This window comes from Paraburkholderia sp. 22098, assembly GCF_052045935.1.
GTDB classification, from domain to species: domain Bacteria; phylum Pseudomonadota; class Gammaproteobacteria; order Burkholderiales; family Burkholderiaceae; genus Paraburkholderia; species Paraburkholderia caledonica.
This window is the reverse complement of the sequence record NZ_JBQEPV010000023.1, coordinates 1-57,671: the sequence shown is the minus strand read 5'-3', so window position 1 is coordinate 57,671 and position 57,671 is coordinate 1. Positions and strand designations below refer to the sequence as shown.

General features: G+C 58.1%; 51 protein-coding genes and 2 pseudogenes. 19 read left to right on the top strand and 34 right to left on the bottom strand.

What is annotated here, in order from left to right:
- Window positions 1-76: 76 nt before the first annotated feature.
- Both ACTJLB_RS31110 and ACTJLB_RS31105 read left to right on the top strand, forming a co-directional pair.
- Window positions 77-361: a DUF883 family protein gene (locus ACTJLB_RS31110; protein WP_440785550.1), complete on the top strand. Its 285-nt coding sequence runs from the start codon at window positions 77-79 to the stop codon at window positions 359-361.
- 27 nt (window positions 362-388) lie between these two features.
- Window positions 389-664 carry a GlsB/YeaQ/YmgE family stress response membrane protein gene (locus ACTJLB_RS31105; RefSeq protein WP_440785549.1) on the top strand — a complete coding sequence of 92 codons (276 nt, stop codon included), beginning with the start codon at window positions 389-391 and terminating at the stop codon, window positions 662-664.
- Between the two features lie 54 nt (window positions 665-718).
- Here the strand turns inward: ACTJLB_RS31105 and ACTJLB_RS31100 are convergent, their stop codons facing one another.
- Both ACTJLB_RS31100 and ACTJLB_RS31095 read right to left on the bottom strand, forming a co-directional pair.
- The gene (locus ACTJLB_RS31100) at window positions 719-1,156 is read right to left on the bottom strand and encodes a response regulator (protein ID WP_440785548.1); all 438 of its coding nucleotides are present in this window, start codon (window positions 1,154-1,156) and stop codon (window positions 719-721) included.
- 173 nt (window positions 1,157-1,329) lie between these two features.
- Window positions 1,330-1,611 (bottom strand): hypothetical protein, encoded by a 282-nt coding sequence (locus tag ACTJLB_RS31095; protein WP_440785547.1) that lies wholly within the window; start codon window positions 1,609-1,611, stop codon window positions 1,330-1,332.
- Between the two features lie 605 nt (window positions 1,612-2,216).
- On the opposite strand from ACTJLB_RS31095, the gene ACTJLB_RS31090 reads away from it, so the two are divergent.
- Complete coding sequence (locus ACTJLB_RS31090; protein ID WP_440785546.1) at window positions 2,217-2,405, top strand: CsbD family protein; 189 nt, start codon at window positions 2,217-2,219, stop codon at window positions 2,403-2,405.
- A gap of 190 nt (window positions 2,406-2,595) precedes the next feature.
- Here the strand turns inward: ACTJLB_RS31090 and ACTJLB_RS31085 are convergent, their stop codons facing one another.
- Window positions 2,596-3,105 carry a hypothetical protein gene (locus ACTJLB_RS31085; protein WP_440785545.1) on the bottom strand — a complete coding sequence of 170 codons (510 nt, stop codon included), beginning with the start codon at window positions 3,103-3,105 and terminating at the stop codon, window positions 2,596-2,598.
- A gap of 319 nt (window positions 3,106-3,424) precedes the next feature.
- A pseudogene (locus ACTJLB_RS31080) lies at window positions 3,425-3,862 on the bottom strand (PRC-barrel domain-containing protein); the annotation flags it as partial.
- Between the two features lie 444 nt (window positions 3,863-4,306).
- On the opposite strand from ACTJLB_RS31080, the gene ACTJLB_RS31075 reads away from it, so the two are divergent.
- The 3 genes from ACTJLB_RS31075 to ACTJLB_RS31065 all read left to right on the top strand — a co-directional run bounded on the left by ACTJLB_RS31075 (window position 4,307) and on the right by ACTJLB_RS31065 (window position 7,269).
- On the top strand, window positions 4,307-4,801 hold the full coding sequence (locus ACTJLB_RS31075; protein WP_440785544.1) for a YciE/YciF ferroxidase family protein: 495 nt from the start codon (window positions 4,307-4,309) through the stop codon (window positions 4,799-4,801).
- Window positions 4,802-5,579: 778 nt separating this feature from the next.
- Window positions 5,580-6,185: a Uma2 family endonuclease gene (locus tag ACTJLB_RS31070; protein ID WP_440785543.1), complete on the top strand. Its 606-nt coding sequence runs from the start codon at window positions 5,580-5,582 to the stop codon at window positions 6,183-6,185.
- Window positions 6,186-6,891: 706 nt separating this feature from the next.
- Window positions 6,892-7,269 carry a response regulator gene (locus ACTJLB_RS31065; RefSeq protein ID WP_440785542.1) on the top strand — a complete coding sequence of 126 codons (378 nt, stop codon included), beginning with the start codon at window positions 6,892-6,894 and terminating at the stop codon, window positions 7,267-7,269.
- 259 nt (window positions 7,270-7,528) lie between these two features.
- Here ACTJLB_RS31065 and ACTJLB_RS31060 read toward each other — a convergent pair whose 3' ends face one another.
- On the bottom strand, window positions 7,529-8,650 hold the full coding sequence (locus ACTJLB_RS31060; protein WP_440785541.1) for a GAF domain-containing sensor histidine kinase: 1,122 nt from the start codon (window positions 8,648-8,650) through the stop codon (window positions 7,529-7,531).
- A 1,081-nt stretch (window positions 8,651-9,731) separates the two neighbouring features.
- Here ACTJLB_RS31060 and ACTJLB_RS31055 point away from each other — a divergent pair.
- Entirely contained in the window at window positions 9,732-11,414 is a 1,683-nt protein-coding gene (locus ACTJLB_RS31055) for a phospholipase C (protein WP_440785540.1), read from the top strand.
- 382 nt (window positions 11,415-11,796) lie between these two features.
- Here the strand turns inward: ACTJLB_RS31055 and ACTJLB_RS31050 are convergent, their stop codons facing one another.
- Complete coding sequence (locus tag ACTJLB_RS31050; protein ID WP_440785539.1) at window positions 11,797-12,015, bottom strand: hypothetical protein; 219 nt, start codon at window positions 12,013-12,015, stop codon at window positions 11,797-11,799.
- Window positions 12,016-12,720: 705 nt separating this feature from the next.
- Between ACTJLB_RS31050 and ACTJLB_RS31045 the strand changes: the two are divergent.
- Window positions 12,721-12,941: pseudogene (locus ACTJLB_RS31045) on the top strand (hypothetical protein).
- Between the two features lie 426 nt (window positions 12,942-13,367).
- On the opposite strand, the gene ligD reads toward ACTJLB_RS31045, so the two are convergent.
- Together ligD and ACTJLB_RS31035 are read right to left on the bottom strand one after the other, a co-directional pair.
- Window positions 13,368-13,520, bottom strand: coding sequence for a non-homologous end-joining DNA ligase LigD (ligD, locus tag ACTJLB_RS31040; protein WP_440785561.1), 153 nt, complete (start codon window positions 13,518-13,520; stop codon window positions 13,368-13,370).
- A gap of 160 nt (window positions 13,521-13,680) precedes the next feature.
- A complete protein-coding gene (locus tag ACTJLB_RS31035; protein WP_440785538.1) occupies window positions 13,681-14,184 on the bottom strand; it encodes a hypothetical protein in 504 nt (167 codons plus the stop codon).
- A 382-nt stretch (window positions 14,185-14,566) separates the two neighbouring features.
- Here ACTJLB_RS31035 and ACTJLB_RS31030 point away from each other — a divergent pair, with 382 nt between their 5' ends.
- A complete protein-coding gene (locus ACTJLB_RS31030) occupies window positions 14,567-14,776 on the top strand; it encodes a hypothetical protein (protein WP_440785537.1) in 210 nt (69 codons plus the stop codon).
- Between the two features lie 462 nt (window positions 14,777-15,238).
- Here ACTJLB_RS31030 and ACTJLB_RS31025 read toward each other — a convergent pair whose 3' ends face one another.
- A complete protein-coding gene (locus tag ACTJLB_RS31025; RefSeq protein ID WP_214877629.1) occupies window positions 15,239-15,448 on the bottom strand; it encodes a hypothetical protein in 210 nt (69 codons plus the stop codon).
- A 138-nt stretch (window positions 15,449-15,586) separates the two neighbouring features.
- Between ACTJLB_RS31025 and imuA the strand changes: the two genes are divergently transcribed.
- Both imuA and ACTJLB_RS31015 read left to right on the top strand, forming a co-directional pair.
- Complete coding sequence (imuA, locus tag ACTJLB_RS31020) at window positions 15,587-16,294, top strand: translesion DNA synthesis-associated protein ImuA (protein ID WP_440785536.1); 708 nt, start codon at window positions 15,587-15,589, stop codon at window positions 16,292-16,294.
- 90 nt (window positions 16,295-16,384) lie between these two features.
- Window positions 16,385-17,347, top strand: coding sequence for an SOS response-associated peptidase family protein (locus ACTJLB_RS31015; protein ID WP_440785535.1), 963 nt, complete (start codon window positions 16,385-16,387; stop codon window positions 17,345-17,347).
- Window positions 17,348-17,492: 145 nt separating this feature from the next.
- Here ACTJLB_RS31015 and ACTJLB_RS31010 read toward each other — a convergent pair whose 3' ends face one another.
- From ACTJLB_RS31010 to ACTJLB_RS30925, 18 genes are all read right to left on the bottom strand, one after another.
- Window positions 17,493-18,836 carry an alkaline phosphatase family protein gene (locus ACTJLB_RS31010; protein ID WP_440785534.1) on the bottom strand — a complete coding sequence of 448 codons (1,344 nt, stop codon included), beginning with the start codon at window positions 18,834-18,836 and terminating at the stop codon, window positions 17,493-17,495.
- Between the two features lie 1,065 nt (window positions 18,837-19,901).
- Window positions 19,902-21,017 (bottom strand): alcohol dehydrogenase catalytic domain-containing protein, encoded by a 1,116-nt coding sequence (locus tag ACTJLB_RS31005; protein ID WP_440785533.1) that lies wholly within the window; start codon window positions 21,015-21,017, stop codon window positions 19,902-19,904.
- A 116-nt stretch (window positions 21,018-21,133) separates the two neighbouring features.
- Window positions 21,134-21,853, bottom strand: coding sequence for a GntR family transcriptional regulator (locus ACTJLB_RS31000; protein WP_440785532.1), 720 nt, complete (start codon window positions 21,851-21,853; stop codon window positions 21,134-21,136).
- A 61-nt stretch (window positions 21,854-21,914) separates the two neighbouring features.
- Window positions 21,915-22,877, bottom strand: a complete 963-nt coding sequence (locus tag ACTJLB_RS30995) for a VOC family protein (protein WP_440785531.1) — start codon at window positions 22,875-22,877, stop codon at window positions 21,915-21,917.
- A 96-nt stretch (window positions 22,878-22,973) separates the two neighbouring features.
- Complete coding sequence (locus ACTJLB_RS30990) at window positions 22,974-23,288, bottom strand: NIPSNAP family protein (RefSeq protein WP_408417521.1); 315 nt, start codon at window positions 23,286-23,288, stop codon at window positions 22,974-22,976.
- 45 nt (window positions 23,289-23,333) lie between these two features.
- Window positions 23,334-24,275, bottom strand: coding sequence for a 4-hydroxy-tetrahydrodipicolinate synthase (dapA, locus tag ACTJLB_RS30985; RefSeq protein ID WP_440785530.1), 942 nt, complete (start codon window positions 24,273-24,275; stop codon window positions 23,334-23,336).
- A 126-nt stretch (window positions 24,276-24,401) separates the two neighbouring features.
- A complete protein-coding gene (locus tag ACTJLB_RS30980; RefSeq protein ID WP_440785529.1) occupies window positions 24,402-25,148 on the bottom strand; it encodes an SDR family oxidoreductase in 747 nt (248 codons plus the stop codon).
- Window positions 25,145-26,914, bottom strand: a complete 1,770-nt coding sequence (locus ACTJLB_RS30975; RefSeq protein WP_440785560.1) for an acetolactate synthase catalytic subunit — start codon at window positions 26,912-26,914, stop codon at window positions 25,145-25,147. Before ACTJLB_RS30975 ends, ACTJLB_RS30980 begins: the two co-directional genes overlap by 4 nt.
- A 302-nt stretch (window positions 26,915-27,216) precedes the next feature.
- Window positions 27,217-28,551 (bottom strand): MFS transporter, encoded by a 1,335-nt coding sequence (locus ACTJLB_RS30970; RefSeq protein ID WP_440785528.1) that lies wholly within the window; start codon window positions 28,549-28,551, stop codon window positions 27,217-27,219.
- A 254-nt stretch (window positions 28,552-28,805) separates the two neighbouring features.
- Window positions 28,806-29,675, bottom strand: coding sequence for an alpha/beta fold hydrolase (locus ACTJLB_RS30965; protein WP_440785527.1), 870 nt, complete (start codon window positions 29,673-29,675; stop codon window positions 28,806-28,808).
- 64 nt (window positions 29,676-29,739) lie between these two features.
- Window positions 29,740-31,494 carry an FAD-dependent monooxygenase gene (locus ACTJLB_RS30960; RefSeq protein WP_440785526.1) on the bottom strand — a complete coding sequence of 585 codons (1,755 nt, stop codon included), beginning with the start codon at window positions 31,492-31,494 and terminating at the stop codon, window positions 29,740-29,742.
- Window positions 31,495-31,809: 315 nt separating this feature from the next.
- Window positions 31,810-32,844 carry a 4-hydroxy-2-oxovalerate aldolase gene (dmpG, locus tag ACTJLB_RS30955; protein ID WP_440785525.1) on the bottom strand — a complete coding sequence of 345 codons (1,035 nt, stop codon included), beginning with the start codon at window positions 32,842-32,844 and terminating at the stop codon, window positions 31,810-31,812.
- The gene (locus ACTJLB_RS30950) at window positions 32,841-33,794 is read right to left on the bottom strand and encodes an acetaldehyde dehydrogenase (acetylating) (RefSeq protein WP_440785524.1); all 954 of its coding nucleotides are present in this window, start codon (window positions 33,792-33,794) and stop codon (window positions 32,841-32,843) included. The genes dmpG and ACTJLB_RS30950 overlap by 4 nt, the downstream gene beginning before the upstream one ends.
- Window positions 33,795-33,804: 10 nt before the next feature.
- Entirely contained in the window at window positions 33,805-34,638 is an 834-nt protein-coding gene (gene mhpD / locus ACTJLB_RS30945; RefSeq protein WP_440785523.1) for a 2-keto-4-pentenoate hydratase, read from the bottom strand.
- A 35-nt stretch (window positions 34,639-34,673) separates the two neighbouring features.
- Window positions 34,674-35,201: a flavin reductase family protein gene (locus ACTJLB_RS30940; RefSeq protein WP_440785522.1), complete on the bottom strand. Its 528-nt coding sequence runs from the start codon at window positions 35,199-35,201 to the stop codon at window positions 34,674-34,676.
- Window positions 35,202-35,270: 69 nt separating this feature from the next.
- The gene (locus ACTJLB_RS30935) at window positions 35,271-36,149 is read right to left on the bottom strand and encodes an alpha/beta fold hydrolase (RefSeq protein WP_440785521.1); all 879 of its coding nucleotides are present in this window, start codon (window positions 36,147-36,149) and stop codon (window positions 35,271-35,273) included.
- Entirely contained in the window at window positions 36,146-37,660 is a 1,515-nt protein-coding gene (locus tag ACTJLB_RS30930) for a 4-hydroxyphenylacetate 3-hydroxylase family protein (protein WP_440785520.1), read from the bottom strand. The genes ACTJLB_RS30935 and ACTJLB_RS30930 overlap by 4 nt, the downstream gene beginning before the upstream one ends.
- 28 nt (window positions 37,661-37,688) lie before the next feature.
- Entirely contained in the window at window positions 37,689-38,639 is a 951-nt protein-coding gene (locus ACTJLB_RS30925) for a 3-carboxyethylcatechol 2,3-dioxygenase (RefSeq protein WP_440785519.1), read from the bottom strand.
- Between the two features lie 474 nt (window positions 38,640-39,113).
- Here ACTJLB_RS30925 and ACTJLB_RS30920 point away from each other — a divergent pair, with 474 nt between their 5' ends.
- Window positions 39,114-40,076, top strand: a complete 963-nt coding sequence (locus ACTJLB_RS30920; protein ID WP_440785518.1) for a LysR family transcriptional regulator — start codon at window positions 39,114-39,116, stop codon at window positions 40,074-40,076.
- A gap of 116 nt (window positions 40,077-40,192) precedes the next feature.
- On the opposite strand, the gene ACTJLB_RS30915 is transcribed toward ACTJLB_RS30920, so the two are convergent.
- The 3 genes from ACTJLB_RS30915 to ACTJLB_RS30905 form a co-directional block, all read right to left on the bottom strand.
- Window positions 40,193-41,263, bottom strand: coding sequence for a porin (locus tag ACTJLB_RS30915; protein WP_440785517.1), 1,071 nt, complete (start codon window positions 41,261-41,263; stop codon window positions 40,193-40,195).
- Window positions 41,264-41,438: 175 nt separating this feature from the next.
- Window positions 41,439-41,981 carry a cupin domain-containing protein gene (locus tag ACTJLB_RS30910; protein ID WP_440785516.1) on the bottom strand — a complete coding sequence of 181 codons (543 nt, stop codon included), beginning with the start codon at window positions 41,979-41,981 and terminating at the stop codon, window positions 41,439-41,441.
- Between the two features lie 13 nt (window positions 41,982-41,994).
- Window positions 41,995-43,110, bottom strand: a complete 1,116-nt coding sequence (locus tag ACTJLB_RS30905; RefSeq protein ID WP_440785515.1) for an alcohol dehydrogenase catalytic domain-containing protein — start codon at window positions 43,108-43,110, stop codon at window positions 41,995-41,997.
- A gap of 621 nt (window positions 43,111-43,731) precedes the next feature.
- Here ACTJLB_RS30905 and ACTJLB_RS30900 point away from each other — a divergent pair.
- Complete coding sequence (locus ACTJLB_RS30900; protein WP_440785514.1) at window positions 43,732-44,619, top strand: H-NS family nucleoid-associated regulatory protein; 888 nt, start codon at window positions 43,732-43,734, stop codon at window positions 44,617-44,619.
- A 586-nt stretch (window positions 44,620-45,205) separates the two neighbouring features.
- On the opposite strand, the gene ACTJLB_RS30895 is transcribed toward ACTJLB_RS30900, so the two are convergent.
- Window positions 45,206-46,675, bottom strand: a complete 1,470-nt coding sequence (locus ACTJLB_RS30895; RefSeq protein ID WP_440785513.1) for an NAD-dependent succinate-semialdehyde dehydrogenase — start codon at window positions 46,673-46,675, stop codon at window positions 45,206-45,208.
- A 198-nt stretch (window positions 46,676-46,873) separates the two neighbouring features.
- Window positions 46,874-47,578: a glutathione S-transferase family protein gene (locus tag ACTJLB_RS30890; protein ID WP_440785512.1), complete on the bottom strand. Its 705-nt coding sequence runs from the start codon at window positions 47,576-47,578 to the stop codon at window positions 46,874-46,876.
- Window positions 47,579-47,773: 195 nt separating this feature from the next.
- Between ACTJLB_RS30890 and ACTJLB_RS30885 the strand changes: the two genes are divergently transcribed.
- From ACTJLB_RS30885 to ACTJLB_RS30860, 6 genes are all read left to right on the top strand, one after another.
- Complete coding sequence (locus tag ACTJLB_RS30885; RefSeq protein ID WP_440785511.1) at window positions 47,774-48,349, top strand: TetR/AcrR family transcriptional regulator; 576 nt, start codon at window positions 47,774-47,776, stop codon at window positions 48,347-48,349.
- A 1,125-nt stretch (window positions 48,350-49,474) separates the two neighbouring features.
- Window positions 49,475-52,243 (top strand): type VI secretion system Vgr family protein, encoded by a 2,769-nt coding sequence (locus tag ACTJLB_RS30880; protein WP_440785510.1) that lies wholly within the window; start codon window positions 49,475-49,477, stop codon window positions 52,241-52,243.
- Window positions 52,244-52,245: 2 nt separating this feature from the next.
- Complete coding sequence (locus ACTJLB_RS30875) at window positions 52,246-53,802, top strand: hypothetical protein (protein WP_440785509.1); 1,557 nt, start codon at window positions 52,246-52,248, stop codon at window positions 53,800-53,802.
- Window positions 53,799-54,905: an Imm72 family immunity protein gene (locus ACTJLB_RS30870; protein ID WP_440785508.1), complete on the top strand. Its 1,107-nt coding sequence runs from the start codon at window positions 53,799-53,801 to the stop codon at window positions 54,903-54,905. Before ACTJLB_RS30875 ends, ACTJLB_RS30870 begins: the two co-directional genes overlap by 4 nt.
- Before the next feature lie 46 nt (window positions 54,906-54,951).
- Window positions 54,952-55,236: a PAAR domain-containing protein gene (locus tag ACTJLB_RS30865; protein WP_440785507.1), complete on the top strand. Its 285-nt coding sequence runs from the start codon at window positions 54,952-54,954 to the stop codon at window positions 55,234-55,236.
- A 136-nt stretch (window positions 55,237-55,372) separates the two neighbouring features.
- A complete protein-coding gene (locus tag ACTJLB_RS30860; RefSeq protein WP_440785506.1) occupies window positions 55,373-55,981 on the top strand; it encodes an H-NS family nucleoid-associated regulatory protein in 609 nt (202 codons plus the stop codon).
- 144 nt (window positions 55,982-56,125) lie between these two features.
- Here ACTJLB_RS30860 and ACTJLB_RS30855 read toward each other — a convergent pair whose 3' ends face one another.
- Entirely contained in the window at window positions 56,126-56,386 is a 261-nt protein-coding gene (locus ACTJLB_RS30855; protein WP_440785505.1) for a hypothetical protein, read from the bottom strand.
- Window positions 56,387-56,575: 189 nt separating this feature from the next.
- Window positions 56,576-57,671: hypothetical protein (locus tag ACTJLB_RS30850; protein ID WP_440785504.1), on the bottom strand; the 1,096-nt coding region annotated here is incomplete at its 5' end.

Below are 57,671 nucleotides of genomic sequence, written 5' to 3'. Positions count from 1 at the left end.
ATGGCGAATTCACGTCTCTGCGCGGCACGCGATTTGCTCAAGCTGTGGGCCATTCAAACGAAATTGGGAGGTTCAAATGACCGAGTCGCTTCAACCCACCGCCCCGGCAGCCGTGCCCCAACCGGTCGCGTCCGACCGGTCCGGTGCCTCGGAGTCATCTCGACAGCGGAACGATGGCCAAACCAGTGCCCGGACGCTATCGGACCTGAAGGACAAGATTGCCTGTGCGCAGGAGGTGGTCAGGACGAAGTACCGCGTCGTCTCAGAATCGACCGATGATTACGTTCACGAAGCTCCGTGGAAAGCAGTCACGATGGCACTCATCGGCGGACTCATCATTGGAATGCTTGCCCGCCGCTAACGCGGATTTGGCTTCACTGGAGGAATCATGGACGCCGTCTCGCATGGAATTATTTTTTGGCTGATTATCGGTGGCCTCGCTGGCGCTTTGGCGGGTCGTATCGTCGATGGAGGCGGCTTCGGCATTGTGGTCGACATCATCGTGGGAATTGTTGGCGCATTCATCGGAGGTTGGCTTGGTGGAGCGCTGGGATTGCACCTCGGTAATGGCATCATCGGGTCATTGATTACCGCGCTTGTCGGTGCTGTCATTCTGCTCGCCGTCCTGCGCCTGTTCAGCCGGGGCCGAGGGCGCGCCCTCTGACGACCACAGGTAATTGACCGTATGGCATTTCCGGGCCAGCTTGACGCAAAAACGTTACGGCCAGCAGCGCGGATTGACGGGCTGCCACCGGGAGGCGGCCCGGTTCTCGGCGCCCGGTGGCGCGTAGACCGCACCGAGGCGCTCAGCGCTAAACGCCTCGACCGTGCGCAATAGCATGCCGAGGTCTGCGGGCTTGCGAAAAAACGCGGACCAGCAGCGTGGGCTGTCGCCGGGCTCGGGCATGGCCGACAACATGACTACCGGCACATGGGCAAGCGCAGGTTGGCACCTTATGCGCCTGCATAGCTCAGCGCCGTCCATTTCGGGCATCTGCCAGTCGGTTACGATGAGCTGGGGTAGTTCGCTCACAACCTTGCGCAATGCGTCGGCCCCGTTTTCCGCAAGTACGACGTGGTGACCGCCGTTTTCCAGGGCCAACTGGAGGGCCCACAGGTTATCAAGGTCGTCGTCAACGAGGAGCACGGTGGACATTGCTTGAGTGGTGACATGCATATCAACGGCATGTCGCAACCTTCGTGCCCTCCTCGGGGGTTAGTGGGGCAAACTTGTGTCCATAGCGGGGCGACGATGGGGATGTATTCCACGGTGAGACAGTGGCCGCCAGGGACAAAGCTTTGCTCATCCAGGCCAGTCCCGCTGTCAGTTCACGCAGTTGCGCGTCCCTGCGGCGCTTCGCGGTCCGGCGGGATGTCGCCGGGGGAAGGCTCGGATGGCGTCTCTTCGTCGGGAATATCCTCGTCTGGGTCGGTACCGGGAACATCACTCTCCCCGGCATTCTGGTCCGTCGATTTGTCGCCGGGGTCAATGCGGCTCGCGCTTCCGGCCGACGATGCGTCATTTGCCGCAAACGTGTCTTCGACTAGATGGCCGACACTTCTTCCGGGTTTGTCTTCAGTAGCGAGTTGCTCTGTCGGTTGATTTGCCATGATGAACTCCAATAGGGTGTGTGCATGTCCGGCAAGCTACGTTCGCACGTGTGCAACCCTTTTGCACTGCGGTGGTTGACCCCGGACGCACCGAGACGAAGTGCGATGTGAAGGTCCCCAAGGGAGCGGCGGACCAACTACCGTCGGGCAGACATAACAGAGGACGAGGTTACGGTGGGCGCGCCATAAGGGCCCCGGGGAGTGCAGCGTCAAGCCTGATTTAGCCAGCGGTCGGACGAGTTCACTGTTGTTTGCGTCGGTAAAACAGTGGAGGAATGCTGACTAACCGGACACGCATCCACACTACTCGTCCTGACGCCACGAGCGGCGCGCCGGTCGCGAGGTCCGGCCTGGTCACTCTCGCATCTACCCAGCGCGCCGAAAGCGTCGTATTGCGGCGTCATCGGGCGTCGCACGATGCATGTCGCAAGCGCTCTAACCACCGGCCTGCTCCGGCAGGCTAACGTTTCGTCCGCGCGCTTTCCCATTCGCAAAGCCTGCAACCTCGCCTGTCGCCTCTGCTTCACGAACGAAGCGCTTTTCCTATACTGATTGTGTCGCAACTGGTTAACGCGACGTCGGTCGCATATTCGGAGGAATGCATCATGAACAAGGACCAGGTCAAAGGCGTTGCTCAAAAGATGAGGGGCAAGGTTAACGAGGCAATGGGCAAGGTCATGGGCAGACCGTCCCGGGAACTGAAAGGTGATGTGGAGCAGGCCGCGGGAGCAGCCAGGAAGGACGTTGGTGACGCCAGGGAAGCGGCGAAGGGCGGGACGACGCGTCACCATTAACCGCGTGCCTTCGAGGCTCCGCTGAAGGCATTGCGCCGCAGCGTCGAAGCTGTGTCAGGCGGCCGACTCGAAAGTAGGCCGCCGTCTTTTTCAAGGGGGACATTTCGTCGCCTGACGTGCCTTCGTCGAGGCTGGGCCCGCGCGCGCCGGTGGGCTTGAACCCGGCATTGATTGCCACGCCGTGCAGCGGTCAGTTCGTCGTCTTTGGTTCGGGCCAGGGCCAACCCTTCCGCTCCCCGGGCGAATTCCGCGTCGCGGACGGCGCAACGCCGGCTAAAGTCACTTCGTCCACGACATTGTGCCCTCGTTTGCCCGCGACATTGTTTCTCATTTCCTGAAGCCCGCTCCCGAACCACTTCACCTTTTTCTGCATGTGAGCGACATACGCGTTCCACCCCTCGACGTTACCGTCAAAGAGCTCGTGCTGAACGGTTGACGCCAGGGCTTTCCGGTCCAGCTCGGTATCGAGCAGTTTCTTTGGCCACAGGAAGAACGCGCTGGCGACGCGTGCGCTGAATTCGGCCACCGTCATCTTCGGGGCAATCGCCCGGAGGAACCCAAAATCCCGAAACAAATCCTGTTCCTTTGCAAGCTGCACCACCGGCGTATCGGGGGCACCCGTCCGGGCCAGACAGCTCAAAGCTTCAAGCATGTCTCCGAGGTGAAGCAGCAACTCACGTCTGTCGAATCGGTCGTCCATTGAATATCTCCTCTGGAGGCGCCCCTTCCGGGAACAGGTCAGCTTTTTCAGCTTTTTGAGCGCGCGTCTTCGTCGGCCAATGCGTCGTCATCCTGCGACTGCAGGACAGGTGCAGCGCCGTCTGGCGCGGGCGAGTTCAGGGCGTCGCCGGGCCACATCTATTCGGCGACGGGCGGTCTGCGTCGCGTGTCTGCATTTTTCATGAGCGGTCATGGTTTCGTCCGTAAGGAAGGTAGGGGCCCCCGGTACTGGGTGCCTGCCATGGTGTGCTACCCAGCGGCGGCGTCCGCTTCGCATTACGCCTGTCTGAGCAGATGCCTTATAAGTCACTGAGGTCTTCGCTTTCGGGAGCCGTGTGAGCAGGAGACCAGTACGGCGCGCGGTTGTAGTACTGATGGACCGTAGCGCCCCATTGCGCGTCCGCCATGGATGGCCAATGGTCTTTGTCGAAACCGGGCTCGTTCCTGATTTCTTCGGCCGTCATGTCGACGAAAAAACACTTCTCGTCAGCGTCCAGCATCAGCGCGCTCCACGGAATGGCGTGCAGTGTGCAATAGATGCCCAGAAAGCCGCCCTCTGCGAGAACGGCATATGCGACGCGGCCGCTTTGGACGTCAAGCATGATGTCGGATATCTTCCCAACATGTTCTCCGTCAGCCGATATCACCCTGGTGTCGTCCAGAGTTGAGGCAGCCGTCACATCCGTGTGCGGCCCATCGCCGACTCCGCCGGAAACTGTGTCCGCATCTGTGCCGCCTGTCTTTGGCTGCCTCGATTCAGTCTGGCTTTAGACCACGAACACCAGAGTGCTGCCTCGGCCACGCCGCATCCCATCCGGCGCCCCGGTCTCTGAACAGACTGCTCCGGCGAATGTGCAGCTAGGGCCACACGCGACGAAATGCACTGGCCTGCTGACTGCGCATGCAGCCTTTCCGATTTGAGAAAAGTGGTGCGTCGTTCACTCGTGTCCGGTTTTACTGGTCCCTGATGTCGCAGGCAAACCGGCTTTTGTATGTGCATTGCGAAAGCGGCGGGCACCAGAGAAAATGCTCGCCTGGTATTCCGGCCGGGACTGCCCTTGCTGGCTGGTGCGTACCCCTTCGCTCGGGGTCTCAGCGGCACACGGTGGCATGGCGGATGCGCACTTGAGGGCGCCGGGGCTTGCCAAAAGCTGCGGCCTCAACCGACTGACGGAGGAACTATGGCTACCAGGACCCTTAAGGATTTGTTCATTCATTCGCTATCCGACATTTATAGTGCCGAAAAGCAGATGACGAAGTCACTTCCCAGGATGGCGCGGGCGGCGACCAGTCCTGACCTTCGGTCGGCATTCGAGATGCACCTGGAAGAAACGCAAGGCCAGATTGGAAGGATTGACCAGGTCGTCGAAGCCAGCGGAATCAAACTCCAGCGCATCAAGTGCGTTGCCATGGAGGGTCTCGTCGAAGAGGGCCAGGAGCAGATTGCCGAAATCGAGAAGGGCCCGGTTCTCGACACGGCCCTCATCGCGTCAGCCCAGAAGGTGGAGCACTACGAGATTGCATCGTACGGCTCGCTGATTGCCTTGGCCAAACAGCTTGGGGAAACGGCTGCCGTCGAACTTCTGGGAGAGACGCTTAAGGAAGAAAAGGCTACGGATGAAAAGCTTTCTCTGCTCGCCGAGGAAAAGGTGGCGGCAGAGGCTTTGGGCAAGTAAGCGGACCCGGCGCGTGGCGGCGTCCGGCGCCGCCTTTTTTGAGTTCAATCGATTATGGTCCGCCGGAGACTGTAGATTGCACTGCCACGCAGCGAGTACCGGGAGCGCAATGAACACTCTCAAAACCGATATCTTGCGTGCGCGCCCATCCAGACTTGAGGCCACGACCAGGCGACTGCCGTGGTCCCTCTCTCAAGCGGTCGTGCATTCCTCGGTCTCGGTGCGCGCCGCTCCGTGGTTGGGCCCTGGACACGTCGGCATAACTGAATTTCACTGCGACGCCCTGGCGTCTGGCGTCCCATCGGGTTGCGACCGACGGTCGACGTGCCCGTCCATGAAGCGGAACGTCCGAAAAACACTCAGAAGATGTGAATGAGACGAATCTGCGGCACGGCGGCACGCAACTTGCGCGACTCTACGCAGCGGAAGTTGCACCGACCTGGGTCGCAACTGGTCGCTTTGCATTAGGGACCATCATGCGAGTTGCTACGAAACGACTACTGTTTTCAGGACTCATTCTGGTTTTGTCTGGCACCGCCTTCGCGCAGGGTGCGGGCACAAGTGGTGGTGGCGCTGGTGCGGGCCAGGGCGGCACCGGAATGGGAACGCCGAATGCCCGCGGAGCCACGGAGTCTCCATCTGGCGCGTCTGGCGCAAATACGATGAGCAAGCCGGGCGACCTCTCGCATAAGCAGATGAAGCCGAAGATACAGAAGGAAGGAGGAATGGAGGCACCGGCTTCCGGCAGTGGTGGCATGAAAAAGGCTTACTGAGAGCGATGCTGTTGCAGAAGCAATTAAGTGAATTCGTCGCGAGACCCGTCATGGAGGTGCCTGCACTGCTCGACAGAACCGGACTGCTTGCTGCATGGCGCCGCGCTACGACAGCGATGACATCGGGCGGGACGCAGGCGTATGAGATTGACGGGTACGGAAAAGTAGTGACAAATCCATTGCCATCTGCGCGAAGGCAGATTGTGCTCACCGATGCGTACTGCCAGGTGTCCGAACACATGGGCCATCTCGCTGCGTTGTCGATAGCCGTCGTCACCCCGTCATTCGGCATACGCGTTCCGGACGTCGTCTGGATGCCGTGCGAGAAATGGGAAGGTCTCGACCGTGACGAGCCATTGCCCATAGTCCCCGACCTCTGTATCGAAGTACTTCTTGACAGAGTCACAGTGAACGACGTTGACCGGCGGGTCGGGGCCTACCTGGAAGGCGGTGCCATTGAAATCATCGTCGTCGGCCCACACGGACAGACTGAGTTCCACGGGGCAGAGGGCAGGCGACAAGCTTCGGTGTTTGGGGTAGTGCTATCGCTCGACGCTCTTTACTTTGACGAGCCCGTTGTACCTGCGGTACATCGAGGAGGCCGTCGCTAGCGGGTCCTTCCCGAAGCAATTGGCCATTTCGAATCCAGCACCTGGATGCTCACAGCGCGCGACGCAATGGTTGTCCGTCGGTCGACTCGTCAGTCTTGGCAAGCGCAGGTATGGAGTTGCGGGGCGCTCATTTCCTGGAATCAGTACGCGCAGTCTTCATCGCTTCGACGCCGGCAGCTTGCGGGGCAGCCGTCGGAAACTTACTTCGTGATGGTCCGGCCGCTCGCCGCAGTACAGGACGCGTCGCCACTACCATTGCGGCTGGCGCTCAAACCGTCTGCCGACGGTCTGACCGTCGACATTGTGAAACGACGAGGACCCTCATGCGGGCAGCCCCTGGCGGTTGCCCTGCAAGCTACCCCAATTTTGCTGTCACGGCATGCGCGTCTCTCACGGGGGTCACCCGCCGAAGATGCCGCTCGGAGTCGCCCGAAGGAAACGTTCGCCTGAGCACACTAGGTAGCGTTGCTGCCCGGTACAGTTAAGGCACAACGCGTCAACGCGATTATCGGACCATAGGGGTCGGGCGTAATCCACAGCTCGGTTAGGCATAGGCAATGTTGTTGAAGACGTCCTAGAGCTCGGAAACCACAGAGACTCTGCCGTTTCACCTCGTGCCGTTCGTTCCAGTAGGAAGTAGCGTGCGAGTCGCCCGACAACCCATTCGCCAACGCCAACGCCTCCCCGGAACTGGCCGGAAGCAGACATGAAAACCATTCTTGTGATAGATGACGAACGGAGCATTGTGACCGCGTGGAAACGCATCCTTCAATTCGAAGGCTATCGAGTGGTGACTGCCAGCAATGGTCTCGATGGACTTGTCGCAGCGAAACAGGCAAAGCCCGACCTCATCATCACAGACCGGTCGATGCCGATAATGGATGGCGTTGAGTTCTGCCGCCGCCACCTGAAGCAAAAACGGGAGTTGTCGGGAATTCCTGTGATTCTTACCAGCGCTGACCACCAGGAGCCAGGAGTCAGGCTATGGGATGAGTTTTTGCTTAAGCCGGTGTCCATCGAGGTTCTTCTTGCATCTGTACGACACTTTTTGAACCGTGATGATGCTCAGGCAGAAACTCGCTGATTGCTGCGTGCACAGCCTGGACGACATCGTTGAGGAGGAGTGCGGTAGGCTTCGTCAGACTCGTTGTTACCGTCTTGTTACTCGTCCAAAGCGGCGTACGGCAGGTGGTTCGACACTGGCCGCTCGCAATTGAGTGACATCCCACTTCTGATTCGTCTGTGCCAACCGTCCGCGCCGCGATGAAGGGTTTCAAACGCGCTGGGGAATAGTCTCAGTAGATACCAGACACGGTCACGGTGAGTGCCCGCGGTTCACCTCGTCACTTCGATACAGGAACCTGTGCTGTGAAGCGGGTGCCATCCTCTTTCGACGAACTGACCTCAATAGTGCCCCCATGTGCCTCGACAATCTCTTTGCAGATGAAGAGACCAAGTCCGAGGCCTCCACCCGGCGAACTCGTCGGCGGTCGCCAGTACGGCTCAAATACTTTTTGCAGCACCTCCGAGGGAATCGGCTCGCCCCGGTTGGCCACACTCACATACAGATGGTCATTATCAGTCGCCGCCCGGACAATGACGGGTTCGCCCGCCGCGCCATGCGTCAAGGCGTTTCCAAGTAAGTTTGATAGTAGTTGCTGCATGCGGTATGGGTCGCAATCGATGGGCCCCGTCAGGGCAAAATCGGTGACAACATCGTGCGATGGATTGGCGAGTCTTAGCTCGTCAACCACTGCTCGCAGACGCTCATCGAGGTCGTCAACGCGCTGAATGGAAACAGCCATTCCGGACCCGAGCCGCCCTCTTGCAAAATCCATCACGTCATCGATAAGCCGGGCCATCCTGGATACAGTGCGCTTCAGCCGGTTACCTGCATTGACCAGATTGGTGTCGTCAGTGCGGCGGACCAGATACTCGGCCGTCGCATTGACCGCTGAGAGAGGATTGCGCAAGTCGTGCCCGAGGACGGCGATAAACTGTTCGCGCAATGTGCCCGTCTCGCGCTCGGTCGTCAGTTGCGCCTCAGTCGACGACTGGCGCTGTTCGCTGTCAATCTGCATGGCAATCAGAGTGGCGAAAACCTCGAACATCCTGACGACTCGCGGCTCGGAAACGCGAGCGGGCCTCGGGTCGATGGCACACAGGTTCCCGAAGTAGCTGCCACCCGGCGTGATGATGGGCACGGAAATATAGCTTCGCAGCTTGTATATTCTGGGCGTGTGATGGTCGCGATAGACAGCATCGGCGCTGAAATCGTCGATGATGATTGGAGCACGCGCAACACGCGACTCACAGCACAACGTGCTATGCAACTCGAGTTGCTGCCCGGCCTGCAACCCGAAGCCAATATTGTCCTGGACCGCGCAAGCGGTCCAGCTGAGGTCAGTTACCCGAGCGACAGCGGCGAAGCCCATGCCGGTTTCGTCGCAAATCATCTTGAGCATCGAAGGGACAGCTGTGATGCGCGATATCAACGCTATGTCACGGGCTATCGACTGAGGCGACTCTTTTGACGAGTCTGCACTAACCATGAGTCCTCCAGTAAGAGACACCAGCTTGCATAGATGGCAAGCGCGGCCGCTTCCATTATCTCGCACCAGCCGCACTTGCCGGAAAACGGAAGCGCTGCCGTCCAGTGGCGAGGTGAAACAGTCAATGGCATGCTTGCCTTTCACTCGAACATCGCGAAGGGCATCACGTTGATTGCCGCGGCCAGCGTCCGGAGCTTGACGCACGGACACGTGGCCGCCGAGTGGGGAGGTTTCTCGTCGCGATACTGTCAGCAATAGCATTCTTTTGCGGCTATTCGCTTTAGCCGACGCACGACAATTGGAACCGCCTGACTTCACGCCCGAATCACCAGAAACAACTTCTATGACGATACATCCCGCACGGAACGAAAACCTCGATGCCATCAGAGCGTTACTCGCGGAAATCAGTTGCCGGTCACCGATGCCGGAGCGCGGACATCTAAAACCACCCCTTTATTTCTGCAACACGCCAAAGCACAAATAGCAGCAGTGCCACTGACGCAGTTGTCAAAAGAATGATGTCAAGCAAGCGCATGAGGGTCGTCCTGTGGCTGTCAGGCGGGACAGTCTAATCAGCAAATGCAAGTCCTAGGCCCTGGCCCCACAAAATCGCCACGGGGGCTTTGGCGATTCGTTATGACCGAATTGCCCTTAGAGGCCGGATTCGGCAAAGACAAGGAAGGCTACCACCTGGGCTCGTTTCATACGCGTAGTGCAAACCTTCATTGTTGTACGGTGACGAAGGTGGAAGAATTGTTGTACGGATTTATATTCGCACAACGCCTCTTCAAGCCGGCTGCACAAACCATGAATTCGACGGATTGCTGGGCGTTCGCGCGCCTGTGTTGCATGTACCCTGTCTTGACCGGCATAGCAGCCTGGTACTTCCTCCGAGGCGACTATCTCGTCCGGACCCTGAAGGCTCGCAGAGCGACGCGGCAGCGCCGGACACGTCTACACCATTAAGCTGCTAGAGCGACGCCCGGAACTACATATGCTTTCCAGAAACCTCCTGCAAGGCGTAGCGGGCATCGCTCTAAGCGTCTCCGTGTATGCATGGGGCGACACAAGCAACGCACTGACTGCGGTCCCACCACAGAGTCAGTCCCCGACGTCGACGCCCATCAAGCACCTCGTTGTGATTTATAACGAGAACGTCTCTTTCGACCACTACTTTGCCACCTATCCGAATGCGACCAATCCGGCGGGCGAACCGGTCTTCACGGCTGCACCGGGCACTCCAACGGTCAACGGTCTGAGCGGCACACTGCTGAATAACAACCCAAACTTCATCAATTCGCGAAACGGTGCGGGTGCAGTGAACCCATTCCGGCTGGACCGCACACAGGCTGCGACGGCCGACCAGGACCACGCCTATACCGCGGAGCAGCAGGCCTATAACAATGGCGCTGCCGACCTGTTCCCGTTGTACGCCGGTAAAGGGTCACGCAGAGGCGCCGGCGCCTTCGGCACGACCGGCCAGGTGATGGGCTACTACGACGGCAATACTGTTACCGCCATGTGGAACTATGCTCAACACTTTGCGATGAGCGACAACGCGTATTCGGATACGTTTGGTCCGTCGACGCCGGGTGCCCTGGAGGTTATCTCCGGCCAGACGAACGGCGTTCAGTTGGTCAAGACCAGTCACCAGCCATTCAATCTGACGACGGCTTCGGATTCGTATTATGTCAACGACGGTCAGGGGAGCGTTACCCTCATCAATGACGTCGACCCGGCAAACGACCTGTGCTCCAGCACGACGGACCAGATTCTGATGTCCGGCAAGAACATTGGCGACCTGCTCAACGCCAGGAACATAACGTGGGGTGGTTTCACGGGCGGTTTCAATCTGACGACGACTAACCGCAACGGTACGACCGGGTGCAAACGCAGCACCGCCACGCCAGCGGTCGGACGAATAACAGCAGACTATATCCCTCACCACAACTGGTTCCAGTACTACGCATCGACGTCAAATCCAAAGCATCTACGTCCGAGCTCGACCGCAGTCATCGGCTACACGCTTCAGTCCGACGGCAAGACGGTTGACCCGGCAAATCACCAGTATGACTCTGATGATTTCTTCGTTGCTGTGAAGGCTAGGAACTATCCATCGGTGAACTTCATCAAGGCACCAGCGTTCCAGGACGGACATGCAGGTTACTCGGACCCGCTTGACGAACAGGTCTTTACGGCCAAGGTGGTCAACTTCCTGCAGCGACAGCCCGACTGGAAGAGCACGGCAGTCATCGTCACGTGGGACGATTCCGATGGCTGGTACGACCATGCTTATACAAATCCTACGAACTCGTCGTTCGACGCGCAGGCGGACCAACTGAATGGCCCCGGAAAATGCGGTACGGGCACGGCTCCGCTCGGCCTGAACGGTGCTCCGGTTAACGGCCGATGCGGCCCCGGTACCCGTATCCCGTTCATCGTGATTTCGCCTTGGGCCAAGGTCAATTACGTTGACCACACGCCGATTACGCAGGCATCGGTAGTTCGCTTCATAGAAGACAACTGGCTTGACGGCCAACGCCTTGGCGGTGGCTCCTTTGATGCAACAGCCGGTAGCATCCTGGGCCTCTTCGACTTCAGTGGTAGCGGCAGCAATCCGACCGTGTTCGTGGACCCGAACCGGGGCCTGGTGGTTCCTTCGGTACCTCCCTTCTAATCCCGCGATTCGTTTCAGAGCCGGACACGGATGCCCGAAGGCTGCGCAGAGCAATACACCGCGGCAACAAACCACTCCTGGGAGGCTTCCTCTAAACGATTTCCCGGCGCGACCAGCAGAACATCTAACAATCCGCCCGCAAAGATAGACGTGCCCATCTTAAACGGCCGCCAGAAAAAGTTAAAACCTCATTCGCTAGATATGTCTTTACTCATTCGTATCACCGAAGAGTCTCTTAGACATAAAAGCCATCAATGGATGGGACTCTTTTTAGGGCGGACAACCGCATCCTGCGGATGCTCGGAGGAAGCCTCGTGCACAGGGAACGCCGGCTCCCCGTGGCTTGGCTCAACGCATGGGGAACGCAGAGCAGGTGATGACTCTAGCTATGGGCATCGACCCACGCACGAGCCCAATCCAGCCCCGCAAGCTCAGCGTCCTCCTCACTTTCATAATGTCCAAGGACACCTGAAGCATGGACAAGCTTGCCGCGAAGGGTGATGGTTCCGCTAGCCGCATAACGTTCTCGCTGAAACTCGCCCTCGAGTTCCACGATTGAGTGTCCCCACACCTGATACCCGTGGTAGCTCTGCGATTGCATTAGCGCACGACGTGAGCGGATAGCGCGTGGCCCCTTACGCGAAGGACGTTGCCCTCCGGTGTGACTTGCCGCGGAATTTCAGACATGTCCGGTTCGTCTTTAGGCAAAGTCCTTGGCACATTGCCTTGTTTCGCGACGAGCTTTGATGCAGGCGCCGATGTGCGCCGCGAATACACCTTTTTCGCATGCAAAGCCACGTGCCGCCGCACGGCGAGCTTGTGCAGGGCAGGCGCCCTGTGAGGCGCAGTCGCGCGCGCCTCCGGCGGATTCCAGACTTCCGAATATATGCCGGCTCCGGAAGCAGTCGGCGCAAGCGCCGCCGTCAACAACGCAAGTCCAAGTTTTCGCATGTCTGCCTTTGCCTAGTGGACTCCAGAATGGTTTCACTAACGCGCCCCAAGCATCAAAGACAGCGGACTCGCTGACCCAACGACATGAGCTCGCCGAGCCGCCGATTAACCCTTAGCCCAAACGTCGTAATGTCCAGCATGAGGAAGGCTTCCCACTCCGCCCACACCCAACGACTGCGTCTTTGCTCAGGAAAAACCTGGCCGTTCGCCGTCACGAAAACACTCGTCTGATACTGTACATCCATACAGGTTTTCGCGCAATGACGTCTGCCATGTGTTGTGACATCCAGGTCTCAAGGAGTTCGGAACGTCGTTTGCTATTCGTAATGTCTCCACAACCATAAATCGAGCGGCGATGGCAGGCGACAATTCCTACAAGCCGGGCGAAATAGTGAAAGTTTCAGGCATCTGCTCAATGGTGCATGACGATGGCAAAGCACGGTCGAGGTGACGTGTGTCGAGGGCGAACACTTTCCACCGACGCTCAGCGGCAAGGGCGCGCACTTCGAACTTAAGTACGCGGCAACGCATTCGCACAAGCACGGAGAGCTTCGGGGCACCGAAGCTCGAAGTTGAGCCGCATTCACCGCAGCAACTCGGACCCTTCACAATGACGAGCAAACAGCCTTTCGACGCCCGCCTTGGAAAGCCGGTGCACGTTGAGCAGTTGCTAACGCTGATTTCGCAACGGACTTTAGAGCGGGAGAGTTTGACTTCAGACAGTAATGCTACCGTCAACTTCCTCAATGCGACCGTCGTCTTAGTGCCAATTGGCTGCCTTCCGAGTCGCCGGCGATTCTGTTGTAGCGACAGCGGCTTCTTCAACCAGGAATTTGCTGCGGTCCCTCGCCGATGCTAAGCATTGGGAGCAGGGCCGCGACCGCACCACGTGGCTCCCGACTTTGACGCACCTTTTGATTGCACTTTGCGAACCGCCGGACGCCGACTGTCTTGGTTAAGTCGCGGTGCTGGCGCCATCGATGAGAAAATTCGTGCCGTCTTTCAAGTCCCTAATCCAAGTCGGCGGTCGAGCATGCCGCCGCTCGTTTCTGCGAAGGAGCGCAGGCCTATCTCGCCAAGCACGACTTTGACGAGCGTCGCGGCCCCCAGCATCGCTGAACAGGGAAGTGCCGGGTTCGGGTCGAGGTCGAAGATGACTTGGTCCGGATGTGCAAGGTCGGGAGCAACGCGGGTTCCGGGAGGGAACCTCGACTACGCTCATCTGCGCCAGTCTGACCAGCGCCTCTGCCGTCTCCGAGACCAGAAGCGGGACATGGGTCAGATACCCGCAGTCGTAAGTTCCTCGACGCCAGGCCTACGGTAGACGGTAGCTGCCCGTCTTTTTCCCGACGTAATGGTATGAACCTTTTTCGGCCGGCAGTTCCTGCACGACCTGCCAGTCGAATTGACCTGCAATTCCTTTATATTTGCCGGTCCCCGAGCTCAGTGTGCCTTTTCCCGACGTGGAGCCCTTAGGGTGGGTAAAGGCTTCGACGAACTTGTCGCCATCTTTATCCGAATACACGCAGTAGCCGCTTCCCGCGCCGGCTGAAAACCCTGATTCTACGCAGTGCGCGGTGACGTTGTGCATGAGGGGCGTCTTGTTGTTGCTAGTCATCAAGAGAGTCGACTCGTACAAGTAAACAACATCATCGCCGCTGACTCCAATCTCTCTTACGTCACTCCCAGCCGCGGTGTAGGTTGCGTCTATCGTTCCTTGCTTTGGGAGGGACTGTGCCCAGCCGGTTGTCATCGTCAGACAGGCCAGTAAGACTGCGAAGAAAACCCGCGCGATTTTCACGAAAAAGAGATTCTTCATTTCTGGTTACCTCTAATTGCGTTGGCCCCGTCGAAATGACGCGCTTTCCCTCTGGACGTTTGTTCTGATGTAATCGTGCGTGCAGGTTACGGAAAGCGGTCCGTAAGCAATGGAAACGTTATAGGACGTCCGAAACCGGATTTCCAGGGTTTCGCGCTGGGCCACTGATGGCGGTTCTTCGATGCTCGCCAATCTGCCGTCGCTTTCGCTGGCAGGGCACGGGAATAAGGAAAGCCGTCCCGAGCTCCTGGCCGAAATCAATCGGCCGTTGCCCGGCGAGCGGGGGATTGCCGGACCTTTTCGAGTAGCCGTTCCAGTGCCATCAAGAAAGATGAAATTCGGTCGATATTTAGCCTGTTGTATTTATTGACAGAGAGAAGACGTGGAGGATAACGATTATCTGGCGGCCTTCGCATTCTGCGTGACCGTCGATGCCATTCGGAAGGTGCAAGGGAAAATGATGCCAGAGGACCTTCCGGTTGGCTCTATGGAGCGCATGCTGGCGGAGGTCGACCTCATACAAGACACGCTTCGCATGCTCGGCATAGCCCCGGACGCGGTGAACGGCTTCCAGGACGTGCCGGAAAAGTAGTTGGCGCCCCGATGCATCAGGCTTTTCCAAAATCGTGACGCAGCCTGGCCCGACTACGCTCGTTCAGGAAATGGAAGATATGTCCAAGGCCCGTCTCTTCGAGACGTAGCGGGAGGGGCAAGGAGTCGACCGCGTACTGTGCGTCGGACAAAGCAAGGCCTCGTCCGACATCTAAGCGCTTATCGTCGGCTCGTCGGATGAACAGTCTTCAATCGCGCGCTGTTATCCATTGCTGTCAATCCAGGCGCGCGCCCATGTTAGTCCCGCTTCTTCTGCGTCTGCGCGTCGTTAAATAGACCCCGAACGCCTGGGGCTTCGACGAACTTCTTGTCGCGCGTGATTGTGCCGCTCGCTGCGTATCGCGAGTTGGGACAACCTTTCCCTCTTCTATCGCATGTCCCCATAGCGCGTATCCACGCAACACATCGGCTTGCATCCCTTGCCCCTGCAAATGGCTACTTCCTATTGCCGAAAGCGCGCGACGTCGATTCCGGCCGTCTTCAACGCTGCGTCAATCGCCTCAAGCTCCTGACCGAAGTCCAGCGCCCATTCCTCGCCGTCGCATCGCACAGTAATGCCGTTGTGCATCGATATAAGGTTGCGCGCTTTATACAGCGCGTCGACAAGGCTCGATTCTCGCTGGGCCTCCCGGACCCAAACATCCGCTCTCATGTTGCACCTCCTGGGAAACACCATGCCTCTCACCCTGCAGCCGGCTCATGGGCTTCGCTGACAAGGTCAAGAAACGCCGGTTAACATTTAACAGCCTCACCTGTAGGATACTGTACATCCATACAGGTGTTTTTCGCAATGACCACTGTCACGCCGTCTCCCGAATCGATACACCCGTCCCTGTGGCTGGCGTCGCAGCTGGCACATGGGCGAGGCCGGGTAGTCGAGACGGGCTACCCGGTCCTGTCAGCGGAACTGCCGGGCGGCGGATGGCCGGTAGGTGCATTGGTGGACCTTCTCGTGCAGCACCCAGGTGTCGGAGAACTTCGGCTGCTGCGTCCTGCGCTGAGCCAGACGGGGAGCCGGCCCGTCGCATTCGTTCAACCGCCGCATACACCCGACGGGCTCGGGCTCGCGTACATCGGCCTGACGCTCGAACAGATGCTTCGCGTCAAGGCACCGAAGACTGCGGACGCGCTCTGGTCGGTAGAGCAGATATTGCGGGCAGGAAGTTGCGGAGCCCTCATTTTCTGGACTCAGTACGCGCAGTCTTCATCGCTTCGACGCCTGCACCTGGCGGCGCAGTCATCGGAAACTCTCTTTGTGATGGTCCGACCGCTCGCCGCAGCACAGGACGCGTCACCGGCACTATTGCGCCTGGCGCTCAGACCGTCTGCTACCGGTCTGACCGTCGACATTGTGAAACGACGAGGACCCTCATGCGGGGAGCCCCTGGCGGTTGCCCTGCAACCTACTCCCGTCCTGCTGTCACGACACGAGCGTCTCTCGCGCGGGTCGTTTGCCGAAGTCGCGACTGGAGGTCAGCGGAAGGAAGTGCTCGCCTGAACTCATTGCGGTAACGTCGTGCAGGAACGTTGCGTCGCCGGGCAGCGGCCCGGGAAGTGCTTATCATGACAGCGTCGAACGGAGGCATTCATGTGCTACTCGGCTCAGGTCGTAGCAGATTATCGAAAATTTGTGCGTACCTTTGGCGCCATCATGGACATCCACGAGTTCGCCCGGCTGTTCTTCGAGCGCGCGGAGGGCATTAGCAAATCCAAGATACCTAAAGCCATGGAAGACGCCTTTGCTGAACCGCAGGATGACGCAGAGCGTGAAATCAATGTTCTCATCGCCAGGTACGCTTCAACGCAGGCTACCAAACTCGAGCAGGAGCTGTTCAAACAACGGAAGCGGCTGGCCGACGCCGAACGCACGTTGCAAACGAAAGTCACGAAGGCGGCAACGGAAAGTCGGCGAATCGCCACCGACAAAATTGCCTGGGCGAAGGGCAAGCTAGAGGACCTGCAGCGAACCGAACCACAACCGCGCGACGCGCGTATCTTCCCGGGCAACTACGCGCCCGTGATGGTGATGGAAAGCGGACAACGAGTAGTCAAACCCATGCGTTACCAGTGCCGCGTCGCTGGAAAGCCTGCGTCTTACGATGTCAAATATCCCGGCACTTACAATGCGCGTCGGGACAGCCTCGAAGGCTTTTGGGCACCATGCTTTGGGTACACGCATGCCGTCCTGCTTGTCGAAGTTTTCTACGAGAATGTGAGCAAGGCAAAGTTCGAAAACACACTACTTGAGACTCATGAGCGTGATGAGAACGTCGTCCTCGAGTTCCGTCCGAGCAACGGGGAACTGATGCATGTTGCCTGTCTGTGGTCACGATGGAGCGCGCCGGGGGAGCCGGACCTCCTGTCGTTCGCGGCCATCACAGATGAACCTCCGCCTGAGATTCAAGCTGCCGGGCACGACCGGTGCATCATCCCTATCAAGCCGGAAAACATCGATGCATGGCTTAACCCCGACCCACAGAACCTGGAGGCAATGTACGCAATACTTGATGACAGGGACCGGCCGTACTATGAGCATCGATTGGCCGCATGAGCCATCGAGAGTACACGACACAGGTGTTCGTTTAAGCGGGGTGCGGTGGTACTCGGACATTTGTGTTACATCAAGCGGACAAAGTCTGCTGCCATAGGAACTGCGGTCTGCCGGGTCCGGTGCCCCTTGGCGCGTGTCGCCGGTTCTAGTGATGCGCATACAGGGGCAGAAAGGGGTCCTTCGACCGCGGGGCGCCTTCGCTGGTGGGTCTCGGGTCTCCACTCGCCGCGACGGGTGACGGGCATTGCGGAATGTCGGAGCGAGGCGTAGAAAGGCTCAACATCTTCGAGAAGCTGTCCGCTGCACGTACGCGCGCCGTCAAATTAAGGGCGCCATTGAGCCCAAGCAACGTATCCGTTGTTTTCAGAATTGAGCTGTGGTCGTACACCGAATGGTCAATGGTGCCAGCAGGAACGAAAGGAGAGACGACGATGGCCGGAACGCGTACGCCTAGCCTGTCAAACGCAAAGTTATGGGTTTTCAGGCGGCCATTTTCCGGCGAGGCCGGCGGCTCCGCATTCGGAGGTGTCACATGGTCAAAGAAGCCGCCGTGCTCATCGAAGACGACGAGCAGGACACTGCTCGACCATAGTTTGCTGCCACTGATGGCGTCGTACACCTGCTTGACTAACGCCTCCCCTTTTCGAACGTCGCCAGCCGGATGCATCGAATTGCCGTTCCTGAAGTCATTCTTCGCATCGTACGTTGGCTCAATAAAGATAAATTTCTCGGTCAATGAATTGTCAGCAAGCCGGGAGAGCAGCGTATCCATGCGAACGAAACGACTGAGCAGATTTTGCATCCCGTGAATACCGCGCGTCTGTGCAACGTCGCCTTGCACGATAAGCCAGTCCGACTCCTGAAGCGTTGAAAAAACCGTACCGTTCGGAAAAGCGAAAAGCGGCGCGTTGAAGAACACCGCTTCCACAACTTGCGCGTCACTCGGAGAATGGTCGAGCCCGGACGAGGTGCCCGCCACGGCAAAGAAACGATTCGGCCACGTTGGTCCCGGCATCGATGCAAACCAGTTATCGCACACACCGTACTGGCGGGCCAGGAAGTTCAGTACCGGGAGCTGGTCCGGTGTGAAGGCGTTAAAGGCGTCGGCTACTACGTCGGAATGGTCCTCGTATGTGGCGGCAAAGCCCATCGTCGAAGCGTCCGTCGCAAAAGGTGGATAGCCGTACGGACCGAAAACGAGGGAGTCGTTACGTACGGTATCTCCACTGGCGACCTGTAGCCCGCACAACTGGACACAGGCGTCGGTAAACTCGTGACCCGGGTCAAAGCCAAGCGCATAGGGCGCACCCTTGCCTAGCTGATAAGCCGTCCCGGTTCGTCCGAAATTGACTGTGGGCGTAGCGGGCAGTCCGTTGGCGGTTGTGGTCTCACCTCCAGGCGTGACGCCAGTCAGGTTAGACCAACCAAACACGCTGTCGTAAGAGCGATTCTCAAGCATCAGAACGAAAACGTGCTGTATCGCTGCCATAGGTCGCCTCCGAATGTATTGCCCAATCTTTCCTGCCGGCGGCAAGCAGCACAGAAAGGCACTCGAGCCGCTATCACCAGTTCGGCTTCGCCCGACCACTGTTGAGCGCAACCAACTGGTTTATTTATATGCGGGTTATACGAAAACGCAATGAGAAATGCGCTAGTGAGGACTCTGCGCTTTGCGTAAGCCACAGCCACATGGTAGTTCGCTTAAAAATCAACGTTGCGCCTCGGGAAGCTCGGCTACCATCCCCACAATCTCCGATGGATGCGACGCCGCTTTTGCCACAGTCAGGCTAATGGCGCAGGCGGCAGACAGGCTGCCCGCCAACAGGCTTATCGACGAATATGTGCGGGTCGCCGGCGGCAGCTCCGCGGCGATGGGGATGGTCTGGGGAGCGCTTTTGGAGACGATATCGCAAAGCTAATGGGTGCGGAGGCACGATACTTTGCGGCCATCTGGGAGGCAGCATTCGACAAGACCGACACGTCGCTGCCATCGGGAGTTCGGGAAAGTTCGGGAAATAGCACAATCGGAATTGGCGAAGGTGTATCAGGACAAGGATTTTGTCCCTTCTGTGACACTGGACAACATATCCTCGCTGCTTGAATGACGCCACGGTGGTAGCCGACCGCGCGACGGCGTCAATAACAGGCGAGCGTCCCGCACGCAGCACCTCCTTTCGAGGTGGCGCTGTGACTACCGGGGTTTAATTGAAGCAGCCTTGACGCCGGTTTGCTCTGGCGCTTTTGTTGCTTTTTCAGAGCACGACGAGCCAATGTCGCATTGACATCTGCAGGCATTCGCTCGTGCAAACTCACCGCTTACGTCATCTACATTGGACGGGTTGACGTTCCGCGTGGATTGGTCGCTGGTCACCCACTGGCCGTCAATGTAGTTTGCAAATTGTTCCATTGCCTTCCTTTTCAATCGAGGAATCCCCGGTCCGTTGTGCAACATGTAACCGGATGACTCGGGCGCCATTCCCGCCGTGTTAGGCGGGAGCGCGGCGAGCGGTTACCCGTCACCCAACGATGCCGGGATTCGCTGTAACGCGAATAATTACTGCTGCGGCTTAACGACGAAATTGGTGAATCCGCCGTTACGGCCACCGATTGTTGATAGCGCATCATTGATGCTTGCAAGCGGGAAAGCTGTTGTTTCGAAAATAGACAAGTCGAGCAGACCGCACGCAGCCAGGTCTGCCATATCCTGACCCTGTGCCGCACTGAACCAGTTCGAGCCATTCCACTGCACCTGAGCGGCCATCAGCTTGAAGAGGTTCATTGGGACGAGTTCGGACACCCCACCGACATTGACTGCCTTCGCGCCTCTACGCAAGCAGTCGAGCGCGTCTGTAACAGCCTTTGCAGGCGTCCCTGGTCCGAGCGTATCTACCACTGCGTCAACACCTTTCCCGCCAGTGAGTGCTGCGGCCCAGTGCGTTAGAGACTGACCAGATGTCGTAGAGAAAATCTCGATGCGCCTCGGTGAGAGCTCCTTGACCCGCTCAAGCAACTTCATGTCGCGCGCCACCGCAAGGATTTTTGTCGTCCCTCGAGCAAGCGCAAGCAGGACCGCCCCCAGTCCGAGCGTGCCGGTCGCCCCATTGATAATGACAGTTTGCCCAGGTCCCGCATTGACGCGCGCGAGCGCAGCGTAAGCTGTGCCGAGGTAGCCGAAACGTGCCGCCTGGTCGAACGTGACCGAATCGGGCAAGCGCACCAGACTCTGTTGTGGCGCGGTCATGTACTCCGCGAAGCCACCATATGGATAGTGGCGGAGCAACTCGTTAGCTTGTGCGGAAAAGCCGAAGTACCCGGAAAAGGCAAAGCGCTCACAACTCAACGCATCATTGGCCCGGCAACTGCGACATGCCCCGCATGAACGGCCCGGGTTGACGTAGACTCTGTCGCCTTCCTTGAAATCAAAAACGCGCTTTCCGGCCGCTACGACGACTCCAGCCGGGTCAAGCCCAAATGTCGCAGGAAGTTTAGGCAGAGGGAGGTCAGGGAACCATATCGGGTAGTTCTTGATGACGTTGCCAAGGTTGGGAACCACACCGCATGCTTCTACGCGAACAAGGACCTGGTCTACCTCAGGCGCCGGAACCGGAATCTCGTCAATCTGCATGGGGCTGCCAATCTGATGAAGCCGTGCTGCACGCATCATTTCCATTTTCTTCGTCTCCTTTTCTCTCGTGGGATTCGTTGCGGCCTCACTAGATGCCGCACTGGCGCCTGCCTACCTTGGGAACAACAAAAGGTTGAATTGATGTCAGAATTGTTGGGTCTTCAAGCACCCAGCTTGTTGAGAACGAGTGCGCAAAAGTTATCGATATGCTCCTGTGTCAACTGCGACGCGAGTTGCCCTGAGCCAGCGGAGATTGCGTCAATCATCTCCCGGTGTTCAACAACCGCGCCTTCCAGGTGGTCGGCGAATGCATCGGCCTGCGCGAGGAAGAAATCGGCCATTTCCCATTGCTGCACGATGAACCGATGAACGCCGGGGGCTGCGGCAGCAGCGTGAATGGTCGAGTGGAAATCGCGATTCAACACCCGGAATGCCTCTCCGCTTGCCTGGGCTGTGTCCGGTAACATCGCGATTTTCTGATTGGTCTGGTTCAGACGCTCGATGTGTTCGCGCGTCTTACGCGTAGCAGCCAGTTCCGCCATCAGCGACTCCATCCTCGCTAACATCAGGAAGAAGTCGGTTATCTCGCTGCTGGTTGGAGTAATCACCTCGCACCCGACCTGAGGGCGGATTTTCACGAACCCTCCCAGACTCAGTTTCAGCATCGCAGTCATCACAGGTTGTCGGCTCACCCCCGTCTCCGCGCTCAACTCCTTGACAGAAATGCGCTCGCCGAAGCGATACTGGCCCAAGACAAACCGCCTGAGCATTTCCTGATGCACCCATTCGGCTCGCCGCTCCGGATGAGGAGACATATCGGTTTCACCGTAAACACGGCGCAGGCCGCTATCGGCAGTGGCTAAGGCCATATCAACCTTCATCAAAGTCGCGTACATCGGCGGGGAGCTAGGCTATCGGTCCAACTCGAAGGTCGGAAAAGACTCAGGCCGGAGATGCGTCGTACAGGCCATCGATGACATGCACAGGGGCTCGTGCGCCATTCCTCGCTGCGGCAAAGCGGATTTGTCTTGCCTCTTCCTGCTTTTCAGGAGGCAACCAGTTTCGGTCGTGTCCCCACAGGCTCGGGCCATGGACGACTTCATACGGCTTCCAGGTTTCAACATCCACACTCAGTCCACCCCACCCACATTCGACAAGGAAGCCGGAGGGGCTCTTTGCGTAGAACGACACAACCTGGTCGTTCGTGTGGCGCCCAATAGTCGTGGCAATCCGGCCCTCATCCACCAGAGCGAGGTCATATGCCTGGCCCACATCGTCAAGGCTCAACGTCTCGAACATGAGGTGATGGATTCCTGTCGAACCCATCTGGAGAATTGCGAGACTATGATGGCGTTGGTTGAGGTGGAGGAAGAACGCCTTGAAGGGCCGCTCAAAGTAATCGCTCAGCCGAAAACCAAGGATTTCACGATAGAAGCTCAGTACGGCCGTCGCATCCGGTACCATCAAGACCGCATGACCAATCCCCATGTCGCCAGTCCGGAAACCTGACATCGTCCGACCGGGTGTGAATGGCTCGGACGCCGCGCGCAGACCGTAGAACGCCTCAAGCCGGTTCCCGACCGGGTCAGAAAATATGATTAGGTCTGTCAGCCGGCGCTGCTCGCACAGGTCCCGCGTACCATGCCGAACACTTACCCCGGCGCGCTCAAGCCGTACCGCAAGAGCATCAAGGGCTTCGGGTCCATCGACTTCCCAGCCCATATGGGATAGCCCATTTTCACTGGCTTCGGCCACCGTTAGCCGCTGCTGGGCTGCGTCCATCCTGAAGCTAAGCGCTTGACCGTCACTTTTCGTCGCCTGCATGCCGAGGAAAGACGTTCCGTATTTCCGCCATCCGTCGACATCCGTCGTGTTCACACCTAGGTATCCTAATGATTTTAGCATCGTCTAAACTCCTGAATTCATCGGCACTAGCAGCCACGGGTACCCGGCACCATGGTGCGTTGCCATGGCTACACCCAGAGCATCGGGCTCGAACGGCTACGTCTTTGGGGAGAACGCTGTCGGCAAGAGCAGCTTGCTCTCCTGCTTCACAATCATGTGCATTGTTGACTTTCCTGGATTAAGCCACTCAGGGTCCGACCACAACGCGGCACGACGGGCAGCACGGTCTTCGAAGTCTTCGTAGGCCCAAAGCTGCACGACCTGGTTGAGCTCTCCGGTGTCTGCTGTGTAGTAACCGAGTAGCTTTCCCAGGTGCCGCTGCTGAATGGGAAATCTCTCCTTCTCGAAGTAAGGCAACCATTCCCGAAGCTTCCCGGGTTGAAAGGTATACGTCCTCATTTCAACAATCATCTTTATCTCCGTTCTCGAATTCGTCGCGTACTGATGGCTTTCACGTCAGCCGAGAGCCAGACCGATGGGGGTCTCGTTGCTTTCCAAATCAACGGACACTGCAGTTTCGAACGCTTCCGCTCGCTCCATGGCCTGGAGCACCATCCTCCTAGAGGCTTCAGACATTTCGACGATTGGTAACCTGCAAAAGGGCGAAGCCCGCCCAAGCCTGGTCAATGCCCATTTCGTTGGCGCTGGGCTGCTTTCAACGAACAAGGCGGCGTGTAACGGCAGGAGCTTCAAATGAAGCGCGGCGGCAGCTTTGGCATTGCCGCCCCTGGCCAGCACATTGACCCGTGCGGCTGCTACAGGGACAACATTGGCGGTAACGCTAACGGTGCCGTCGCCTCCCAGGAGCATCAGCGGGACAGATGTGGCGTCGTCGCCCGAGAAGACCTTGAATCCCTCCGGTCGCAGCCCCAACAAGGCGCCGGCACGCTCCAGATTTCCCGTCGCGTCTTTCAGACCGAAGATTCCCGGGACTTGCGCGAGGCGCAACGTCGTTTCGACGCTCAGGTCGATACCCGTTCTTGCGGGAACGTTATAGAGCATCATCGGGAGGTCGACGGCCTCAGAAACAGTCACAAAGTGCTTATACAGACCATCTTGCGACGGCCTAACGTAGTAGGGAGTGACTTGCAACGTGGCGTCCGCGCCGATTTGCTTAGCCATGAGAGCTAGCTCGACGGCTTCGTGCGTAGAGTTCGACCCGGCGCCTACCATGACGGGGCACCGCTTGGCCACGCGATTGACCGCGAACTCCGAAACCTCGCGATGCTCGTCGAAGGAAAATGTGGATGCCTCGCCCGTTGTTCCCGCCACGCATATCGCGTCGGTACCACTTTCGATATGCCAGTCGATTAGGCTTCCCAGAGACTCAAAGTCAAGAGAACCGTCCTCGCGCATCGGCGTAACAATTGCAACGATACTTCCGGCGAAATCTTTCATATGTCGTGTCGCTTTACGATGGACGATGCGGTTCGCTCCACGGCGTCCAGGCAATCCGCCTGGACGCCGACACATAGCCCTAAGCCGGCGTTCGGCCGACGGTCGTGTGTTTGTAGCCTGGCGTGCTCACGTAGCCCCGAACGCGCCGTTCCACACAGGGGAAATGACGAGTTCATTGATACAAACGTGTGCCGGCATGCTGACGACATAGCGGACGGCAGATGCGACATCCGCTGGTTGCAACATCCGTTTTAACTCGACATCTGTCGGAGGAACTTTCCGCCTCAGCATTGCGGGCGTCGCGACTTCGGCTGGACACAAAGCGCATGCGCGGATGCCATTTCGGAACTCCGACGCGTTCAGACTCGTCGTCATCGCGACCACGGCAGCCTTCGCGGCGGAATACGCCGGCCCAGGTTTCGCTGAAATAAACCGACCGGCCCACGAGCTGATATTCACGACAAGGCCGTCGGAATGTTCGCGCATTCCTGGCAACACCGCGTCGATGGTATAGAACACACCATTGAGATTGATACTGGTGACTCGGTCGAAATCCTCAACCGATACATCGCCCCACGCACGCGTCCCGATGTTCATACCCGCGTTCGCGACGAGCACTCCAATCCTTCCGTGCTCGGATTCAATGCGCGCGGCCGCCACTTTCACGTCTACTGCGACTGTGACATCAACAGCAACAGCGGCCGCGTTCGGTCCGATTTTGTGCAGCTCTGCAAGTGCTTCAGAGAGTCCTTGCTCACCGCGCGCTGAGATGACCACGAAGTATCCATCACTCACCAGCGCCTGGGCCACCGCAAGCCCGATTCCGCTTGATGCGCCCGTGACCCAGCAAACCTTACGTTGTTCCATGTTCATGACAGACCCACTTCAGCGAAGTCTCTCGCAGCCGGGTTGCTGTCACCGGAGAAAAGTGACAGCGGCGGGAAAGCATTCGGGTCGGTCATGACGTCGAGCACCGCTGGACCGTTGTATGCGATAGCCCGTTCGAGTGCCGCGGCGATGTCTTGCGGGTCTTCAACGCGTTCGCCGAAGCAGCCTGTCGCTCTCGCAATTGCCGCATGGTCCACGCTGCCAAAGCTGCAGGCATCAGTGTGCACGCCGTAGTGAACGTTTTCCGCGTGAAACTCGTATCCGAGAATGCCGTTGTTGAGCACAATCAGGATGACGGACAACTTCATCCGCCGCGCGCTTTCTAGCTCGGACCAGCAGTGGCCGAAGCCACCGTCTCCCTCAAGGGCGAACACCCTGGCGCCAGGCATAGCAGCCTTGGCGCCGATAGCCATCGGGAAACCCCAACCAAGACCGGCGAGTCCACGAGGTGTCAGGAACCGCGCGCCGTTCTTTCGTGCCGTCAGAAATGTGTTCGCCCAGTTGGTCGAATAGCTCGCGTCTGCAACCACGATGTCCTCGGGGCGAATGAGTTTGTCGAGCTCGAACATGATGGCTTCGGGCCGGATGGCGCCGCGACGTCCAGGGCTTATCAGCGCACGCTCCTTCGCCACTTCCGTACGGGCATGTTGAATTTCGCTGGCAACGGTTAGCTTGCGCTTACTGGCGAACGGTAATTCAAGTCCTCCGAGCTCTTCCGTCAATGCCTCGAGAGTCAGCTTCACGTCACCCATCAATCGGGTGGTCTCGTACGTCCGGCCGATTTCCTGCGGGTCGATGTCGATGTGCACGAGCTTTGCCGAGGTGGGAATTGCCTTCCAGGAGTCAGTACCGTTCTGATTAGTGCGCGTGCCGGCAAGAATCACCAGGTCTGCGTCCGCAAGTAGGCTTTCTAAGTGGCGGGGCATGGTTCCGGGACCTGTGCAGTTCCCGAACACGCCCAGCGACAAGGGGGAGGTTTCGTCGATGACCCCTTTTCCCATGTTCGTCGTGGCGACCGGAATTGCTGCTGTCTCACTCAATTGAGCCAGTGCCTCACTCGCGCCCGACAGGTGGACTCCGCCACCTGCCAGTACATAGGGCCTCCTGGAAGCAGCAATCATTTGGGCGACGGCGGAAATCGAATCCGGTGCTGGACGATACCGGTCCAGCGGATAGCGACCCAAACTTGCTTTGCGGCTGCTCGACGCAGCCGGCTTCCTCAAGAGGTCCATGGGCAAAATCAGCACTGCCGGCCCAGGCCGTCCGCTCGCCGCTGCGGTGAACGCAGCATCGACGTAGTCGTCGATTCGAGTCGCGTCGGTGACACGGCGGACCCATTTGGCGCACGGTGCGAACAACGCGACATGGTCCAATTCCTGGAACGCGTTGCGGTCAACCATCCCGGTAGGCACGTCCTGGACGATAGCGACGAGCGGTACGGAGGCTTTGAGCGCTTCTGCGAGCGGGGCGACCAATAAGGTGGCAGCCGGGCCGTTCTGTGCCGCGACCACACCCACTTTCCCGGAAATCCGCGCATACCCGTCAGCCATCGCACCGCCTGCATTTTCGGTACGGTAGCTGACCTGCCGGATTCCAAACTTATGGGCCACGACGAAGAATGCAGCCGGGATACTTTGCCCAAACACATGCGTGACCTCATGCCTGCTCAATGCAGCGGCCAGGACATCCGCAACCGTCTCGACTGTCGGCGCTCTCTCGGCAGCTGTTGCCTGACCCGCGTTTCTCTCAATCGTTTCCGTATGACTCACTGAATCCTCCGTTTGTTGCCAGTCTGTCGCGCTTTCTTGATGCGACCATATGCTTCGCCACTCCACGCTGTCGTACTAGCATGTCAGCGGATAAGCGCTAAAAAAATGACCATCAAGGGTCGAACGGCATTGCATCGGTGCGTGCAGCCGCCGCAGCCGATGCAGTTATTGCGCGCGTCGCCGGGTGAATGTCAGACGCGTTCATCTCAACCAACGTCAGCGATGCGGCCGCTTTCTAAAACGCAGCCCGTGCCCGCATCGCTGTCGGCGGATTTCCGTTAGCCCTACGTCAACCGGGTCTGAACAACAGCTTCTCTACGTTTTTGAAATGCCACCGCCGAGAGTAATGCCCCGACTGCGGCGAGAAGCGCAATGGTCACCACCCCGCTCGCCAGACTGCCAGTGAGTGTCTTGATGTATCCGAGGAGAGGAGGGCTAGCAAAGCCTGCGATGTTGCCCAACATGCTGATGAATGCAATACCGGCAGGCGCAGCCTGTTTGCTCAGATAGCTTGGCGGAATCGAGAAAATCAACGGCCCACTCGCTCCAGTTCCGAAGCTCGCCACCGCGAAGGCGGTAAGCATCAACGTCCTGGACTCCGTCGCAAACGTGCTAGCGATGAGACCGCCGGCAATCAGGCAAAAGCAGAAGACCAGGTGCCACCGGCGCTCTCTCAGGGCGTCAGAACTCCAACTTACGAGGATTGCACCGACAAATCCCATAGCCAGGGGAACCGCTGTTAGAAAGCCGACACTCACCAGCGATGCGATGCCGCTTTCCTTCACAATCGTCGGTAGCCAGAAGAACAGCAGGTAGTTGCTGCATGCAGCGGTGAAGAACAGGAACGCGACCAGGTAGTTGGTGGGGTTCGTGAGAATCTGCTTCGCGACACCCTTCGAGAGATGCTCGCGAGCCGGCGCCGCTTCGCTGGCCAGGTCTGCTGCAACCGCAGCTTTCTCATCCGACGTCAGCCACTCGGCATCCTCTGGCCGGTTTCTAAGAAAGAAAAAGCAGACGAATCCAAGAGCACAGGCAGGAAGCCCCTCAACCAGAAAGACCCATCTCCAACCGGCGAGACCAAAGGCACCATTCAACGAGGTAAGAATCCAACCACTGAGGGGCGCTGCAATCGAGCCTGCAACGGCGTTGGCAACGAAGATGACAGCCGTTGCGCGGGCCCGCATACGGAAGGGAAACCAGTAGGTGAAATAGAGGACGATGCCGGGAAGGAAACCCGCTTCGAACGCCCCGAGCAAGAGTCGCAATGTAATGAGATGCCCGACGTTCGTGATGAAAGCGGTGGCAGCTGTCGCTAATCCCCACAGCACCATAATCCGCACGAAAGTACGACGTGCGCCCCATTTCGCAAGCACGAGGTTGCTGGGGACTTCGGCAAATGCATAGGTAATGAAAAAGGCGCCAGCCGCGATACCGTACCAGGTCGCATTGATACCCAATGCGTCGCTCATCTGGAGTTTCGTGAAGCCGATGTTGATTCGGTCGATGAACGCAAAGCCGTAGCAGATAAACAGCAACGGGATAATGCGGAGCCAAATCTTTCGATATGCACTCCTCTTGATTTCGCCTGCTTCCGAGAGATTCCCTGCATATTGCTGCATACCTGCCTCCGTACTTCGATTGTCTCCAAAACCGCCTTTCTTATCGACGAGTTGGCAATCGTCTGCTGCAACGTCGAGCTAGCAATGAATTAGCCCGCATCACCAACCGTCCTCCGTTTGATACCGATACTACTTAGGGACTGCGCGCCGGGATAATGCCGAGGAGCTATATGTGTTATCCGGATGTACGTTATCCGCATAGACCCTAACCTCATGTGCGCCGAGGGTGGGTCTCCCGTCGGGCGGAGTCCCGGTCAGTGCGTTAAAAAGTCGAGCACCATGCGATTGAACTTGTCGGCGTGCTCCCACTGCGCCCAGTGGCCGCAGCGATTGAAAATGTGAAGCTCAGCGTTCGGCATACCCCAAAGGAGCCTCAGACCGACGTCCATCGGGACGAAGCGGTCATCGCGGCCCCAGATGATGAGGGTCGGCGACTTGATTTCCGAAAGGCGGTGCCCGACATCGGGGAACTGCTTCGGGTTCGCTGCAAGGCTTTTCACGAAGTTTTCGAGATGGTCCCCGCGCGCCAGCATGTTATTGAGGCGCCCCTGGTAGAGGTCCTCGGTGAGATTGCTAGCGTCGTAAACAAACACGCTCATCATCTTCTTCAGGTTTTCAATCGTCGGCTCACGATAGAGCCCCTGAAGCAACTTGATGCCCTCGGTCGGCATCGGGACAAACTGGCTCGGGCCACCCGTGCCGCCGCCCATCAGGATGAGTTTCCCAGCGCGACCCGGATTCGCCAACGCGAATGCAACTGCGGCGTGCCCGCCCATGGAGTTGCCGATGATGTGGACCGGCCCTTCTAAATCAAGTGCATCGAGCAGTCCCTTAAGCGCCCGAGCGTTCAACTCCGAGCGGGAGCCGGTACAGACAACCGGGTCACTTTTGCTCAAACCCGGGCAATCCATCAGAATGACCCGATAGCCCTTCTCAACTAGCGGCTCGACGTTGCGGTTGAAGTTAGCCCAACCACTTGCTCCCGGGCCTGAACCGTGCAGCATCACGACCGTCTCGCTGCCTTTTCCCATGTCGTTGTAATGAATCTGGAGGTCGAGCTCTCCCTCCCTTATGCGAACAAACTTGCTTGTTCCTGCCTCGGTCAATTGGGTGTCTGTGCTCATGGTCGCTTCCCTGTTCGTGAACTGTTAGTCTCTCGCGCCGGCGCATTGCGCCAGACGTTTCGTGTCATTTCTTCGCGAGCACATCAGCAAGCGCCGATTCGAGGAGCTCGCGCGCCAACTCGGCGTCAAATACGTTCTCCGCGTGGCGCCAGGCGATGTATCCATCGGGACGGACCAGAAGCGCTCCCGCCTCGGCGACTTCCCGCTGACGTTGCCAGTCGCAATATGGGTCTTCCGAGCCCTTGGCACCCGTCACAACAGTCCGCAAAAATGGCAGACCAAGTGCCTCGGCCGACTTGACCCATGCTCCGCCAGAAAGGCCCGTGACCAGCGAAAACTTCCCCTTGCCAGTGACATCGAGCGTAGAAACACGAATGCCGTGCTTGTCGATGAGCCAGGCATGTGGAATCTTCGCGCCAGGTCGCGTTGTGGGCTGAAGATAAAGTTCCTTGTCCTGCTTCCATTCTTCCGCGCCGAGCTGAGGGTCAGGAATGACAGCAGCAGAGACGTAGCGCTGATTCATTTCAACGCCTTGTGCGTTGAACTCATGGTTCTTTAGGTCTAGCCCTTCCTGAACTGCCTGGCGCGCTCGAGCGCCTTCGGGTCCGGGGTCCTTGAATCGGGCGATGCCGGCGGCCACAGGGTTTTCCGCGCCCTCAACGCTGAACACGGCCTTGAGTGGTGCGAAATCGAGACGCGACTGGTTTGCGCGCAAGACTATCTGCTTGCCAACCGGCGCGCGCTCATCCGAGTAGGTCTCAAGAAGCCCCTCGCCGGCGTATCCCTTTAGAACATAGGCCAGCTTCCAGGCGAGATTGAACGCGTCCTGCACACACGTGTTCAAGCCAAGACCGCTTGACGGCGGATGCCTATGGGTTGCGTCTCCTCCACAAAAGACACGCCCCTTCGAGTACGTCGTCGCGTACGCCTGGTTCACGTACCAAACCGACTTCCGGACAACCTCCACCTCGAGATTTGGGTCGCCGACGAGGACACGTATCTTGCCGAGAACAATCTCGTCGCTCAGGTCCGGCTCGCCTTTCGAAATGTCGAAGCCCCAACCCGCAATCCACTGTGTCCAAGGCTTCACTGCCCGCAGCAATCCCAGGCCAATCTCGCCGAAGCTGGCATCCGGGCTCACAATCCAATGCAGAATACTCGGACGATGTTTGGCGTATCGAGTGAGGTCCGCATTGAAGATGACATAGGCGGTACCTGCGCGCGCCATTTGCCCCTCGATTTGCAGGCCCAGCTCATCAACAATCTTGGAGCGCGCGCCGTCAGCGCCGACCAGGTATTTGGCGCGCATTGAATACTCGCGTCCGGACAACCGGTCCTGCAGCTTCACCGTGACGCCGCTCGCGTCCTGGGTATGAGAGAGATATTCCGTGTTCGCCGAGTAAGTCGCGCCGCGATGCGCCGCGTTTTTGAAAAGAACCGGCTCGACATTTGGTTGGGTGATGTCCACCATGCCGCATGGGCTGCCTTTCAGATAGTCGCCCCGGCGCGAATCGCCCGTGCCCCAAGACCGAAGACGAACGAGTTCTTCGCCTGCGAGGCTGGTCGCGATGAGACTGTCGCCCATCTCGTCCCAAGGGGTGGCATACCGGAGCACATCATCTTCGATTTCGAGGTCCCGGTACACCTCCATCGTTCGCTGGTTAGTGATGTGCGCACGTGGCGTATCGGCAACCCAATTAAATCGCGACACCATATGTGAACGTACACCGTACGTCGCCAACGCGAGTGCCGTCGTAGCACCCATCGGGCCGGAGCCGACAATAATGACGTCGGTGTCAAATTCAGTGGTGTTTTCCATGATGGATTCTCAAGCTTCTAATAATCAATCAAACGGCATTCGGGCACCCAGGACCGCGGCCCGCATGCGTAGACATGCACCAATTCGCAGCTTCGTGAACCCAAAGTTGATACGGTCGACGAATACGAAGCCGTAACCTACGAATAGCAATGGACAGATGCTCCAGACTTCGCGGCAAGCCCACTGCGTTAAGCAGGCCTGCTACCGAATTCAAAGTGAGAAATCCGCACATGTCTGCCTCTACAATTGGATGGGCTTCGTCTCATATTTTTTTACCAGGCCACCGATGACCCAGGCTGACACGTCTTCTTGCCGTCAGGCTGGCTGCTTTTGTCGCTGCACCAGGTCCAACGCGACGTCGACAATCATGTCTTCCTGACCGCCCACCATTTTTCGCTTGCCCAGTTCAATGAGAATGGTTCGAGTGTCCAGCCCGTACTGCTTGGCTGCAGTTTCAGCGTGGCGGAGGAAGCTCGAATAGACGCCGGCGTAACCGAGGCTGAGTGTCTCGCGGTCGACGCGGACCGGACGGTCCTGCAACGGTCGCACGAGTTCTTCCGCGGCGTCCATCAGCGCGAAGAGGTCTGTGCCATGCTCCCAGCCGTACACATCGGCCGCGGCGATGAAAACTTCGAGGGGGGCATTGCCCGCGCCGGCGCCCATTCCGGCCAGGCTCGCGTCGACTCGGATTGCGCCGTTCTGAACAGCGACAATCGAGTTCGCCACGCCGAGCGACAGGTTGTGGTGTGCGTGGATGCCACGCTGCGTCTCTGGCTTGAGTACGGCGTCATAGGCCCGGAACCGGGCGGCAGTGTCATCCATCGTCATGGCGCCGCCAGAGTCGGTCACGTACACACAATGCGCGCCGTAAGATTCCATGAGCTTTGCCTGCTGGGCGAGCTTGGCCGGCTCCAGCATGTGCGACATCATCAGGAAGCCGGAGACGTCCATGCCGAGCTCGCGTGCGTACTCGATATGTTGCTTGGAGACGTCCGCTTCGGTGCAGTGCGTCGCAATGCGAACGGAACGAACGCCCGATTCAAATGCGCGCTTGAGGTCATGGGTCGTCCCGATGCCCGGAATAAGCAGCGTCGTCAGCTTGGCATGCGAGATAACTTCAGCCGTTGCCTCAATCCATGCCCAATCCGTGCAGGCGCCGAAGCCGTAGTTGAAGCTCGACCCGGAAAGACCGTCACCATGAGCCACTTCAATGGCATCGACCTTCGCAGCATCGAGTGCACGAGCGATTGTGCGGACATGGTCGAGGCTGTATTGATGGCGAACAGCATGCATGCCGTCGCGCAGCGTTACATCCTGGATATACAGCTTGGTTTTGATTTCGTTGCTCATACGGCCTCCTCAGCGGCGCTCTCGTGTTTCTGGCGACGGACGATGCTTTCGGCAGTGGCCAACGCCGCCGACGTCATGATGTCCAGGTTGCCGGCATATGCCGGCAGGTAGTGGGCGGCACCTTCCACTTCGAGAAACACCGTGACCTTCATCCCGGTGAACGAGCGGTTCAATTCCGCGATGAAGAGAGGGTTCTCATCGGTGTAGTGCTGGAACTGAACCTTCTGCTTCATCCGGTAACCAGGAACGTATGACTTGACCTTGGCGACCGTTGCCTCAATTGACGCGGTGACTGCTTCTTCGTCCGTGCTTTCGCAGAGGCAATAGACCGTGTCGCGCATGATGAGCGGCGGCTCCGCCGGGTTCAGAACGATGATTGCCTTGCCACGCTTTGCGCCACCTACCTTTTCGATTGCCTGCGACGTGGTCTCGGTGAACTCGTCAATGTTGGCGCGCGTTCCGGGGCCTGCGGAACGCGATGAAATCGAAGCAACGATTTCCGCATAGGGGACATTCGAGACCGCGCTCACCGCGGCGACAATGGGAATTGTTGCCTGCCCACCGCACGTCACCATGTTGACGTTCGGGGCATCGAGGTTTTGTTCTCCATTCACGCATGGCACAGTGAACGGACCAATCGCCGCCGGCGTCAGGTCGATGACACGCTTACCGAACGATTGCAGAATGGCGTCATGCTTCTTGTGCGCGCCAGCCGACGTCGCGTCAAAGACGATTTTGATTTCGTCGAAATTTGGCAGGCCCGTCAGACCGTCGATGCCCCCGGCCGTGATGGGCACTCCCAGGCGTTCAGCACGCTTCAGACCGTCGGACTCAGGGTCGATGCCGACAAAGGCGCCCATTTCAAGAACGTCAGAAAGGCGGAGCACTTTTATCATCAGGTCAGTACCGATGTTGCCGGAACCGATGATGGCTACTTTGGTTTTTGACATAGAAAACCTCTTAAACGAATTTCGCCGTGACTTCGCCGAGTCCGGACAGTTGGGCGATAAACGTGTCACCAGCGGTGACCGGGACCATGGGACCCAAGGCGCCGGTCAGCACGACATCACCGGCTTTGAGGGGACGGCCGCGGCAGGCGATTTCGCCTGCCAGCCAGACGGCTGCGTTGAGCGGATGGCCCAGACACGCTGCACCACAGCCGGTCGATACGACGTTCGGTCCAGTCGTTATGCCATCGTGTTCGCGACGCATCGTCATCTGCAGGCCGCGCAAATCCAGGTCTTGAATGCGCCTGGCAGGTCCGCCGAGCACAAACATTCCAGACGATGCGTTATCAGCCACGGTGTCAAAAAAGCGGATGTCCCAATTGGCGATGCGGCTGCCGACGATTTCCAGAGCCGGCACGACATAAGCCGTCGCACGAATTACATCGGCAACCGTCGGTGATTCGATGTCGAGGTCCTCCGCGAGGATAAGTGCCACTTCCGCTTCGACCTTGGGCTGGTGCAAACGGCTAACCGGAATCGGTTCGCCTTCCCCTGCGGCCATGTCGGCAAACAGCATCCCGAAATCGGGCTGGTCGACGCCAAGTTGCGCCTGAACCACCTTCGACGTTAGTCCGATTTTTCGCCCGATGAGCCGGCGGCCCTGCGCCTCGAAGAACCTGGTATTTGCGTCCTGAATCGCATACGCCGTATCGACATCGTCGGACGACGTGCGCGAGCGCAAAGGGGCAACTGTCTGCCCGGTTTCGTAACAGGTACGAATCTCAGCAGCCAGCGCTTCAATACTCAAAGCGTTGGTCGCGAGTCGTTCAACAGTTGTATCTGACATGAGAACCTCTTCTATTTGCTAGCGTCGACGCGCAATCAAGATACGGAGTCCACTTCGAGCGGGTGATAGCAGCCGCGCCAATGGACCAGCGGCGATTTGTCGGCTACTCGAGTCCGCAACACGCGTCCCACAAAAATAGTGTGGTCACCGGCTTCAATTTCGCGCTCAAGGCTGCACTCAATCCAACCCAGACAACCAGCGACGAGCGGTAGGTCCTCAAGGCCCTTGAACGAATCAACCTGCGAGAAGCGGTCAATCGGCTTGCAGAAAATACGTGAAACGTCCTCTTGGTCCGATGCAAGGATGTTGACCGCGAAGTGCTTGGCCTGACTGAACACCGGATACGAGTAGGAGGTTGTCGTCAGGCTCCACTGGATGAGCGGGGGCTCCAGCGAAAGTGACGAGAACGAGCTGACGGTCGCGCCATACGGCTTCCCCTTGGCATCGAGCGCTGAAACTACGGTGATGCCAGTTGCAAAGTGCCCAAGGGCGTGCCGAAAGGCGTTCCCTGTCGCGCTTGCCTCAGTCGGCGATGCCTCGGCGGCTCGGTTGCTGTCTGACATAATTCAATCCTCGTTCTCGAGCGTTACTCTCTACGGCGCGGCCCCGTCGCTGGCGGGACCGCCTGGTCATCACTTATCAAGCAGGAAGTCAATGTGGAGCCGATTGAAAAGCTCCGCGTCTTCGAACTGCGGCCAGTGGCCGCACTCATTCATCACGACGTACTTGCAGTTCGGAATCATTTCCGAGATTTCTTTACCTTCCGCCGGTGTCGCCGTCGGGTCATGCGATGTCCAGACCACCAGCGACGGTGCTTTGATTGACCGGTACTGCTCTTCGGTAATCATGTTCGGACGACGTATATCCATTTCCTGGAGACACATGATTCTTTTCATCGTGTCGGCGAAGCCAGGCTGCGAGTAGATGGTCCGGCGCGTTTCGATGAGGTCATCGCTCACCGTGCTTTTGTCGCACATCAGGAACTCAAGACGGGTCTTAATACGTTCCCAGCTGGGGTCCTCGGCGGCCTGGTTCGACAGGCTTTTCAGACGAGCCATGACTTCCGGGTGCGCGGTCCAGCCACCAGCGGTGTTGAGCACGAGATGGTCAACGACATCCGGGTGATGTACCGCGAGATAGGTCGCAACCCAACCGCCGAGCGATTCGCCGGTGATGTGCGCACGCTCGCGGCCGAGCGCCTTCAGCACCGAAAGGACGTGGTCAGCGTAGTCTTTTACCTGGTAATCGATTTCCGGCTTGTCGGTCCAGCCGTGCCCAAGCATGTCGACGGCCACGACCCAGAAGTGCTCACCATGCGGTCCAAAATTCCGCGAATAAGCTTCGGCATGGCCACCAACCCCGTGCAGGCAAAGCAGCAGCGGCTTGTCCGGGCTACCGGACGAGATGTAGCGGGTCCTGATTCCGTCCGCATTGAGGTAGCCCTGACTGAACGTAACGCCGCGCAAGTCGGCCCATACGCTCGAGAAATTGGATGGACGCGTATCGCTCATGAGTTCACCTCCGTAGCAAGTTCGTTGGTTGCGGTTTCCGCAAGGGTCGCGGGGCCGTTCGGCTCGCCGGCCAAGGCCAACGCCTTATCGACGAGGCGTTGCATGTCGGGATTGCGGTTGCTTAGGTAGTTCATCGCCAAGTTGCGAACCGGGTCCCCGGCGTAGTAACGCTCGTACTGCACGAGACGCTGGCCGAAGGCTTCACCAGCGAGGTCCCAGGCAAGCTTGAAAAGCTTCACTCGCTCGACGGACGGCATGCCACCTGCGCCTTGGTAGTAGAGCGCAAGGTCATCGGAGAGCTCGGGAGCGCGGAAGTCAGCGCCGCTTGGCATCAACATGAAGCCACCGGCACCGATGGTTTGCAGCACTTCAATGACACGCGGATACGCGTACGGGAGCATTGTGCGAATAGCTTGGAGCGGGGCGAGCGAAGGACGCACAGTGCCCACTTCCGTCGGCTCGGACTCGTATTCGGAACGCACGAGGGCGCTCTTGACGTGCTCGATATAGCCAAGCAGTTCGCCAAGCATTTGCTGCACATGAAGAAACTGGTCCGCCTTGATGGATTTCGCTACAGCGATAGCCAGTCCGACGGAGAACTGCATCTTGATGAGTGCACGCGTGTTTGTCTGGTGGGCTGTGTGATTGCGCAGACCGGTGTGCGAATAGAGTTGATTCGAGAGCTCGACCTGCTTGTAGCAGAACACACGGTCCCACGGCACGAACACGTTGTCGAAGATGAGAAGCGAGTCGTTCTCTTCAAAGCGCGTCGAGAGCGGATGGTCGTAGCTCTCGTGCGCGTCCACGAAGTACGGGTCGCGAGAAACCTGCCTCATCCCCTTGACGTCTGTCGGCACAGCGAAAATCAGTGCATGGTCCTCGTCGCCTGCCTTGAACTGCGGCAGGTTGTACATAATCATTTCGTCCGACACGGGGCCGAGCGTCGCAATCATCCGTGCGCCGCTGACGTAGATGCCTTCATCAGTTTCTTTCACGACACGCAGGTGCATGCTGGCCTGCTCAGAGGACTGTTTCGAGCGGTCGTTCTGCGGCGTGATGAGTGCATGGCTCAGGAACAGGTCGTTGTCGCGGATGTACTCGTAATACTTGACGATGTTGTCCGCGAATTTCTGACCGCCCTTGGCGAAGTCGTGGCGTGCTTCCCAGAACGCCAGCAACGTGACATTCATGAAATCCGGCGAACGGCCCATCAGGCCGAAATTTGTCTCAGCCCAGATGCGGTACGCTTCACGACGCTTGCGAAGGTCCGCAGCGGACTTCGCGGGCATGAATGCGAGACCGGCACGTTCACCTGTTTCCGGTACGACGTATGTGACCTTGTCCTGCAACTCTGGGTCATGCTGGGTGTCATACAGCGCAGCGAGCTGCTCAACAGCACCTTTGAATGCCGGATGCGTTGTCACATCGTCGACCCGTTCGCCGCGTACCCATACGTCGCGAGGACGATTTTTCAATCCTTCGATGAACTGCTTGCCGGTTCTGATACCCATGACTCAATCTCCTAAAATCGCATCGACGTTAAACATGCGAAGCTTTTGATTCGGCGAACATCATTGCCATACCGGCAATCCATCCTTGGATTGCCTCGTAATAGATAAGGTCGGCCTTGTAGTCGCCATTCACAGCAAGAGCTGCGTAGGCGGCGACCCACGCCAGAACCTCGGGACCACCACGACCGGCTTTTTCTCGAACCTCTGCGGTCGTCAAGGCATCAAAATCTCTCAGGTTCCCGCTTTGCAACTGCGCGATGAAGCGCCTGTCCCAGTCCGCGTCGACCAGCAGGATGCTAGGGTGCCCCTCGAGCGCACGGACTCCCGCAGCAAGCACACGTTCTTCTCTGGCCTGCCGCATTTCGGCGGTCGGGTGTCGTCCGTCGATGAGGCGAGCCTTAACATCGTCGGGTGCGGTAACTATGCTGGGCGTCGGCGGGTCGTGTGACAGGCCACCGGAGGCAGAGAAGAGAACGCGCTTACCTGTAGCGGCGGCAAACCGACCGACGGACTCGCCGAGAAGTCTTGCTCGTTTGAAGGTCGGCAGCGGTGGCGCAGCGCAATTGATGAAGACCGGGATGCACGGGTACGTCGCAAACGAGCCAAACATCTCTTCCCAGATTTGTACGAACCCATGGTCCACGGCCATCTGGTATGACACCGCTACGTCGATGCCGTCGTTGAGTAAAGCCTCGCTAAGCTTCAGTGCTTCTGCCGAAGCGACAGGCAGGCTCCCGACCCCTGTGTCCCAGTCGCCAATCGAAGTCGCATTTACGCCGACACAGAAGCTCGGCATGACGTCGTAGAAGAAACCGTTGAAGTGGTCCGGCGCAAATTGAATAACAAGGTCCGGATTGAAGCGTTCGGCGCGCTCGGCGAGCTGTCGGAAGCCGGCCTTCACTGCGCCACGGACTTCGTCAGTCGTAATCCCACCTTTCATCAATGGGGTATGCGATGCGCTTAACACGGCCAGCGGCACGGTCTGTCTCCTATCTATGGCCGTGCTCGTCGTTGTCACTTGGTCGAGCAGACCTTTGGTCTTTTTCCATTCGCCGAGGCGTATGGACACTCCTGTGCGTCGACATGGATGTCGACGGCTGGCATCTCGGTCGCTTTCGGCAACGACTGAGTGGAGATGCGTGAAGTGATAGTAGCGACGCGCCTGTTATTCGAATAATGCGGCTTCTCTATAGGTGGCATCCGATTCCCGTTTATCGGTAACAACCCTTATAAAAACCAACACTGAGAGGTCGTTTGTAGGATTGCACTCCGAAATTCCCCGGCAAAACAGTCATTTACACGGGCTTAGCCTGCAGAGGGAGACGTCACGACGCGACTAGGAATCCCGCGCATGGCAAACCCTACGTGGGTCGCCTGAACTTTTACGCCATAATCGTTTTATGGATAACAAGCGCCCAGGTTAGTCGCCTGAGGTGTAGCAGGAGACAATCTCATGGACTCGCGACTTATTGAGTATTTCCTTCGTGTCGCCGAACTCGGCAGTATCAACAAGGCGGCCACCGACTTGCGCTTGTCTCAGCCGGCGCTCTCACGCCATATCGCGCTTCTGGAACATCAAATTCGCGCAAAGCTGTTCACGCGAACCCAAGGTGGCGTGCTGCTGACGGACGCGGGCACTCTTCTGCTGGAGCGAGCCCGTCCCATTCTCCGGCAGCTGACCACACTGGTTGAGCAGGTAGGCGACCGGGCGGCTGGGCAGTTGTCTGTCGGCCTGCCGCCTTCATGGCAGCACCTGTTCACATCTCAATACATCGGTCGACTTGTTGAACAATATCCGGGCGTGTCTCTGCGAGTGCATGAGGGCGCCAGTCACGAGCTGCGAGAAGTAATGCATGCCGGCATGCTGGACTTGGCCATCGTGCCCTTCGAGGGGTCACCGCCAGCGGGTTACATTCATACCCCCCTCATCCGCGAGCCTCTCGTCCTTGTATCAGCGAAGGACGCGGAACTGAGGCCTGACCGGCCCGTGCCGCTATCGCGCCTCGATAATCTTCAACTTGCCTTACCTGGCAAGCCAAACGTTATCCGGACGCAGATTGAGAACACGCTTTCGCGGCGAGGGTTAGCGTTCAAGACCAAATTCGAAATCGACGCGATGATGCTGACCATAGACCTGGCGCGCCAAGGCATCGCTGACACGGTCACTCCGTGCTGCGCGATAAGCGGAAATGAACGTTGGGAGAAAGCCGTCTCGTGGAGCCCAATTCGTGGCATGTATATGACTTGGGCGTTGTGTGAGAACTCTGCCCGTTCTCATTCGCAGGCAGTTCGCGAAGGTCAACAGCTAATTTTCCAACTTGTGGACGAGATTCTGAGCCGCGGCGTGTGGCTTGGTGCAGAGCGAGCGAGCAAATCCTCTCCAGCCACCACCATCGAGGTGGTCGAAGAGTCATGATTCATGGGCCGGCCGATTCAACGGGTCCAAGGTCAGCGACGCGGTCAGACCCGCGTGGCTTACCTCTTGGAGGCGCCACGCGGGCAAGTCGGCTCCCTCGTCGTCCTGCCGGAATCTCAGAACAAAGTTCGCACTCCGACGCGCAGGACAGTCTGATTCGCGCTTGAAGACGTGGCAAACGTCCCATTTATAGAAGCGAATGCATCAGCGCCACCGCTTGCGCGCTGATAGATGGCATTGACGTATACGTCGGTTCGCTTGGAAAGCAGATAGTCCACCGTCACGCCGCCCTGGTTGGCGTGGTTATTTGTCAGCTCAGGATTACCCTTGGCGTAAATGTACTGTGCATAAAGAAACAGGTCTGGCGCGAACGTGTACAGGCCACCGATTTCGTACGTATCGACGTGCCCATTTGTAAACGTGTTATGGGTATTCGTGTAAAGGACGTCAACCGCAAATTTTCCGAAGTCATAGCGCCCGCCAGCTCCGAAGTTGCGAATGCCGGAACGCCCGTTGTCAATCCCATCTTCCTTCGAGTAGGTGTAGGCCGCGTTGAGTCGAAGAGGGCCATGAAGATAGTTGGCCCCAAAGCTCATGAGATTGTTGCTTCCGGTGTGGCCAGCGAGGTTACTAAAACCGTACATTGCGCCGAAGTCAAGGCCGCCGTAATACCTCGATGTGAACTTGACCGCATTGGGGGTTGCCTCACCCCCGGCAATTCTCGTGTAGTCGAAAGTGCCGAGTGGTGTACCCAGCTTCGCAAACGGCCCACCCGGTAGCTGATACAGGCTCACGTATGGAATCTCATGCCCCCATCGTTCGATGGACAGGTTATCGAACATGTAGTCGAACTGTCTGCCCAACGTGATTGTTCCGTAAGTGGAAGCAATACCTACGTAAGACTCACGACCAGTGAATGCTCCGCCCTGCTGGGTCCCATTGTTAAGGTTCGGCTGGGAATCCATAACGAAGATGGCCTGCAGTCCCCCGCCGAGGTCTTCAATACCGCGAAATCCTAGCAGGTTCGGCGCCTGGATACCCGATGCCATCTGAACAACCGAGTGGCCGCCTGAGTTGCTAACGTAACTTACTCCGTTATCGAGAATCCCGAAAAGCGTGATTGAGCTTTGCGCCTGCGACACCAGCGGGAAAACTGAAAAGACGAGGACAACAAGTTTATTTTTCATAGGATTACTATCTAATACGAAGGCGTTGGCGTTAGTTGACCCGGCGCCGAGGCATCAGGCCAAGGTCCGAATGCAATACCCCGTGTGTTCCTCGCCTAAGTGGCCGAGGGAAAGTTGAGGCGAGCGGGTTCCTACCGCCGACGGACGGTAGAAGGCTATCTCGAGCTTTGCCGCGCTAGCTGCTCGATGCGGAGCCGAGCATTACGAAAAGAACGGTCGCGGGATGTGGACCAGGATTGCGCCAAGCGTGGCGGGTGCCCCGCTGGACAACAACGTCATGCGCCTGCAGGTCCTTCGTTTGACCGTTGTCGAGTTCAAGGCAAATTTTGCCGGCCAATACCACGCCATAGTCCAAAGTCGGTGTGCAATGCATACCCGGATTCTCCGCCTCGAACCGCTCGGCCAAGCCAGGCAGCTTTTCCATCTGCTCCCGATGCGCGGCAATGCCATCAAACTGGTCGCTCATCATGACGCTAACAGGGGGAAAGGTCACAACGACCACCAGGCTGCCCCCCGGGCCCGGTACCCATGAGCGAGGACCTTCGCCGCTGTCAGGGAAGTCGGCTTCCGCAGGGGAGTCGCTGGCGTCCGTGGCCCATAGCATGTTGACTTCAAACCCGGGGATGGACTTGAACGATGCACACCAAGGTGAAGGTCCGTCGGTAGAGAATGTCGAGACCCCGTCTTTGTCGTTGACGGTAACGATGCGTCGAATCATGGCATGCTCCCGTTCAGGCGATGGTCGGGTCGATAACCACGTTCGTGAAGCCGCCATGGCGGTGATTCACTGCTTCAAGCGCTTCGTTAATCTGTTCTAGCGAGAACACTTCATGCTCAAAGACGGAGAGGTCCAACATGCCGGAGTCGGCCATCGCCGCCATGTTTTCGCCTTCCGCTGGAGTGAACCAAAGGGAGCCGATAAGAGATTTCTGCTGACACATCAGCGGAAACGGTTCGAGCGGGATTGGGTCCGAGACGCCCCCTACAGATACAGCCTTACCGCCCCGGCGCAGTGCCGAGAATGAGTCCAGTACGGCAGCGACGGGAGCTTGCGGACCGAGTGCCTGTAGCACGACGTCAACACCGTAGCCATCCGTTTCTTCCATAACGATGTCATGGACGCTGCGTTCACCGAGTACGACTGGCCGGATGCGCACAGGGTCCAGTTCCTTCAGCTGCGCGAGCAACTCTTTGTTTCTACCGGTCGCGAAGATTTTTCGAGCCCCCATACCCAACGCGCACAGCGTGCCGCCGAGACCCAAGGTGCCGGTCGCTCCGTCGATGATGAGTGTCTGCGAGGCTTCGAGCCCCGCCTTCCGAAGACCCGCATAGGCTGTGCCGATGTAGCCGAACCGCGCGCCTTGCTGAAAAGATATTGATTCCGGCAGCTTTACTAGGTTGGTGGCCGGCGCCGTCATGAACTCGCCGAAACCGCCATACGGATAATCTTCGTAAATCTGTTGCGAGCCCGGACCGAAGCCGAAATATCCTTGAAATGTATACGCCGGGCAGTTGATGTTGTCACGGCGTCGGCAAGCGGGACAACTCCCGCACGAGAGGCCGGGATTCACATACACACGGTCGCCAGGCTTCACGCCATGAACGTGGCTTCCCACCTTCTCAACCACGCCGGCCGCGTCGAGGCCATAGATTGCTGGCAGCTTGGGCAGGGGAAGAAACGGAAACCACTCGGGATAATGAGCTACCACGTTGTGGAGATTCGGGACGACGCCGCAGGCCTTCACCCTAACGAGTACGTCAGTGGGGCGCGGCTCGGGAACGGGTATCTCATCAACCTTGAATTGCTCACCAACTTTATGCAATCGTGCAGCACGCATCGTCGTCATACCTGTCTCCTTTTAAATTAGCGTTTACGTTGTCGTAAATCGTCTTTCGAGGCTCGGACTGTCCAACGGCACCTCAGAACTTTGAACTAGCAGGCGTCCGGCTTGCATGCGCCTGTACTGCGCCCGCGCGCCTCGGGTTAATACCGTCGCCTCGGCGCAATCGGTTGGGTCTGATTCAATGGATTCGTGCGTCGTCGTGGTACTGCGGAGGTGTGTTAGCGGCCTTCGCTGCGACAGTCTGTCCGCGGCTAAGTTACCGTAGAGCTTGCGTTCCCAGTTATGCAATCCACCTATAGCTGTTATCCACATTGGTCGCCGCGGACACGGTTGCAACGGGCACGTCAGCGCACCGCCGGAAGCGCTGTGCCAACAGCCGAAGTACGCCGGGCGCCTTGTGCCGTCATGAAGCTGGGAAGGCGTGGATGCCGAAGCGGGAAGGACGCAGTACGCAACCAGAATGCGGCTTGGAAGCTGGCCGGCGCGGGCGGGTCCCAGGTTATTCGATTGCTGTACCCGGCGGGACGGTCAATCCAAGCAACTGCTGCTGTTCGATTTACTTTTGGGGATTTATCGTCGGCCCCCCGCATGGCATAGTGCGGCATCTCAACTGCGGAGACGCGAATGGCGACCTTGGAATCCTTGCAAGCAAAAATCCAGAGACTGCAGGCGCAAGCCGACGCGCTGCTCGCGAAAAAGTCGAGTGCTGTTATCGAGAAGATTAAGAACTTGATGGCAGAACACGGTCTCACGACCGCTGACATCGATGCGCACACTGGCGGCAAAAAAAGTGGGCCCAAGTCGAGCGCTAAGGCCGCTGCCAAGTCGTCGGCTTCGGCCGCAAAGTACCGCGACCCGAAGACGGGCGCGACGTGGTCAGGACGCGGACGTGCGCCCCGATGGATTGCTTCAGCGAAGAACCGCGACAAATTCTTGGTTGACGGGGGTCCGGCGACGCCGAAGCCCGCTCCTCCCCGCGAAGCAGCGACTGCCGGCAATTATGTTCGCGGCCCGCAGCCGGCGCTTTACGCCGACCCTAAGAGTGGTGCGACATGGAGCGGTCGCGGACGCGCGCCTGCGTGGCTTGCTAACGTCAAGGACCGCAGCAAATTTTTGATTGCAGGTGGCGGTCAAGCGACGGTCGCTTTGACTGAGGGGACTGCGGGCAAGGCCAGACCTGCCGGCAAGAAGACGTCGAAGGGTGCAAGCCGGGCAAAAGCCGTCGGCAACTATGTGCGCGGACCGCAGCCGGCGCTCTATCGTGACCCGAAGACCGGCGCGACCTGGAGTGGACGTGCACGAGCACCCGCTTGGATTGCTAATGCGAAGGACCGCAGCAAGTTTCTGATTGACGGCGCTGCTGCGGTCGGCGAGAAGTCGGTGGTCAAGAAGGCTGCTGCCAAGAAGACACCGACGGCGAAGAAGGCTGCTGCCAAGAAGGTGCCCCTCAAGAACAAGGACGTATCTGCCCCAGTGGCTCCGGTGGAGTCTGGCGTAGCAGCGACGGTCTAATCGCATCTGCGGGGAGCCCGGTGAAATTAGCAGGTTTCTCATTTCACCGGGCACACAGACTGTCCGACTCTTAGCCGTTCGAAATAGCGTGTTCCATGGCCAACTAACTGAGCGTTGCTTGCAGCGCGAAGACCTCGGGGAACTGTCCGACGCCATTCGCCAATGGTGCTTTCAATCTGGCTAATGCAGCACCTTGCGACGTCTCAGCGTTCGCTCTAGCGTACATCTCTTGTTTTTGTGAATGCCCCTTGGTGAAGTTGAGCCCCGCCTTATCCAGAGCGAGGCCTTCAGACACGTTCCAAGCATCAAGAGACGCCCCTCGGAGCCAGCGTCGCCCGTCAGCCGTTCGCCTCAGGGCGCTAACATCGCCAACCCGTCCGGTATCTCAAGGCTATCCCACAGTACCGGCTGTCCCGCGACCGCTGCCGTTGATGTCCGACCAGTCACGCGGCTGGTCCGCGGAACGGCCAGCGGTATGTATACCGTGCCGGAGGGGGGTGATTTCGCATGGGACGCGCTGCGCGCTGAAATCTGGCCGCGCGCAAGCTCTCCATCTTCAGGACCTTGGCACCATCGTCTGGGCCGCTTACAGACCGGCGAGGCTGAGATACTTCAAGTTGAGGTATTCTTCGATGCCGTGCGCCGAGCCCTCTCGACCAAGACCACTGTCCTTCACACCACCAAATGGTGCTTCGGCTGTCGTAATGACCCCGGCATTGATTCCAATCATGCCACTTTGAATCGCCCGCGATACGCGGAAAGTACGTGCCAGGTCTCGAGTATAAAAGTAGGCGGCGAGACCAAATTCCGTCGAGTTCGCCGCCTCGACTGCTTCGTGCTCGTCCTTGAAGCGGAACAGTGCAGCGACTGGGCCAAAGGTTTCCTCACGCGCAATCAACATGTCCGGAGTCGCGTCAGCGATGACAGTCGGTTCATAGAATGTGGCGCCGAGCTCATGGCGCTTTCCGCCGAGCAACACGCGGCCACCTTTCGCCTTGGCATCCTCGACTTGCGATTCAACTTTCTCAACCGCAGCCAGGTTAATGAGAGGTCCCTGGTCGGCACCCTCCATTAAACCATTGGCGACCTTCAGCTTCTTGACGCGGTCCGTCAGCCGACGCGCAAACTCATCGTAAATGCCATCCTGCACGTAGAAGCGGTTCGTGCATACGCATGTCTGTCCGCTGTTTCGGAATTTGCCTGCCACAGCGGTCTCGACAGCGAGGTCGAGGTCGGCATCGTCGAAAACGATAGTTGGTGCATTGCCGCCTAGCTCCATCGACAGTTTCTTCATGCTGTCAGCAGATTGCTTATAGAGCAGCTTTCCGACACGGGTTGAGCCCGTGAACGTTATCTTGCGAACCAACGGATTCCGGGTAAGTTCGCCGCCCACCGCAGCGCCGTCGCCCGTGACGACGTTCACGACGCCTGCTGGAATGCCAGCTCTTTCAGCCAGTACCGCGTATAGCAGGCCAGAGTAGGGAGTGAATTCCGATGGCTTGATGACGATAGTGCAACCAGCGGCAAGCGCCGGCGCAACTTTGCGGGAGAGCATCGAGAACGGGAAGTTCCACGGTGAAATCGCCCCCACCACTCCAACAGGCTCGCGCGTCACCAGAATCTGTCTGTCTTTCCACGGCGAGGGGATGATTTCGCCATTGATGCGACGCGCTTCTTCGGCGAACCACTGGATGTAGTCCGCACCAAGCTTCATTTCTCCACGCGCTTCGGCGAGGGGTTTGCCCTGCTCAAGCGTCAGCATCGTTGCGAGGATGTCCAGATTGTCTCGGACCAGTTGCGCCATCCGTTGAAGCTTCTCGGCCCGCTCGGCTGCCGTCGTCATTGACCAGGTGAGAAAGGCTTCTTGTGCTGCATCGATAGCACGGCCCGTCTCAGCACCGGAAACCCAAGGAATGGTACCGACGCGTGTTCCGGTTGCCGGGTCCTCGACATCATAAGTGCTGCCGTCGTCGGCACCTACCCAGTTCCCGGCAACGTAGTTCGCTTCCTTTAGCCAACCAGCGACCTTAATGTCATCCAATGTGAACGTGTTCATAGCGTATATCCGTTTTCGGATTCAGGAGCAAGGCTGAGAGGAGCCCATGCCCTGGTTATAAGGAGGTATCTCTTGCGGTAAAGAATCGTGCATACATAGGCGTGACGCCTTCTGGTGGGAACATCTCCGATTTAGGAAACCTAATTTAATTGATTTGTTAGGCCGCTATTCCAGAGAGCTCCTTTTTAGCTGTTTGCTTTACTTTCCTTGTGGATTGTCCAGCTCCGGGATACCACTCTGACGGTCAGCGTAGGCCGCCTTGAAGCTCGGGCGTTGTTGCCAGCGCTTCCAGTACGCGTCTAGGAACTCGAAACGCTCGTCAAGCGGAGTGGCGTTCACCGGGAACTTGGAGAACGCGATTGCGGTTGCCAGCGTGATGTCGGCGAACGTAGGTTCCTCACCGCCGAGCAGCCAGTCGCGTCCATCCGACAGGTGTTGGTTGACCAGGGCCGCATGCGCGAGTGCTTCCTTGCGGCTGTGTTCACCCCATGCTTCGTTCTTCGTCAGTTCAAGCTTGAAACCGAGTCCGGTGTGCAGCACGTGGAAGGCCGTGACGATTCGGTACAGGATGTGAACCCAGATGCGGTTGTCCCACATGTTGTCGAGGCCTTGCTCCAGTGGAGTCTCGCCCATAATCTTCCGCCCCGGGAAAGTCTGGTCGAGATAGCGAACCACGGCCGCCGTCTCGGAAATAAAGCTGCCGTCGGCCAGTTGGAGCGTCGGCGTTTCGCCCCACGGATTCATCTTCAGGTGACGCCAGCCGCGCTGCTCGCCAACCGGCGTCATATCGTAAATCGTCTCGTTGAACTGCTCGGCGATGCCTTTCTCGTACATGAAGAGCCGCAGGCGCTGCGGGTTGGGGAAGGCAGAGGGCGAAGTGAAGACTTGAAGTTTCGACGACATGGTGCGACTCCTAAGATTGGGAAGGCTTACCAAGAAACAGACTACCTGCCACTTGGTAGGCTAATGCGGTGCAAAAAAAGCAACTTGCGTTGCTGGGTGCTCATCGCCAAGCGTTCCTACCTGCCACTTGGTAGGATGAACCTTATGAGATAGAATCGAGCCTGTCAACACATTTTGCAAAAAGAGGTAGCGCTGGTGAAAACTGAAGGCGGTTCAAATTCGAGGGAGAACATCCTTGCTGCCGCGACAAAGGTCGCGGGGGCGCACGGGTATGGCGGGCTGAACTTCCGAGACATCGCGGCGGAGGTCGGCATCAAGGCCGCCAGCATCTACCATCACTTCCCCACAAAGGCCGAGCTGGGCGCCGAAGTGGCTAAACGGTATGCGGAGCAGTTTGCCGTGATGCTCGACGCGCGACTGTCTGCCACCGGCGACCCGATTCTCAGCTTGCGCGGATACCCTGATACATTCAGGACGGCGCTGCAGAACGACAATCGCATGTGTCTATGCAGCTTCATGGCCGCTGAATATGATGACTTGCCGGACATGGTGAAGAAGGAAGTTCAGAGGTTCGCCGATGTGAACATCAGTTGGCTGGCGAAAGTGCTTGTTGCCGCCGGGGCGGTGAAATCCGAAGAAAGCGCAGGCCGCGCGCGCGCCATTTACGCCGCCATTTCTGGCGCGCAGCTCATGGCGAGGGGCCGCGCTGATATAGCGGCCTACGATTCGCTGGTTGAGGACTATCGTAAAGCTGGTCTTCTTCCAAGCTAGCGGCTTGTTCGACCACGATGTCGTAGACCGTGAGGAAGTACGCCTCGTATTCCAGTTCGCGGATAAGTATGCAGCTCATGCTCAATCTGCTCCTGCACGTTGTGCGGAATTCCATTTGGATAACTGGGGAATTCGACGTTGCCCCAGATTTTTCTATTGACGGTCTGAAAAGGGGCGATTCGGTGCGCGCGAAATTCGTCTCTGCCCTCGCAACGTCGATTGAGCGGGTTGGGACTGCTGCGCGGTGATAGCAGTGTCACGCGGCGGCCCTTGTCATTGCGCCGCAGAACGATTGCGCGATGTGCACGTATCTCCGACGGATAACATGTGCTGAAATTAGCACGCAGTCGCCCTCCAAGTTTTGTTGGTTCAGCAGATGCCTGTAACCGCTACCGATGTCACCTATGACCATGCTTCAAAACAACAAGTACAACGGTACCTGCCATACATCTGCTGCTGTTGCCTGAGCCGAGCCGCGGAGTGTTCCGATGCCGCGGCAGCTTTCGAAAACAGTGCAGGCCCGACGTTCCAAAGCCGGCCTCCCGCGGATACCAAGCCATCCATAGCACGTCGATGAGGTCGCTGAGCAGGTGCCCCTTTCCGTCGCCTGCGCCCAGTGGGACGAGCGAGAGGTGATTACGAAACGACGGCGAACGGACGGACTGTCACGTAAGAGGCAGTAGCGTATCCAGTGCGGATGTCGTGTTAGACGACCAATCAACCCCCTTTCTCTTTCTATTCATCTTGCATAAACAGCGTAGTCGGATTGCTTTTTGTTCTTGCCGTTCATATGCCTTTTGGCAGTTCCCGCTTCCAACTGTGCGATGTTTTGGCTAACGACCAACTGAAAACGAAGGCAGTCTGAAGCGATAACGAAAAGCACAGCCGTTAATTGCAATATTTAACAATCTGAAGGCAAGGATTGCGCGAATATCTATGAAATTTAACGAGCGGGAGGCCCGGAACCAGTTTTGCAGGGACTGCCGGCGTCGGTCAATTATGACCAGCTGAAATATTTAATTGGCGTGTCAGTCAGAGCGCAGGGTGCACCCGGTGTTGTGCGATATCCGCCTTCATCATATGATTTCGAACGCTTCGAAATCGGATTTTCCGGGGACCAGAAAGATGGGCGCGCAGGACCTTGTGTCAGCAATTAACGCAGGCATATCTCAATCCGAAAGGTTACTAAAGCTCGACACGCCGCTTGGCGAAGGCGTTCTTCTGCCTCAACGGGTCATCGGCACGTCGCGTATTGGCCGTAACTTTGAATTTACGGTTGACGCCGTCTCATTGCGCGACACGCTCGAATTGAAAACGCTCATCGCGCAACCCGTCACTCTCTGGATTCAGACCAGCAACAAGTCGTATCTGCCTCACCATGGATATGTATATACGGCACGGCGCCTCGGCTCTGACGGAAACCTGACTACTTATCAGTTCACGTTCGCATCGTGGATGCATTTCCTGCGGTTCCGAAAAGACGCGCGCATCTTTCAGGATAAAACGGTCGATGAAATACTCTCGACCGTCTTCAACGGTCATCCTCAGGCGCAGGGTGCGTTCCGCTTTGATTTGAGAACGCCGCTGCCGCAGCGGTCGTTTTGCGTTCAATATGAAGACGACTGGAATTTCTCCCAGAGGCTGATGGAGTCGGAAGGCCTGTTCGGCTATTTCGAGCATGCCGACGATGGTAAGTCGCACACGCTGGTGATAACGGACGACGTGTATTCGCTGAAGCCAACGGTACCGGAGACCCTGCAGTTCGCTCGTGCGGGTACGAATACTTCGTCTGACGCCTGGGTTCAATGGGCGGGTTCACGCACCCTGCATAGTTCCTCGTTGTCGACGAGGACATTCGACTACAAATCTCCCGGCGCTGAAAAGTCCACCAACGTGCCCACGTTGTCGACTCACGGCAGTCTGCCGGTCCAGACCGAGGTCTACGAATATACCGGCGCATATACGCATCTGACGCAGGACCGCGGCGACCACCTCTCCAGAATCCGGATGGAGGAGTGGGAGTCACGGGCGAAGCGCTTCATGGCTGTTGGTGGCGTACGGAACATCGATGCCGGAAAGTGGTTCCAGCTCGAAGGCCACCCGGAGCACGACCGGGACCCAGACAAACAGCGGCAGTTCGCGGTCATTGCTACGCATTGGTACATCGAAAACAATCTGCCTGTCTCCACCACGGCTGATTTCCCGCACAGTCTCTCGACGGAGCTGTCGCGGGTGCGCGCGGCGCATGCAGGCGCCGCACCGAGGCTTGTTGTCGCTCACGGCGACGGGAGCGAGGGGTTTTATCTCGTTGAAGCTGAACTCCAGCGCCGCACCGTTCCATTCCGTAGCCCGTTCGAGCACGCCAAGCCGGTGATGAGCATGCAGACCGCTACGGTCGCCGGGCCGGCCAACGCTGAAGTTTTCACTGACGAGTTGAACCGCGTCAAGGTCCGCTTTCATTGGGACCGACTGAACAGCGGCGATGAAAATGCTTCCTGCTGGGTGCGGGTGGCCTACTCAGACACGGGCGCAGCTTATGGCGGCGTTCACGTGCCACGCGTCGGCGAAGAGGTCATTGTATCTTTCCTTGACGGCGATTGTGACCGGCCTATCGTCACTGGCCGCGTTTTCAATGCGGAGAAATCGCCGCACTGGCATTCGAACGGATTGCTGTCAGGGTACAAGTCCAAGGAGTTCGGCGGCGCTGGCTACAACCAGTTGGTCATGGACGATTCGACTGGCCAGAATCGTGTTCATCTATATTCGACCAGCACCCATGCGCATCTGCATCTGGGATATCTCGTCGAGCAGTCAGGAAACAACCGCGGCTCATATCTGGGCAGCGGATTTGACCTGAAGTCGGACGCTTACGGCGCTGTTCGGGCGGGGCAAGGTCTATACGTGTCCACGCATCCCGCGAACGGTTCGACGAGCCAGCCGCTTGATGTCCGTGACGCGCAGCAGCAGCTCGTCAGTTCCGAGAGTGTGCTGGAGTCGTTATCGGATGCCAGCGAGACCCATCAGGCTGAAAGCCTGAAGGAGGGACGGGAGTCGCTGCAAGCGTTCACCGATGCGACACAAAGCAGCGTTTCGGGAGCGTCATCAGGAGGGAATACAGCTGGCGGAGGCACGGGCAACGCTAACGCTTTCAAGGAGCCCGTGATGCTGTTCGCGAGCCCGGCGGGCATTGCGCTGTCGACCCAACGCTCGACGCATGTTGCGGCGGACGAGCAGCTCAATCTTGTCAGCGGGCAGAGCACGCATATAGCGACAGGCAAGTCATTGGTCGCAAGCGTGGCGCAACGTATCAGCCTCTTCGTCCAGAACGCCGGCATGAAACTATTTGCCGCGAAGGGCAAGGTGGAGATTCAAGCCCATTCGGACAACGTCGAGCTGACAGCCCAGAAGACCCTTCGGTTACTGTCCGCCACGGAGAAAGTTGAGGCAGCAGCGAACCAGGAAATTCTGCTGACCTCCGGTGGCGCGTACATCCGTATCTCTGACGGCAACATTGAAATCCATGCTCCCGGAAAGATAGACATCAAGGGTAGCCAGCATTCATTCAACGGGCCCACGAGTACCTCATACCCGCTGCCAGTGCTGCCGACATCCAAAAACGATACGGCAATGCAGTATCTGTACCACGACGACGAACCGGTTCAGGGGGCGAAATACGTTGCCACGCTATCCGACGGTAGCACGCGGCAAGGCACTTTGGACGCACAGGGCCGGATGAATCTTAACGATGTCCCAGTGGGCCCCGTAAAGGTAGAGCTTGGACCCGACACACGCTCATACGCCCGCAAGGACAAAACCAGCAATCCAGACTTTAAAGGCGAACAACTGTCCGAGGCTGACATCGATTCGCTGATTCAGAAGCACGGGGGAGCGTGACAGTGAGCTGGAGCATAGAAGATTTCAAGGCCACCTCGCTGGAGGTGGGACAGTGGTGCTGGGGCACGCTGCAGGGCGCATTCAACGAGAAGCAGACTATCAGCCAGGTCATTACTGACGCCGCCATCGGCATGATTCCGCTGGTGGGTGACGTCACGGCCGTGCGCGACCTGCTGTCTGTGAGCATAGGAATGAGTTCGGACCCGCGAAAGCGGCAAGAGGTGATGCAGTGGGTCTTGCTCATCGTTCTCGCATTCGCGCTGATTCCAGTTGTCGGTGGCGTTATCAAGGGAGTGGGCCGCCTCGCTTTACGGGTGGCGGGTGACGCTGCGAAGGATGCAGAACTTCTGCGGGAGGTTGTCCAGTTCCTCAACCGGATGGGGCATGGCGACGCGCCGCAGTGGCTGAAGGCGCTCGACGTCGGCAAGTACCAGTCACAGTTGCTCTCTAAGGTTAAAGACTTCTGCGCAACCGTGCGTCTGGCTATTGAGCGTTCTCTGAAAGCTCGCGTTGGACAACTTCTGCCGGAGGTCTGGCGCGCGCAACTCGCACGTGTTGGCGACGGTTTTCGCGCCCTTCAGGACCTTGCTGACCAGATGGTTCCCCAGGCTGTCAAGGAGCTCGATGCGAAGTTGAAGACCCTTCAGAACATGGTCTATCGTGGCGAGATTCACGAGATTGCCACGGGTGGCATGCCACGGGTGAAACGTGAGGCTGAAGCGTATCTTGAGGAGCGCAAGCTCGCACGAGAAATTCGTCGGGGGCGCTTCGCTTCGACGGAATGCGCCGCCGATAAAGGCAAAGTTGAAGCGGCAATCCGTGCAAAGTATCAGCCGAAAATCGACCAGGGGTGGCCGGATATTCTCCAGCGAAAGGGCAAAACCGTTGCGACCGGTGATGCAGACGTCTTTACAAGACTGTCCACGTTTCATGGTGAAGTCGTCGCCATGGACGCCAATGACCTGGCAGGAAAATCTGTGTATCGGGCTTTCGGGAAGCCGAGCACACGCGCTCCCGGCGGAAGCTCTGCGGCTGGATACAATCAGCCGTCGTTTTGGGGGCTGGGTTCTGCGCCCAAAGACGCAGAAGAGTGGCGGGTGCGAGCGGCTGTGCTCGACGAGTGGAATGGCAACGGCTGCTTAGTGGTAGCCCACTTTCCGGCCGACCTCGCTAAGCGCATGCCAGAGGCGAAAGCGTGGGCTGGTCAAATCGCCGAGCAGTTTGGCATCGAACGGCCTGCTCAATACCTGGAGGGTGGTGGCAAGCAGCTTGTCATCGATATGGGAAAATTTGCCGAGCACATTAACGTCGTTGGTGAACGCGTGAAAGAAACGGGAAAAGCAGAATCGATGATGGTAGACGGAGTCCGCATGGAGGTTTTTCCTACTCATTGGACAAACGTTGAAGATGTGTATGGCTATAGCAAGTTCTCCTCGACTACTCACGGTGCGGTGAAAACGAGGAGACTGGCTAGTGACGAAATTCAGACAAAAGTGACAAATGCCAAGGCAACAGCTGGCCTACGCGTTGAAAGCAGGAACGAGGAGCGAGCGCAGTGAGCTACCTGATGACGCAGTACGATATGCAGGACGACAGTACACGACGTCAAGTATTCTGGTTACTGAAGAGGTTGAGCAGCTATTCGCTCTGGGCGCGAAAGCGAGACGCATGGGAAACGTTTACGAATGCCTACGAGAAGGCGCTCAGGACGTGGCCAAAGAGCGACCCGGAGCAGATGTCTGCGGACCTGCTCCCAACCATCTACGAGATGTTAAGTCTGTATAACAAAGGTTTGGACGAGTTGGCGAAAGGCCGACGTTTCGTCTGGCGCGAAGGCCAACCATTTCGGTCGGCAATTACGAATTACTACACTGTCACGAGTTACTTCTTTACAGACCCCCGTTATTGGGAGCGCGGTCAGCAGGACGCTCCTTATCCGCCTAAGGTGGAGGCGCTAAATCGCCTAATGCGCGCGTCAGAGTATCACGGCGAGCAGTCTCCTCTCGAGGTGCCATATCTTCCGCATTTATCGGCACACTGGACATCGCCCGGCGGACTGTTGAACCCAGACGCTTATAAGTACGAGTTCTACGAGCTCCCCTATCCGGTGTTTCCGAGCAACTTGCCAGAAGTGCCTCTGGGTGCGGAGCAGATTGTGCGCTCGGGTCAGGAAGTTCCGGTCGATGGGATATGGGAGCCGGTAGCAATAAGTCGCGAGAAAGTACTTGGGGTTATCGCTTTCGGCGCAAAAAGAGAAAAGAACGAGGGCTGCTTTAACTATCTCGTAGCTGGCACCCGAGCGCCGACGATAACGGGAGAAGTTCATGCGGCGACAGGCAAGGTAGACAACGTCAGCACCCATTGGCGGCTCCTGTGGGAAGACACCCGATACAAGGACGGCGTCATTCCGGACGAATCCGAATATTTCATTGAACGTGCGCCGATGGACGCGCCAACAGACCACGGCCAACCCGCGGACGAGATTGAGGTACGGACAGGTGACGTTTGCCCGGTAACCGGTATTTGGGAAGCGAAAGACTTCGAAAATCATCGCATCGAGGTATCGGAGGGCAAGGTCATGCCCGACGTTCTCGCGAGCGTCCCCGGTTCAGGTGAGCGCCGTGTTCACTGGGTCACGTGGCGTCTCGTCAGGCGAGCGTGATGGGACGCATTGTCGACAACTGGATTCAGGAAAGGAAGCTAGTGACATGAGCCGTCGGTTCATCTTGAAGGGCGACAACACGGACAGTAACGGCGTGGTGCTTGACGGTATTGCCGGCTCGTCGTTCGACGGTCGTCCGTTGGCCTATGTCGGGGCCCCGGTCTTTTGCAATACCTGCAGCGCGGAGGGCGTCATCATCGGAGATGGTTCGCCTCGGACGATGGAGGTGATGGGCAAGCAGGTGGCTTTGGAAAACGACTTATGTCAGTGCAAATGCGAACCTTTGCCGAAGCTCTTGGCATCGCAGGCAACCGGCACCTTATCGCCATGACCAATTACAAGAAGGCGGTCGCACTAAATGCTGCGGTAGCGAAAGGCCCAAAGCGTTCACACAATAGCTCCGCGTATAACTAGCCGACCCACTCATCAGCATGGCATAGTGCAGCATCTCAACTGCGGAAACGGCAATGACGACACTCGAATCCTTGCAAGCAAAAATTCAGAGACTACAGGCGCAAGCGGACGCGCTGCTCGCGAAAAAGTCGAATGCTGTTATCGAGAAGATTAAGAGCTTGATGGCAGAACACGGCATAACCACCGCTGACATCGATTCGCATTCAGGTGGCAAGAAACGTGGACCCAAGCCGGGCGCTAAGGCCGCCGCCAAGTCGTCGACTTCGGCCGCAAGGTACCGTGACCCGAAGACGGGGGCGACATGGTCGGGTCATGGCCGGGCGCCGGGCTGGATTGCCAGCGCTAAGGACCGCTCTAAATTTTTGGTTGAAGGTAACACAGTGTCTTCCGCTCCTGCTGCCAAGAAGTCAGCGAAGGCCGGCAACTACGTGCGGGGTCCCCAGCCTGCGTTGTACGCTGACCCGCGGACGGGTGCGACGTGGAGTGGACGCGGTCGCGCGCCGGCGTGGATTGCGAACGCTAAGGACCGCAGTCGGTTTTTGATTGACGGCGCTACTGCGGCCGACAGGAAGCCGGTGGTCAAGAAGGCCCCGGCGGCGAAGAAGGCTGTTGTGAAGAAGGCCGTCAGTGCAAAGGCACCGACTAAAAAGGCTGCGGCATAAAAGTACCGCGCGAGAGCGCGGCTGGGCTCGTTTCGGTGAGGTCGGTCATGGCTGATGCCGAGCTGACGAACTGAGCGCCGGGGCCGCGCGCCGGTGAGACCGAAGCTTTGTCGGCCCCACCGGGCGCGCCCAAGAACACCAGTTTTAGTGCGGCTGTGTTTGCTGACCTTGCGCGGTTTGCTGTTGTGCCTGCTGCTCGACTCGTTCTTGAGCGTGCTGCTTCGCAAGGTGTCTGCCGACTACGCACCCACCGACCGCACCGACGACAGCGTGGTGCCCCGCGTAATGTCCGGCGACTCCGCCCACCACCGCTCCCTTGAGGCAGCCTGTGGCATTTGCATCGCCTGCTGTGGCGAAGGCGAGCGTCGTTGCAATCAAGGCGATTCCTATCGGGCTAGCTATCATTCAGTGGCACAGTGGAATTGGATTTTTCCGATGTGGCACCTTCTTGCGTCGCTTCAATAGCCGCCCCATCGATGATGTTCGCGCCACTGTCCCAAAGAAGCACAGAACCGATACCTCTTCTCGTAACAGTCGCTGCGCTACTTTGCGGCATGATGAAAATTTATGAAGGTGGTTTTCGCAAGCACATCCTCATTGTCCAGGAAGAGCATCACCCGGGAACAGTGACGCTTGCGTCGAATGGACCGATGCCCACAACCTGTCAAAGGTTCGGTCAGCCTCACGCGGTACCTGCGTTTCCTCAAGCGCCTGTTGCAGGTCCTCAACGCCGAGCACGACAATTCCCTTCTCCGCGGCCAGTTCTAGGTCAGTAATTGCATCGCGAGGCAGTGTTGTGATGACAACCGGCATGCACTTGAGGTGTGCGTTTCCTGCCGCCTTCAGTTTTTCGGAAAGGGCGACGGTCCTGGCGAGCAGTTTCGACAGTTTGCCGTCATTGTCGATGGCACCTATCGTGCACTCCACGACGGCAATATGTCCCTGCGGCGTAAAAGCCAGCAGGTCGGCTGCCTCGGTCATGAACTGGCTCGATAGCGGGTCGACCGCAAAGCCGTGCAGGAACAGCAGGTTGGCGACACCTGCTTCCAAGGTGCGCGCATTCTGCTTGAGTTGCTTGATGTCGAACAGCGACCGCCGGATACCGTCGAGATTGGTATCGAATACCTCGTGGGCGAGGCGCCGCAGGTTTGCGGAACTGTCTGGGTCGCTTATCCAGCCCTGGTGAGTCCACCGTCCCCGGTAAGACGCAAAGCATTGCACGACCGAGCCTTCAGGAACAGGAACGGTCAGTTCGCCGACTCGCAGGTACTCGTCCTCGTCATGCCACTGCAATGCATCGGCCTCAACTGAAAGGCGCGCCGATGCGCGGCCGGTCCGGTCTTGTATGCGATACCCAAGATGCGCGTGAGAGATATCGATGCCACGGGCGGCGCGAATGGCAAGCGGCGCGACGCCATTGCGCACGTGCCGGGTGAGGTCAACGCCGACCACTGTGTGTGCCGTTATCGAAAGCGAACAGGTGTCCCAACGAAGTGGAAGAAGGCCCAGTTCGAACGACAGTTCGGCGAGCGAGTCATAGGGAACAACACCGGCGCGGAGGTCGCTCTGGATGCGGATTTCGGTGATGGTGATCAGTCGTTTCGGCGAACGTGATCGGTCTGGATGGTGGTGTTGCGCGGTCAATGGATTATAGCGACGGTGATCACGATCAGGCGTCAGCGGTTTCGGT

Coding starts and splice junctions, on each gene's coding strand:
- ACTJLB_RS30915 (WP_440785517.1), bottom strand. CDS start 41,263: ATGAAAAATAAACTTGTTGTCCTCGTCTTTTCAGTTTTCCCGCTGGTG.
- ACTJLB_RS31025 (WP_214877629.1), bottom strand. CDS start 15,448: ATGAGAGCGGATGTTTGGGTCCGGGAGGCCCAGCGAGAATCGAGCCTT.
- ACTJLB_RS30965 (WP_440785527.1), bottom strand. CDS start 29,675: ATGAGCACAGACACCCAATTGACCGAGGCAGGAACAAGCAAGTTTGTT.
- ACTJLB_RS31000 (WP_440785532.1), bottom strand. CDS start 21,853: ATGAAGGTTGATATGGCCTTAGCCACTGCCGATAGCGGCCTGCGCCGT.
- ACTJLB_RS31065 (WP_440785542.1), top strand. CDS start 6,892: ATGAAAACCATTCTTGTGATAGATGACGAACGGAGCATTGTGACCGCG.
- ACTJLB_RS31070 (WP_440785543.1), top strand. CDS start 5,580: ATGCTGTTGCAGAAGCAATTAAGTGAATTCGTCGCGAGACCCGTCATG.
- ACTJLB_RS30895 (WP_440785513.1), bottom strand. CDS start 46,675: ATGAACACGTTCACATTGGATGACATTAAGGTCGCTGGTTGGCTAAAG.
- ACTJLB_RS31015 (WP_440785535.1), top strand. CDS start 16,385: ATGTGCTACTCGGCTCAGGTCGTAGCAGATTATCGAAAATTTGTGCGT.
- ACTJLB_RS30910 (WP_440785516.1), bottom strand. CDS start 41,981: ATGATTCGACGCATCGTTACCGTCAACGACAAAGACGGGGTCTCGACA.
- ACTJLB_RS30930 (WP_440785520.1), bottom strand. CDS start 37,660: ATGGGTATCAGAACCGGCAAGCAGTTCATCGAAGGATTGAAAAATCGT.
- ACTJLB_RS31085 (WP_440785545.1), bottom strand. CDS start 3,105: ATGGACGACCGATTCGACAGACGTGAGTTGCTGCTTCACCTCGGAGAC.
- mhpD (WP_440785523.1), bottom strand. CDS start 34,638: ATGTCAGATACAACTGTTGAACGACTCGCGACCAACGCTTTGAGTATT.
- ACTJLB_RS31010 (WP_440785534.1), bottom strand. CDS start 18,836: ATGGCAGCGATACAGCACGTTTTCGTTCTGATGCTTGAGAATCGCTCT.
- ACTJLB_RS30860 (WP_440785506.1), top strand. CDS start 55,373: ATGACGACACTCGAATCCTTGCAAGCAAAAATTCAGAGACTACAGGCG.
- ACTJLB_RS31110 (WP_440785550.1), top strand. CDS start 77: ATGACCGAGTCGCTTCAACCCACCGCCCCGGCAGCCGTGCCCCAACCG.
- ACTJLB_RS31100 (WP_440785548.1), bottom strand. CDS start 1,156: ATGTCCACCGTGCTCCTCGTTGACGACGACCTTGATAACCTGTGGGCC.
- ACTJLB_RS30865 (WP_440785507.1), top strand. CDS start 54,952: ATGAGCCGTCGGTTCATCTTGAAGGGCGACAACACGGACAGTAACGGC.
- ACTJLB_RS30970 (WP_440785528.1), bottom strand. CDS start 28,551: ATGCAGCAATATGCAGGGAATCTCTCGGAAGCAGGCGAAATCAAGAGG.
- imuA (WP_440785536.1), top strand. CDS start 15,587: ATGACCACTGTCACGCCGTCTCCCGAATCGATACACCCGTCCCTGTGG.
- ACTJLB_RS30980 (WP_440785529.1), bottom strand. CDS start 25,148: ATGAACATGGAACAACGTAAGGTTTGCTGGGTCACGGGCGCATCAAGC.
- ACTJLB_RS30900 (WP_440785514.1), top strand. CDS start 43,732: ATGGCGACCTTGGAATCCTTGCAAGCAAAAATCCAGAGACTGCAGGCG.
- ACTJLB_RS31095 (WP_440785547.1), bottom strand. CDS start 1,611: ATGGCAAATCAACCGACAGAGCAACTCGCTACTGAAGACAAACCCGGA.
- ACTJLB_RS31060 (WP_440785541.1), bottom strand. CDS start 8,650: ATGCTCAAGATGATTTGCGACGAAACCGGCATGGGCTTCGCCGCTGTC.
- ACTJLB_RS30940 (WP_440785522.1), bottom strand. CDS start 35,201: ATGTCAGACAGCAACCGAGCCGCCGAGGCATCGCCGACTGAGGCAAGC.
- dapA (WP_440785530.1), bottom strand. CDS start 24,275: ATGAAAGATTTCGCCGGAAGTATCGTTGCAATTGTTACGCCGATGCGC.
- ACTJLB_RS31050 (WP_440785539.1), bottom strand. CDS start 12,015: ATGCAATCGCAGAGCTACCACGGGTATCAGGTGTGGGGACACTCAATC.
- ACTJLB_RS30920 (WP_440785518.1), top strand. CDS start 39,114: ATGGACTCGCGACTTATTGAGTATTTCCTTCGTGTCGCCGAACTCGGC.
- ACTJLB_RS31105 (WP_440785549.1), top strand. CDS start 389: ATGGACGCCGTCTCGCATGGAATTATTTTTTGGCTGATTATCGGTGGC.
- ACTJLB_RS30960 (WP_440785526.1), bottom strand. CDS start 31,494: ATGGAAAACACCACTGAATTTGACACCGACGTCATTATTGTCGGCTCC.
- ACTJLB_RS30890 (WP_440785512.1), bottom strand. CDS start 47,578: ATGTCGTCGAAACTTCAAGTCTTCACTTCGCCCTCTGCCTTCCCCAAC.
- ACTJLB_RS31090 (WP_440785546.1), top strand. CDS start 2,217: ATGAACAAGGACCAGGTCAAAGGCGTTGCTCAAAAGATGAGGGGCAAG.
- ACTJLB_RS30855 (WP_440785505.1), bottom strand. CDS start 56,386: ATGATAGCTAGCCCGATAGGAATCGCCTTGATTGCAACGACGCTCGCC.
- ACTJLB_RS30950 (WP_440785524.1), bottom strand. CDS start 33,794: ATGTCAAAAACCAAAGTAGCCATCATCGGTTCCGGCAACATCGGTACT.
- dmpG (WP_440785525.1), bottom strand. CDS start 32,844: ATGAGCAACGAAATCAAAACCAAGCTGTATATCCAGGATGTAACGCTG.
- ACTJLB_RS30905 (WP_440785515.1), bottom strand. CDS start 43,110: ATGACGACGATGCGTGCTGCACGATTGCATAAAGTTGGTGAGCAATTC.
- ACTJLB_RS31075 (WP_440785544.1), top strand. CDS start 4,307: ATGGCTACCAGGACCCTTAAGGATTTGTTCATTCATTCGCTATCCGAC.
- ACTJLB_RS30880 (WP_440785510.1), top strand. CDS start 49,475: ATGGGCGCGCAGGACCTTGTGTCAGCAATTAACGCAGGCATATCTCAA.
- ACTJLB_RS30935 (WP_440785521.1), bottom strand. CDS start 36,149: ATGAGCGATACGCGTCCATCCAATTTCTCGAGCGTATGGGCCGACTTG.
- ACTJLB_RS30995 (WP_440785531.1), bottom strand. CDS start 22,877: ATGCTAAAATCATTAGGATACCTAGGTGTGAACACGACGGATGTCGAC.
- ACTJLB_RS30990 (WP_408417521.1), bottom strand. CDS start 23,288: ATGATTGTTGAAATGAGGACGTATACCTTTCAACCCGGGAAGCTTCGG.
- ACTJLB_RS31005 (WP_440785533.1), bottom strand. CDS start 21,017: ATGGAAATGATGCGTGCAGCACGGCTTCATCAGATTGGCAGCCCCATG.
- ACTJLB_RS31035 (WP_440785538.1), bottom strand. CDS start 14,184: ATGAAGAATCTCTTTTTCGTGAAAATCGCGCGGGTTTTCTTCGCAGTC.
- ACTJLB_RS31055 (WP_440785540.1), top strand. CDS start 9,732: ATGCTTTCCAGAAACCTCCTGCAAGGCGTAGCGGGCATCGCTCTAAGC.